Origin of the sequence: Actinoplanes subtropicus (assembly GCF_000721705.1) — a bacterium.
GTDB lineage: Bacteria > Actinomycetota > Actinomycetes > Mycobacteriales > Micromonosporaceae > Actinoplanes > Actinoplanes subtropicus.
In genome coordinates this window covers 57672-114206 of the sequence record NZ_JOJL01000007.1, presented here as the reverse complement: position 1 = coordinate 114206, position 56535 = coordinate 57672, and the positions used below count along the sequence as shown (strand labels likewise).

The window sequence follows — 56535 nt, the reverse complement described above, 5'->3', positions numbered from 1 at the left end:
CAGTCCCAGGCTGGTCGAGCGTGCAGGTGTTCGACGCTCTGGACGGTTGTGGTCATCGGTGTCCCCAATCGCCCGTCTGCCGTGGCCAAGGCTGACGAGCCGTTGTCGTGCGTACGCCGGCGAGGGGTGGGCCGCCCCGATTGGCGGAGGCCGGTCACCGGCGGCTCAGGTTGACGTGGTGATAGGCCATCGCCGGCCGTCCTCCGAACTCCGGAAGGCGACCGCGCCGACCCCCGTTCGACCCGGCGCGCAGTTCCCCCGCGCCAGGCCGACCGGCGCGCTCACCGGCTCGTTCACCACGGTCGACGGACGCGCCGCTTCCTGTGCGGCTCGGCTCCGGGCGGAAGGGCCGCGGCTCCCAGCTCCGCCCGCTGCCCTGATGAAGTCCCGCCCCGCCCTCGCCTGCGGCCTTGGGTCTCCTGCCGCCGGTATTGCCCTGACCTCCGTTCGTCTGGTTGGCGTTACCGCGCTCGTCGCCCTTCACGGTTTCGGGCTGCTGATGTGCTGCCGTGCCGTCGAGGCGCTGCCGGCCGCGGCCGATCGCCTGGGCATGCGGATGGGCGCGGAGACGGCCGGGCGGCAGGGCTGGGACGGGACCGCGCGAGAGGCCGTGCGAGAGGCCGTGCGAGAGGCCGTGCGAGAGGCCGTGGGAACGTGCGTGCGGAAGGGCCGGTGGGAAGGCGCGCGGAAGGTTGGGGGCGGCCCCGGCTCGGGAACCGGGGCACGGGCGCGAACCGGGGCCGCCCAAGGCGCCGGAACCGCCGGGATGGTCGGCGGGGGCGCGCGGGAGTGATGGCTCAGGGGAAACAGGTGGCTCGGGGAAATGGGATGGCGCGGTCTCGAAGGCGCGCAGGACGGCGACGCCGCAGTGCACCGGGAACGGGACCGTGGCCAGATACTCGATCAGACTCGGAAAGCGGGGGCTCCTCTCCTCGACGAAGCCGGCGGATGGGTGTGTGGCTGTGGCAGTGCGCGGCGGGAATGGCCGGGGCGTGGCCGGCACCAGCCGGTCGACGCAAGGGCTGGTCAGGCCGCAGGTGCAGCGCCGCCAGAAGGTGCGCCAATCTCGCCTGTGAGTGGGGGTCAGGGGGACCGGCTTGGATGTCTGGCGACGCCTAGTCATGGGCAGAGTATAGATGTCATACGACTAGCTGTCTCCTATCAACTTAGCGATTGACTAATAGTCTCACGCCTACGGTCGATCACGTGGCAGTGAAACCAATCAGGCTCATGGGCGCGCACGAGATCCGAATCCGACTAGGTGGGGTCAGTCGGCAGCGTGCGTACCAGATCACCAGTCGGGCCGACTTCCCCAAGCCGCTCGCCGACCTGGCGCAGGGCAAGGTGTGGTTGACCGACGACGTCGAGGCGTGGATGAAAGTCCACCGACGCGACCTGGACGACTCCGAGGACTGACGGGGCGTCATCTCACCCGGCGGGGCGGTGCACGTGGGTCGTGGGGGCTCACGGCGCCGCCTTCGCCCGCCGTGCCAGGGCGACCTCGCCGTCCCGGCGTTCCACCAGACCGGCGACCTCCAGCAGGGACAGCCGGCGTAACACCGTGCGCAAAGTCAGCCCGGCCCGGGCGGCCAGTTCCTCGGGCGCGATCGAGCCGCGCGGCGGCACCGCCTCGAGCACGAGCGCCGACTCCTCGTCGAGCGCGTCTCGCCGATGCTCGGGACCGCGCGGCGACGGCTGGTCGTACTCGCCCATCCGGCCGACCGCCTCGAGCACGTCCAGCGCGCTGGTGACCAGCGTGGCGTCGGGCCGCGAGCGCAACAGCTCGTGGCAGCCGACCGACATGGCCGAGGTCACCGGCCCGGGCACCACCATCGCGGTCCGGCGGAGCGCGAGCACCCGGCTCATCGTCTGGGCCGCCCCGCTGCGGGCGGCCGCCTCGACCACCACCGTGCCCACGGTGGCCGCGGCGATCACCCGGTTCCGGATCAGGAAGCGGTGCCGCAGCGGCTCCGATCCGGGCGGCCACTCGCTGATCAGCAGCCCCTTCTCCGAGATCCGCTCGAACAGCCCCGCGTTCCCCGACGGGTACGGCCGGTCGACCCCGCAGGCCAGCACCGCCACCGTGCACCCGCCCGCGGCCAACGTCGCCCGGTGCGCTGCGGCGTCGATCCCGAACGCGCCGCCGGAGACCACCGTCCAGCCGTGCTCGACCAGCCCGTACGCAAGCTCGTAAGTCACCTGATTGCCGTAGCCGGTCGACGCCCGCGCCCCGACCACCGCGACCGACCGGTCGAGCGCCTCTCCCAGTTGCCAGCCCCCGCGCACCCACACGCACAGCGGCGGCCGCACGTCCCGGTTGATCCGCCCCGGCGCCTCCAACTCCAGCAGCGCCAGCGAGTCGACCCGGCCCGGCCACTCGTCGTCCGACGGCACCACGATCCGCGCCCCCAGCCGAGCCGCCCGGTGCATCGTCGTCTCGGCGAACCGCCGAGGGTCGAGCCCCTTCCGCTTGGCCAGCACCGAGTTACGCGTGGCGTCATCCGGAAATTCTTCGGCCAGCAGCCGCTCGAGCGTCGCCGGCGCCCCATGCTCCTGCACCAGCGCCCACACCGCCCGATGTCCCGGCTCGACGAGATACGTGAGCGCGACCCGCGCCGCCCGGTCCTCCTCCGAGCCCGCGCCAGGCAGCGTCGTGCCGGCTGGAGGTACCGCGCCGCCTGGAGGTGTCGCGCCGCCTGGAGGTGTCGCGCCGCCTGGAGGTGTCGCGCCGCCTGGAGGCGTCGTGCCGGCTGGAGGTGCCGCGTCGGCTGGAGGTGCCGCGCCGCCAGGCAGCGTCGTGCCGGCTTGAGGTGCCGCGCCGGCTTGAGGTGCCGCGCCGGCTTGAGGTGCCGCGCCGGCTGGAGGTGCCGCGTCGGCTGGAGGTGCCGCGCCAGCTGGACGTGTCGCGCCGGCTGGAGGTCTCGCGCGGACGAGAGGAGTCGCGCCGACAAGAGAAGGGAAGGCACCGGTCTCGTCGGGCCCGGGACTATTCGGTCCACTCATGGCTTTCTCCCATCCGCAACTGGATCGCCTCGCCGATGTCGGCCCGCTCCGGACGCGACCGCCCATCCAGATCCGCGAGGGTCCACGCCAGCCGCAAAACGCGATCAAAGCCGCGTGCCGACAGCAGACCGAGGTCGAGCGCCCGGCGCAGATCGGTGGTCTCCTTGAGCGGCAACTGCCACGGCGGCTTGCGCAGGACCGGCCCGGGAACCTCGGCGTTCACCCGCCATCCGTTCGCCGCCCAGCGCTCCTCGGCGACCTTCCGGGCCTGGCTCACCTTCGTCGCCACCACGGCCGAGGGCGTTGCCGGGTCGTCGGCGGGCACCAGGTCGGCCGCGCGCATCGGGCGCAGCGTGATCCGCATGTCGATGCGATCCAGCAGCGGCCCGGACAACTTGGCTCGGTACCGGCGCCGTACGTGGGGCGAACAGGTGCAGTACTGATCGCCGGCCGGGCTGGCGCACGGGCACGGATTGGCCGCGACGACGAGCTGAACGCGAGCCGGATACTCGGTCGTGCCATGCAGCCGGGCCAGAACCACCTGCCCGGTTTCGAGCGGCTCGCGCAGAGCCTGAAGGGTTCGCCCGGACATCTCGGACACTTCGTCGAGGAACAGCACACCGCGATGGGCCAGCGACATCGCGCCCGGCCGGGCCAGGCCGCTGCCCCCACCGATCAGGGACGCAAGGCTCGCGCTGTGGTGCGGCGCCTGGAACGGCGGCCGGCGGATGAGGTGGCTGCCCGGTGGCAGCACGCCGGCGATGGAGTGCAGCGCGGTTACCTCCAGCGCCGCCTCGTCGTCCAGCTCGGGCAGGATCGACGGAAGGCGCTCGGCGAGCATGGTCTTGCCGGCGCCCGGCGCGCCGAACAGCGCCAGGTGGTGCCCGCCCGCCGCGGCGACCTCCAGGCCCAGGCGGCCCATCAGCTGGCCGGCGACGTCGGCGAGATCGAGTGGCGGTGGGGGCGGCGGGGTGGCGGCCGGCAACGGGTCGAGCAGGAGCTCCTGACCGCGCACGAACTCCACCAGGCGTCGCAGCGTGTCGACGGCCCGAACGGTCACGCCCGGTACGACCGTCGCCTCGCAGGCGTTCTCGACCGGAACGATCACTCGGGTCACGCCCGCCCGGACCGCCGCGGCCACCATCGGAAGCACCCCGCGGACCGGGCGCACGGTGCCGTCGAGACCCAACTCGCCGAGCAGGACCACCTCGCGCAGCGGGCCGGGCGGCAGGTCCCCGGCGCCCGTGAGGAGCGCGGTCGCGATCGCCAGGTCGAAGCTGCTCCCATGTTTGTGCAGGTCGGCGGGGAGGAGGTTGACGGTGATCCGGCGATTCGGCCAGTCCTGGCCCGAGTTCACGATGGCGGCTCGCACTCGGTCGCGGGCCTCGTTCAAGGACGCATCGGGCAGGCCGGTCAGCATCACGGCGGGCAACCCGGCGGCGAGGTCGGCCTCGACCTCCACCAGGTGGCCGGTGACGCCGACCAGCCCGACGCAGAGCACTCGTGCGTAGCTCATCAGAACGCCGCGCGGATGTGGACGACCTTGGGGGCACCGCGCCGCTGCGGCAGCACCTCGACCACGTCGAAGCGCAGTCCGCGCGGATGGATGCCGGTCTCGTCGAGCCAGCGGTTGGCCAGAGCCCTCAGCTTGTGGACCTTGCGCTGGGTCACCGCCTCGGCGGGGGCGCCGAACCCCCCGCCGCGCCGGGTCTTCACCTCGCAGAAGACGACCTCGTCGCCGTCGCGGAGGACCAGGTCTATCTCGCCGTCGGGGCAGCGCCAGTTCTGGTGCAGGACCACCAGGCCCTGTTCCCGCAGGTGCTGGGCCGCGACCCGCTCCCCGTACGCGCCGACCGCCTGTCGTTCCGTCGTCATGGCCGGAAACCGTGAACCGTTCCGGCGGATTTCGCGAAGCGGAAGGGCCCCAGCCTGTGGACGGAGCGCGACTGTGGAAAACCGCACGGTAGTCGTTGGAGTGTGTTATGGCCCGGGCGGTGGCATCGGCGTCGCCGAGCACCTACGGTGCGAAATCGTGGAAGGACACCGCTACGCCGACGACGAGCCGAGCTGGTACGCCGGCCAGGGCCAGTACGCCCACACCACGGACCCGGAGACCTCGGGGATCCACGAGCGCCCGAGCGGCGCGTTCCGGCTGCCGGAGCAGCGCCCGGTCGCCAACCCGTACGCGTTGACGGACCCCCTGGCCACCTCGGGCAGCCACGCCTTCCCGGTCCGCGGCCCGGAGTATCCGACGATCCGGCCGACCACGGCGGAACCGGTGGCGCCGCCCGTTGCGGCTCCCGTGCCGCCGCCCGTCGCGGAGCCGGCCGCCCTGCCGCTCTCCGGCCCGACCAGCCTCGTGCCGCCGGTCGCCGCCCGGCAGGAAAGGCCGGAGAGGCAGGAAAGGCTGGAGAGACCGGAGAGGCTGGAGAGACCGGAGAGGCTGGAGAGGCCGGAGAGCGTCTACCAATCCCGCCGGCCCGTTTCGTCCTTTCTGGTGGCGATCGTGATGGTCGTCCTGATGATCCCGGTGGTCCGGCTGCTCATCTCGTCGACCTTCACCGGCGACCCGAGCGCCCGGGGCATCGTCCCGGCGGTGCTGCTCACGCTCGGCTTCACGCTGTCCGGGATCGGGCTTTTCGCCATCGCCCGGGGCGGCACGGTCGGCCGCGAGATCTGGCTCCGCCCGCCCGTGGCGTACCTCCCCGCGGGTTTGATCTTGCTCCTGGCCGCAGGCCTCGCAGTGGCCTGAACAACCTGGCGTATGCTTGGTGCTCGGCGACCGCGACATGCGGTCGACCTCGCGTGCCCTCTGCCGGCTGCGTATACGTAACCGAACGTGCTCGTTACCGGCAGCGACGGCCCTCCCTGGTCTCGATCTTCTTCGGGTCCGACTGTGGCCGACGACCGGGCGCCAGGACGCCCACCGCCGGTGGGCGTGACAACCAGGGAAAAACAGGGAGTAACCCACCATGGCCGTCGTGACCATGCGTCAGCTGCTGGAGAGCGGTGTCCACTTCGGGCACCAGACCCGGCGCTGGAACCCGAAGATGAAGCGGTTCATCTTCACCGAGCGTAACGGCATCTACATCATCGACCTGCGCCAGACGCTCGACTACATCGAGAAGGCGTACAGCTTCGTGCGGGACACCGTCGCCGAGGGTGGCCACATCCTCTTCGTCGGCACCAAGAAGCAGGCGCAGGAGGCCATCGCCGAGCAGGCGACCCGGGTCGGCCAGCCGTACGTGAATCACCGCTGGCTGGGCGGCATGCTCACCAACTTCCAGACGGTGTACAAGCGTCTGCAGCGGATGAAGGAGCTCGAGGCCCTGGGCGACCTGAGCGGCACCGCCGCCGGGTACACCAAGAAGGAGACCCTGCAGCTCTCCCGCGAGAAGGACAAGCTCACCAAGACCCTCGGCGGCCTGCGTGACATGACCAAGGTGCCGTCGGCGATCTGGGTCGTCGACACCAAGAAGGAGCACATCGCCGTCGACGAGGCCCGCAAGCTGGGCATCCCGGTGATCGCCGTGCTCGACACCAACTGCGACCCGGACGAGGTCGACTTCCCGATCCCGGGCAACGACGACGCGATCCGCTCGGCCGAGCTGCTGACCAAGGTCGTGGCCAGCGCCGTGGCCGACGGCCTGATCGCCCGTTCCGGCCGCGGCCGGGGCACCGACGACGCGAAGCCCGAGGCGGGCACCGTCGCGGCCGGCGAGCCGCTGCCCGAGTGGGAGCGCGACCTCTACGAGGGCGCGGAGAAGAAGGCCGACGAGGCTGTTGCCGAGCCGGTCGCCGCCGAGACCGTCCCCGCCGAGTAAGAAGACCATCGAGAGAGAGTCATGGCTAACTACACCGCCGCGGATGTCAAGAAGCTCCGCGACCTGACCGGTGCCGGCATGATGGACTGCAAGAAGGCGCTGGAGGAGGCCGACGGCGACTTCGACCAGGCCGTCGAGTTCCTGCGCATCAAGGGCGCCAAGGACGTCGGCAAGCGGGCCGGCCGCACCGCCGCCAACGGCATCGTCAGCCACTCCGGCCTGGCGCTGCTCGAGCTCAACTGCGAGACCGACTTCGTCGCCAAGACCCCGGACTTCGTCGCCCTGGGTCAGCAGCTGGTCGAGTTCGGCGCGAAGAACAACATCGCCGACGCCGCCGCGCTCTCGGTGGCGGTCCTGCCCGACGGCAAGTCGGTCGCGGACACGATCCAGGAGTACAGCGCCAAGATCGGCGAGAAGATCGTCCTCAACCGGTTCGTCGAGCTCGACAGCGCGAACGGCGCCGTCGCGGTCTACCTGCACCGCAAGGCGCAGGACCTGCCGCCGCAGGTGGGCGTCCTGGTGCAGTACACCGGCAAGACCGACGAGGCCGGCGATGCCGACGCCCGCGGCATCGGCATGCAGATCGCCGCCATGCGCCCGCGCTACCTCACCCGCGACGAGGTGCCGGCCGAGGTCGTCGACTCCGAGCGCCGCATCGCCGAGGAGACCGCCAAGGAGGAGGGCAAGCCCGAGAAGGCGCTGCCCAAGATCGTCGAGGGCCGGGTGAACTCCTTCTTCAAGGACTTCGTCCTGCTCGAGCAGTCCTCCGTGGTCGACAACAAGAAGACCGTGAAGCAGATCGCGGACGAGGCGGGCCTCACCATCACCCGGTTCGTCCGGTTCGAGGTCGGCCAAGAGTAAGACGTGCAGTGGCATGGGAGGTCGGGAACGCGATGGAGCGCCCGGCCTCCCCGTCGCATAAGGTCTCTGCGAAGCTATGAGGGGAAGGCGGGTCCATGACGATGGTGACCGAGCAGACAAGTCCGGTTGACGATCCGACTCCGCCGTCCTTGCGGCCTCGCCGAGTCGTGCTCAAGCTCTCCGGCGAGGTGTTCGGCGGCGGCGCGGTCGGCGTCGACCCCGACGTCGTGCAGGGCATCGCCCGGCAGATCGCCACGGTGATCCGCCGGGGCATCCAGGTCGCCATCGTGGTCGGCGGCGGAAACTTCTTCCGCGGCGCCGAGCTGCAGGCCCGCGGGATGGACCGCAACCGTGCCGACTACATGGGCATGCTGGGCACCGTGATGAACGGTCTCGCCCTGCAGGACTTCCTGGAGAAGGAGGGCATCGAGACGCGGGTGCAGACCGCGATCACGATGGCCCAGGTCGCCGAGCCCTACATCCCGCTGCGCGCGATCCGCCACCTCGAGAAGGGGCGTGCGGTCATCTTCGGCGCGGGCGCCGGGATGCCGTACTTCTCCACCGACACCGTGACCGCCCAGCGCGCGCTCGAGATCCACGCGGACATCGTGCTGATGAGCAAGAACGGCGTCGACGGCGTCTACTCCGCCGACCCGCGCGTCGACCCGAACGCGCAGAAGCTCGAGACCGCCACGTTCCAGGAAATCCTCCAGCGCGGGCTGCGCGTGGCCGACCAGGCCGCCTTCAGCCTCTGCGAGGAGAACAAGCTTCCGATGCTGGTCTTCGGCGCCGAGGGCGACGACACGATCGTGCGTGCCGTCAGCGGCGACAAGATCGGCACCCTGATCACCGCCTGACCGTCCAACCGCCCCGCCCGCCGCCCGAAAGCGGACTGAAGGCTTCCCCGCTTACCCACCGAATAAAGCAAGGAGGCGAGAAGAGCCGGTGATCGACGAAACCCTCTTCGAGGCCGAAGAGAAGATGGAGAGCGCGGTCGAGCACGCCAAGGAGGAGTTCGCCGCGATCCGTACCGGACGGGCCACTCCGGCGATGTTCTCCAAGATTCTGGTGGATTACTACGGCGCGCCCACGCCGGTGACGCAGATGGCCTCGGTCGGCGTCCCGGAGCCGCGCATGGTGATCGTCAAGCCGTACGACGCGAGCCAGCTCGGCCCGATCGAGCGGGCGATCCGCGACTCGGACCTCGGGGTCAACCCCAACAACGAGGGCACTCAGCTGCGCATTCACCTGCCGCAGATGACCGAGGAGCGCCGCCGCGAGATGATCAAGGTGGCTCGCTCCAAGGCGGAGGACGGCCGGGTGGCCATCCGGAACGTCCGCCGCAAGGCCAAGGAGCAGATCGACAAGCTCGTGAAGGACGGCGAGACCGGCGAGGACGATGGCCGCCGCGCCGAGAAGGAGCTGGACGACGTGACCCACCGTTACGTCTCGCACGTCGACGAGCTCCTCAAGCACAAGGAAGCCGAGTTGCTCGAGGTCTGATGCGCCCGCAGCACCTGGGGGACATCATCCCTGAGCCGGAACGAGAGCCCGAGCCCGCGAAACGCGGGCCCGGGCGTCGTCGTGCGACCAACGCGACCAAGAAGAGCACCGGCCGCGCCGGGCGCAACCTTCCCGCGGCCATCGCCGTGGGCGTCGCCCTCGTGCTGCTGGTGCTGGCCTCGCTGCTGATCTGGCCGCCGGCCTTCCCCGGCCTGATCGCGGTGGCCGCCGGCGCCGGCGTCTGGGAGATGACCCGGGCGCTCAAGGTCACCGGTGCCGAGCCGCCGCTGGTCCCGCTGCTCGGCGGCGCCCTGCTGATGGTCGGCCTGGCCTGGCACGACGGCGCCGACTCGCTGCTGATCGGCCTGGTGGTGACGATCGTCGCCGCGCTGCTCTGGCGGCTGGCCGACGGCGTCGCGGCGGTGCGCAAGGCGTTCACCCCGACCGTCATGGTCGCCGTCTACGTGCCGTTCCTGCTCAGCTTCGCGGTGCTGCTCCAGCTGCCGGACGCGGACCGGGACGGCCGCTGGCGGATCCTCTGCACGCTGTTCGCGGTGGTGCTCTCGGACACCGGCGGCTACATCGCCGGCGTCTTCCTCGGCAAGCACAAGATGGCCCCGGCGATCAGCCCGGGCAAGACCTGGGAGGGCTTCGCCGGGTCGATCTGCGCCGCGGCCATCGGCAGCGCACTGCTCCTCTACTTCCTGCTCGGCATCCCCTCGTACTGGGGCCTGCTGTTCGGCGCGGTGCTGTCGGTGGTCGCGGTCGTGGGTGACCTGGCCGAGTCGATGCTCAAGCGGGACCTGGGCCTGAAGGACATGAGCAACCTGCTGCCCGGCCACGGCGGCATCATGGACCGGCTGGACTCGATCCTGTTCGCCGTGCCCACCGCGTACCTCCTCTTCGCCGTGATCGCCCACCAGCTATGAGGGACCTACTCGCGCGGCGTGGGAGACTGGATACGCCATGACGATTCTTCCGGTCATCCCGACCAGCACCGATCAGCCCGACGCGGTCGCCACCCGGCGTCGTCCGTCGATGCCCCCGCGGCACCTCGCCGACCTCGATCTCGCGGCCCGCAAGACGGCCGTGACCACGCTCGGCGAGCCGGCGTTCCGCGCGAAGCAGCTCTCCACGCATTACTTCGGCCGCCTGGTCCGCGACGTCGACGCGATGACCGACCTGCCGGCCGCGGCGCGCGAGCGGCTGACCGGTGACCTGCTGCCCACGCTGCTGACCCCGGTCCGCGAGCTGGCCTGCGACGACGGCGCGACCCGCAAGACGCTCTGGCGGCTGCACGACGGCGCCCTGGTGGAGAGCGTGCTGATGGGCTACCCCGACCGGGTCACCGCCTGCGTCTCCAGCCAGGCCGGCTGCGGCATGGCCTGCCCGTTCTGCGCCACCGGCCAGCAGGGCCTGACCCGCAACCTGTCGATCGCGGAGATCGTCGATCAGGTCGTCTACCTGGCCGGCGTCGCGGCGAGCGGAGCGGTCACCGGGTCACCGCCGCGGCTGTCCCGGGTGGTGTTCATGGGCATGGGGGAGCCGCTGGCCAATTACCCCCGGGTGATCGAGGCCGTGCGCCGGCTCACCGCCCCCGCTCCGGAGGGCCTCGGACTTTCGCAACGGCACATAACCGTCTCCACCGTGGGTCTCGTGCCCGCAATGCGACGGTTGATCGCGGAAGAGCTGTCCGTGACCCTTGCGCTGTCCCTGCATGCCCCCGATGATGATCTGCGCGATGAGCTAGTGCCCGTCAACCAGCGTTGGAAGGTGGCCGAGGTGCTCGATGCCGCGTTCGACTACGCGGCGCAGACCGGTCGTCGGCTCTCGATCGAGTACGCCCTGATCAGGGACGTCAACGATCAACCCTGGCGCGCCGACCTGCTGGGCAGACTCTTGCACGGAAAGCTGGCACATGTGAATCTCATCCCGCTCAACCCGACACCGGGCAGCAAGTGGGATGCGAGTCCGAAACCGGTCGAGCGCGAGTTCGTGCGCCGCCTGCGGGATGCGGGTGTGGCGACGACGGTCCGCGACACCCGGGGCCGGGAGATCGATGGCGCTTGTGGCCAACTGGCCGCGGGCGAGCTCACGGAGGCGAGCGCAGGGGGCGTCGCCGACGCGGAGGTGGCACAGTGACGGGGCGCAGGTCCCAGCGAGCGGAGTGGGAGACGTTGTGACGAGTCAGGGGCAGCGTTTCCGGCGGCGTGCGCTGCGGCGCGGCTACAAGGTCGACGAGGTCGACACCTTCCTCGACCGCGTCGAGGCCACCCTGGCCGGTGAGGCCGTGGGCCCGCCGGTGGGCGCTCAGGAGGTGCACGACGTCGTCTTCCGGGTGCGCTTCGGCGGCTACGACGAGTGGCAGGTCGACCTGCACCTCGACCGGGTGGAGCGGCAGCTGGCCGAGCTCGAGGACCGTAGCGGCCGCCCCCCGGGGATCGACCCGATGCGCGACTCGATGCGCGGCGGCCTGACCACCGGCGGCATCGCCGCGCGCGGCGGCATGACCGGCGCGGGCGGGATGAGCAACGGTGGCATGAACAGCGGCGGCGGGATGACCGGCGGCCCGGGCATGGGCGGCCGGATGGCGCCGCCGACCGAGCGCCTCCCCGCCCCGATCCGCGAGGACCGGATGCAGCCGCAGCAGATGCCGCAGCGCCAGCAGATGCCGCCGAACGACCCGTACGGGCGCTACGACGAGCCCTCGCAGCCGCCGTACGGCCAGCAGCAGCAGCTCCCGCAGCGGTCCGCCCCGCCGTCGGGCTACGACCCCAGCGGGTACGACACGGGCGGCTTCGACGGCTTCGAGGCCGGCCGGCACGGCAAGACGGACATGACCGCCGAGATCCGCATGCCGCAGCGCGACTCCGACCCTCGCGGCGGCTACGGCGAGCCCGACCCGCGCGGTGGCTACGGCGACGCGGACCCCCGCGGCGGCTACGGCGGCGCCCCGATGAGTGGCCCGCCGATGAGCGGTCCGCCGATGGGCGGCGGCTACGGCGGCCCGCAACTGCCCCCGCCGATCGGCGAGCCGGGCGGCGAGCTGTACCGCGTCGACCAGCTGCGCCGCACGTTCCAGGTGCGCCGGTTCGGCAGCGGCTACGACCCGATGCAGGTCGACCGGCTGTTCGAGGGCATCCTGCAGGCGATGACCGGCCGCGGCCCGATGCCGGTGCCGGAGAACGAGCTGGACATGCTGCAGTTCGGCCTGGTCTCGGGCGGCTACTTCGAGGCCGAGGTGGATGCCGCGCTGCGCGAGGTCAAGGACATTCTGCTGAGACGGCGATAAACGGAGAAAGGCCCGCGAAAGCGGGCCTTTTTCGTAAGAGCGGAAGTTACTGGTCGTTCGGCTTGAGACCGTTCCGCCGGAGCACCGCGTCGGCGATCACGGCCACGACCAGGCCCACGGCGAAGACGACCAGGAAGATGTTTTCGGTGTTGCCCTCGTGGTTGCCCCAGAAGAACATCAGCATGATCGCGGCGGTGCCGAGCGCACCGATCCGGGCCAGCTTCCGGTTGCCCGGTTTGAGCTGGTCGGGAGCGTAGACCGGGTCTTGTTCCGCAGACACGGCGAAAGTCCTTCCTCGCAGGCGATCCCAGTGCCGTCAAGTCTCGCACGGCGCCTCCGGGCGCGAGCCACCAACCCGGACCGGGTACCTTCGAGGCCGTCGGTCGACGACAGGAGGAACGAACAGTGCGGATCACGGGCACCGGCCATGCCAGCATGCGGATCGACACGTCCGCCGGCAGTATTCTGTGCGACCCGTGGGTCAACCCCGCCTATTTCGCCTCATGGTTCCCTTTTCCCGACAATTCGCTCCTCGACTGGGAAACCCTCGGCGACTGCGACTACCTGTACGTCTCCCACCTGCATCGGGACCACTTCGACGCGGCCCACCTCAAGCACTTCGTCAGCAAGAAGGCGACCGTCCTGCTGCCGGAGTACCCGACCAGCCAGCTCGAGGACGAGCTGCGCGACCTGGGCTTCACCAGCTTCCTGAAGACCCGGTCGAACGAGGTGCACGAGCTCGACGGCGGGCTCCGGGTGATGATCCAGGCGCTGACCAGCCCCACCGACGGGCCGATCGGCGACTCCTCGCTCTGGGTGGAGCACGACGGCGTACGGCTGCTCAATCAGAACGACGCCCGCCCGACCGATCTCACCGTGTTCGCCGAGCTCGGCCACGTGCACGGGCACATGCTGCAGTTCTCCGGCGCGATCTGGTACCCGATGGTCTACGAGCTGCCCGACGCCGCCAAGACCGCGTTCGGCAAGCAGAAACGCGACCGCCAGTTCGACCGCACCTGGCGCTACATCGACGACCTCAAGGCCGACCACGTCTTCCCGATCGCCGGCCCGCCGTGCTTCCTCGACGACGAGTTGTGGCAGTTCAACGACATCTTCGGCGACGAGGGCAACATCTTCCCGGACCAGTCGGTCTTCATGGCGGAATATGCCAAGGTCGGCGGAAACAACGGAATCGTCCTGCTCCCTGGGTCGGTGACCGAATTGTCCACCGAAACGGCGACGACCACCCACCCCGTCCCGGTCGACGAGTTCTTCGCCAGCAAGGCGCAGCACCTCGAGGAGATGCGCGCCCGCAAGGCCCCGATCATCGCCGCCGAGAAGGCCTCCTGGCGGCACCCCGAGATCGACGTCCTCGGCGAGCTCAAGAAGCGCATCGAGCCGCTGCTCGAGGAGTCGATCTACCTGGCCCAGGGCGTCGGCGGCCCGGTCCGCTTCGACCTCACCGACACCGACGGCCCGACCGGCAATATCGTCGAGTCGATCGTGGTCGACTTCCCCGGCAAGCAGGTCCGCCCCTACGCCGACGAGAAGGTGCGCTACCGTTTCAAGACCGGCCGCGCCCTGATCGAGCACCTCATCCACATCGACGAGGGTGACTGGGTCAACTCGCTGTTCCTGTCCTGCCGCTTCTCCGCGGCCCGCATCGGGCAGTACAACGAGTTCGTCTACGCGTTCTTCAAGTGCCTCAGCGAGGAACGCCTGCAATACGCCGAGGGCTGGTACGACGAGCACGAGAAGGCGGTCGAGGCCGAGGACACCCACCTCGGCGACTGGACGGTGCAGCGCCGCTGCCCGCACCTCAAGGCCGACCTCAGCCGCTTCGGCATCGTCGACGGCAACACCCTGACCTGCCAGCTGCACGGCTGGAAATTCGACCTCCCCAGCGGAAGGTGTCTGACGAGCGTCGGCCACAAGATCCGCGCAGAAAAGACAAATCCCTAAAAGGCAGATGTCGTGCCTGGGTGGGGTGTACGGACCGTCGCTCCCGCCGGGACCCGGGCGGGCCGAGCAGGGCGCTGGCGCGCCCAGAGCGCTCGACCCACCCGGGCGACGTGCGTGAGTGGTCGCGCTCAAAGCCGGAATCGAAAATCAACGCCAGAACGGCCATCGCCATGACCTCGGCGACGGCCGTTTTGTCGTTTTACCTACGCCGGGCGGCCCTACTTGCCCAGGTCGGCGAGGATGCGCTTCGCCACGTTGTGGCCGGCGGCGCCGATTACGCTGCCGGCTGGGTGGGTGCCGGCCGAGCCCGCGTACAGGCCGTCGACGCCGGTGAAATAGGGCATGCGGTCGTCGAAGGACACCGTGTTGTCGACGTGGTGGATGTGGCCGCCGGTGATGCCGAAGTGCTGCTCGATGCCCGGCGGGGTCAGCGGCATCACGTCCGCCACCAGGTCGGACGTGCCCGGCGCGTACCGGTCGCAGATCGCCAGCAGCTTCCGCACGTAGCCGGGGAGCGCCTCGTCCCACGTCGTGCCGTCCAGCTCGTACGGCACCGACTGCACGAACAGCGCCGACGAGTGGTGGCCCTCGGCGTCCTGCAGCGACGGGTCGACCGTGGTGTGCACGTACCACTCGATGGTCGGCTCCTCCGGGAGGTGGCCCGCCTGCACCTCGGCCCACATGGCCCGCAGCGCCGCCATCGGCGACTCCCCGTCGCCCGCCCCGGCCAGGCCGGCCGACCCGGGCAGCAGGTGGACCGTCGAGCCGAACGGCGACGGCGCGCCGGCCGGCAGGCAGGAGAACTGTGGCAGGCCGCGCAGCGCCAGGTTGAGCTTCATCGTGGTGCCCGGGCGCCGCACCGACGCCATCCGGGTGGTCAGCGCCGCCGGCAGCGTGCCCGCCGGCACCAGGCTCATCAGCCGGTACGGGTCGCAGGAGCCGAGCACCACCCGGGCCCGCACTTCACGGCCGTCGGCGAGCACGACGCCGCCGGCCGCCCCGCCCTCCATCGTCACGGCGGTGACCTCGGCGTCGGTGTGCAGCTCGGCGCCGGCCGCGCGGGCCGCCTCGGCGAACGTCCGGGAGACGGTGCCCATGCCGCCCTCGGCGATCATCCAGGTGCCGTCCGCCCCGGGCAGCCGGCACATGTTGTGCACCAGGAAGTTGTGGCCGGTGCCAGGGTCGTCGGGGCCGGCGTTGAGGCCGGAGAGCCCGTCGGTCACCGCGTACATGCTCATCAGCAGTTCGCTCTTGAAGCCGAACCGCGCGAGGTAGTCGGCGACCGAGCCGCGCACCAGGTCGATGAAGGTGCTCTGCAGCTGCGGCCGGATGTGCCGATCGGCGATCGCCTCGACGCCGGCCGGCTCCTCCAGCCAGGCGGGCGCGAGGTCGGCCCGCAACGCCGCGATCTCGACCGCGAGCTGCTCGTCGGCGGCGATGTCGCGCGGCGAGAAGAAGCGCCTGAGCTGCGCCTGGGTCTCCGCGTGGTCGCGGCCGAACAGCAGATGGGGCGAGCCGGCCGGGCCCGGGGTGGGCAGGAAGTAATGCGGGTCGCGGCGCAGCACCGGGATCCGCACGTCGAGGGTGCGCAGCAGCTCGGGCGGCATCAGCCCGAGCAGGTACGACCCGGTCGACTGGCCGAGGCCGGGCACCTTCGCGAAGGGCCGCTCGGTGCGGGTCGCGCCGCCCAGCACGCTCGCGGACTCGAGCACGACGACGTCGAGCCCGGCCCGGGCCAGCAGGATCGCGGAGACGAGGCCGTTGTGACCGGCGCCGATGATGACGACGTCGGCTTGGGCGCGGATGGGGGTCATGACGTGCGAGCGTAGCGCGGCCGAACGCGAGTTGGCTTCAGCGTTTCGTATCCGATCTTCAGCTCAGAGTCACTGAACCGCCACACCCGGCGGGTTGTCCACAGGCCTGATTTTCGGCACGCGCCGGTAGGCTCGGGTTCGGCACGATGCCCGCGGAGGTGGAAACCATGGCTGCGCCCGCACCCGAATCGCCCCTCGAGCCACGGCTCGAGCCGTCGTTCGACCTGCTCGGCAAGATCGACCGGCCGTGGACCGCCCCAATGGCCCTCGACCTGCTGCCGGAGAACAACGGCCCCAAGGTCGAAGTTCTCTACGGGAGCGTCGTCGTGTCATCACATGCCGGGTACGACCATCAGGCGGTCGCCCGCAAGCTTCCCTGTCTCCTGCACGAGGCGGCGAGGTCGATCGGCCTCTGGGCCTACCCGGAGTGCAACATCGTGCGGGCGAGGATCTGTTCATCCCCGACTTCGCGGTTCTGCATCGCTCGGGCCGAGGGCAGATCACCATGCCGATCTCCGACGCACTGCTGCTCGGCGAGATCGTCTCGCCAGGCAGCGGGAAGAAGGATTTGATCGACCGGCCGCGGGAGTATGCGGCCGCGGGCGTGCCGTTCTTCATGCGGGCGGATTTCCGCAATGGGATTGCCGCCCTCTCCCTGCGCGAGCTCGTCGAGGGGGAGTACCGGCCGTTCGTGGTCGCCGCGGCCGGCGCGATGTTCAGCACGACGAAACCGTTCCCGTTCGAGGTCGACCCGGCCGACCTGGTGGATGAGGACTGAGCCGCCGCACCGGCTCCCGGTGCCGGGGTCGTGTCCGGGAAGATGGGCGCATGCGTGACCTCGTTCTGCTCGGCTCGACCGGTTCCATCGGTACCCAGGCCATCGATATCGTGCGGCGCAACCCCGATCGCTTCCGGGTGGTCGCGCTCGGCGCCGGCGGGGGCAATGTCGGGCTGCTCGCCGAGCAGGCGCTCGAGCTCGGCGTCGAGGTGGTCGGCGTGGCCCGCGCCAGCGTCGTGCAGGATCTGCAGCTCGCCTTCTACGCCGAGGCGCAGCGTCGCGGCTATGCCACCGGTGGCTTCCGGATCCCGCGGATCGTGGCCGGGCCCGAGGCGATGGCCGAGCTCGCCCGGGTGCCGTGCGACGTGGTGCTCAACGGCGTGGTCGGCAGCCTCGGCCTGGCGCCCACGCTGGCCGCGCTCGAGTCCGGCCGGGTGCTCGCCCTGGCGAACAAGGAGTCGCTGGTGGCCGGCGGCCCGCTGGTGCACAAGGTGGCCAAGCCCGGGCAGATCGTGCCGGTCGACTCGGAGCACTCGGCGCTCGCCCAGTGCCTGCGCGGCGGCTCGGCCGCCGAGGTGACGAAGCTCATCCTGACCGCCAGCGGCGGCGCCTTCCGCGGGCGGCGGCGCGAGGAGCTGGCCGGCGTCACGGTCGAGGAGGCGCTGAAGCACCCGACGTGGGACATGGGCCCGGTCGTCACGATCAATACGGCCACGATGGTCAACAAGGGGCTCGAGGTGATCGAGGCGCACGAGCTGTTCGGGGTCGCGTACGACGACATCGAGGTGATGGTGCACCCGCAGTCGGTGCTCCACTCGATGGTCGAGTTCGCCGACGGCTCGACGTTGGCGCAGGCCAGCCCGCCCGATATGCGCCTGCCGATCGCGCTGGCGCTGGCCTGGCCCGACCGGGTGCCCGGCGCGGCCGCCGCGGTGAACTGGCGCGAGGCGCACAACTGGGAGCTGCGCCCGCTCGACGACGAGGCGTTTCCGGCCGTACGCCTGGCGAAGGAGGCGGGCCGGCAGGGGCGCTGCCGTCCGGCGATCTACAACGCGGCGAACGAGGAGTGTGTGGCCGCGTTCGTCGCCGGTCGGCTACCTTTTCTGGGCATCGTCGACACCTTGGAACGCGTCCTCGGCGCGGCCCCGGAGTTTGCCGAGCCGGGTACCGTCGAGGAAGTGCTTGCCGCCGAGGCATGGGCGCGTGCCCAAGCGCAGCGGATGATCTCAACTGTGGCTGAAGGAGCCTGATGCTGCTGTTCTGGCTGGGAGTGGCCGCGTTCGCGGCGACCATCCTGATCTCGGTGAGCCTGCACGAGGCCGGCCACATGATCACCGCCAAGCGCTCCGGTATGAAGGTGACGAGGTATTTCGTCGGCTTCGGCCCGACGATCTTCTCGTTCCGGCGGGGCGAGACCGAGTACGGGCTCAAGGCCATCCCGCTCGGCGGCTTCTGCAAGATCGTCGGCATGACGCCGCAGGATGACGACGTCGCCCCCGAGGACCAGCCGCGCGCGATGTGGCGGTTCCCGGTCTGGAAACGGACGATCGTGATGTCCGCGGGCTCGATCACCCACTTCCTGCTGGCCCTCGCGGCGGCCTGGGTGGTCGCGTTCACGCTCGGCCTGCCCAACACCAACTACCCGACCACCAACGCCGACCAGGCCAAGCAGAAGGCGTACGTCACGGTCTCCGACTGCACCTGGATCACGATCCCGGCCACCGCCCCGGCGAAGTGCGTCCCGGGTCAGGGCGGCGCGATCGCCGGTCCCGCGTACGCGGCCGGCATCCGCGACGGCGACCTGATCACCAAGGTCGGCGCCACGCCGATCGGCACGTACGGCGACCTGACCACGGCGATCCGCTCGGCCCCGGCCGGCAAGGTCGCCTTCGAGTTCGTCCGGGACGGTGTCACCAAGACCGTCCAGGTCGACCTGGCCACCGCCGAGCGAAAGCCGCTCTCCGACGACAACGGCCCGACCACCAAGGTCTCGGTGGCCGCGATCGGCTGGAACGACACCGGGGTGCCCGGCAACATCAAGTACAACGCCGCCTCGGCCGTGCCCGCCACGCTGAACTACAGCTGGTTCATCGTGGAGAACACGTTCAAGTCGCTCGGCAAGATTCCGCAGAAGGTGCCGGCGCTGTTCCATTCGCTCTCCGGCGGCGCGCGTGACCCGGACACCCCGATCAGCGTTGTCGGCGCGAGCCGGATCGGCGGCGAGGCGATCCAGCACGGCGTACCGCAGCTGTTCTTCAACCTCTTCATCACGCTCAACATCTTCATCGGCATCTTCAACCTGCTGCCGCTGCTCCCGCTCGACGGCGGGCACATCGCGATCGCCTGGTTCGAGCGGGCGCGCTCCTGGCTCTACGCCCGGCTGCGCAAGCCCGATCCCGGGCGCGTCGACTACTACAAGCTGATGCCGATCACGTACGCGGTCATCCTCATCGGCGGCGCGTTCACCCTGTTGACCGTGACCGCGGACATCGTCAACCCGATCCAGATCTTCAGCAGGTGATGCGAAAGTGACCGCAGTCAGTCTCGGTATGCCGGCCGTGCCCCCGCCGCCGCTGGCGCCACGCCGGCAGAGCCGCCAGATCATGGTGGGCAGTGTGCCGGTCGGCGGCGGCGCGCCGGTCAGCGTGCAGTCGATGACCACGACGCTGACCTCCGACGTGAACGCCACCCTGCAGCAGATCGCCGAGCTCACCGCGTCGGGCTGCCAGATCGTCCGGGTGGCCGTCCCGTCGCAGGACGACGTCGAGGCGCTGCCCGCGATCGCCAAGAAGTCCCAGATCCCGGTGATCGCCGACATCCACTTCCAGCCGAAGTACGTGTTCGCGGCGATCGACGCCGGCTGCGCGGCGGTCCGGGTCAACCCGGGCAACATCCGCCAGTTCGACGACAAGGTGAAGGAGATCGCCCGGGCGGCCTCCGACGCCGGCATACCGATCCGGATCGGGGTGAACGCCGGCAGCCTCGACAAGCGCCTGCTGGAGAAGTACGGCAAGGCCACCGCCGAGGCGCTGGTCGAGTCGGCGCTCTGGGAGTGCTCGCTGTTCGAGGAGCACGGCTTCCGGGACATCAAGATCTCGGTGAAGCACAACGACCCGGTCGTGATGATCCGGGCGTACCGCCAGTTGGCCGAGCAGTGCGACTACCCGCTCCACCTGGGCGTCACCGAGGCCGGCCCGGCGTTCCAGGGCACGATCAAGAGCTCGGTGGCGTTCGGCGCGCTGCTCGCCGAGGGCATCGGCGACACGATCCGGGTGTCGCTGTCCGCCCCGCCTGTCGAGGAGATCAAGGTCGGCAACGCGATCCTGGAGTCGCTCGGCCTGCGCGAGCGCGGCCTCGAGATCGTCTCCTGCCCGTCCTGCGGCCGCGCCCAGGTCGACGTCTACACGCTCGCCGAGCAGGTCACCGCGGCGCTGGAGGGCTTCCCGGTGCCGCTGCGGGTGGCGGTCATGGGTTGCGTGGTGAACGGCCCCGGCGAGGCCCGGGAGGCCGACCTGGGCGTCGCCTCCGGCAACGGCAAAGGCCAGATCTTCGTGAAGGGCCAGGTGATCAAGACGGTGCCCGAGTCGGTGATCGTCGAGACCCTGGTCGAGGAGGCGTTGCGCCTCGCCGACGAGATGGGCGCCGATCTGCCGGAGGAGCTGCGCGAGTTGCTGCCCGGCCCGCAGGTGACGGTGCACTGAACAGGTGATGAAGGGGGGCCGGATAGGCCCCCTTCTCTCGTTTTCAGCGAAATGCCCGAATGTTGGGCGGCGCGGCTTCGTGCTACTTTTGCGCGCCTGTAGGGACTGTGAAGTCTCTGTGGACGACTGTCGCCGCCGCCGAAAGCGAACGTTATGTCGAATGACGACCTGGAAGTCACCGTCCTGCTCCCCTGTCTCAACGAGGCGGAGACGCTTGAGGTGTGCGTGCGGAAGGCATTGACCTCGCTCGCCGCGTTGGGTGTTGACGGTGAGGTGCTGGTGAGCGACAACGGCTCCACCGACGGCTCGCAGGAGATCGCCCGCGAGGCCGGGGCCCGGGTCGTCCACGCGCCGATCCGCGGCTACGGCGGCGCACTGCTGAACGGCATCGAGCACGCGCGCGGCAGGTACATCGTCATGGCCGATGCCGACGACTCGTACGATTTGTCCAATCTGGGACCGTTCATCGAGGGCCTCCGCGCCGGCCACGACGTCGTCATGGGCAACCGCTTCCGCGGTGGCATCGCCCCCGGCGCCATGCCTTTCCTGCACCGCTACCTGGGCAACCCGGTGCTGTCCTGGCTGGGCCGGGCGCTGATCGGCCTGAAGGGCATCAAGGACTTCCACTGTGGCATCCGCGGCTTCGACCGCGACCGCATCCGCGAGCTCGACCTCTGCATGCCCGGCATGGAGTTCGCCTCCGAGCTGGTCGTCCGGGCGAAACTGAGCGGCTACGACATGGTCGAGGTGCCCACCACCCTGCAGCCCGACGGCCGCAGCCGCCCGCCGCACCTGCGCACCTGGCGCGACGGCTGGCGGCACCTGCGCTTCCTGCTGGTCTTCGCGCCCCGCCGCACGCTGATCTGGCCCGGCCTCGTCCTGTTCCTGCTCGGCGTGCTCGGCAGCGGCCTGCTGTCCTTCGGCCCCCGCCAGATCGGCGGCGTCCAGTTCGACATCAACGCCCTGGCCTACACGTGCGTGGCCGTGCTGGTCGGCGCCCAGTTGGTCCTCTTCGGAGGCTTCGCCGAGCTCTACGGCCGCTTCGAGGGCCTGGTGCGCGACCATGCGCTGAGCCGCTGGGTCCGCTGGCTGAGTTTCGAACGCTGCGTGGCGATCGGTCTGGTCCTGATCGCCCTCGGCCTGGCCGGCACCATCCTGGCCCTGACCCACTGGGGCGAGACCGGCTTCGGCAACCTCGATCCCCGCGGCACGATCCGCCTGGTGCTACCGTCCGCCACCGCGATCGCCCTCGGCGTGATCGGCGTCTTCGCCGGCCTCTTCTCCAGCCTGCTGACTCTCCGCGGCGTCCGGACGGCCACCACGCTGACCGAGCGCATCCCGCGCCAGCGCACCGGCGACCGCACCCTCACCCCGACACCCTGACGGGTTCACCGGTCGCTGTCCGGGTCGGCGAGCCAGTCGGGCTTGTCGGCGAGGGACGGGTCGGGGCGGTGGGGTTTGCGGAGCAGGCGCGGGGAGGGCCAGCGTGCCGGCGGCGGGCCGCCCACCCACACGTACTCCAAACGGTCCAGCATGCCGTCGTGGCCGAAGAGCAGGATCGCGTCGCCGTCGGTGCCCGCCACCTTGGCGTCGGCGATCAGTTCGAGGCCGTCGGGGCCGCCGCGGAAGTCGACGGTCGGGCAGCCGCACCCGCACGTGCCGACCACGCGCAGGTCGCCGATCCGCTGCCGGAGCCGGACATCGTCCGGGTCGGGCAGGTCAAGCAGAGCGGCCACCATCGCTAGCTCGTCGTGGCTCAGAAGCCGGCTCGTCTCCGCATTCATGAACCTAAGGTTGACAGATCGAATCGAGCCCCGCTGAGCTGGACGTTTGCATGATCCTGGAGCAGGCTGGGTCGATGCGATCACGAAAGCCGGGAATGTGGTGGGGCGCGGCGATCGAGGCGCCCGACCCCGGGGCGCTGGCCCGGTTCTACGCGACGCTGCTCGGCTGGCCGGTGGTGCACCAGGAGCCGGGCACCGCGGTGATCGGCACCCCGGGCGGGGCGTTCCTGGTCTTCCAGCAGGCCACCGGTTACGAGCCGCCGACCTGGCCGCCCGCGCCCGGCGCCCAGCGCCCGATGATGCACCTCGACTTCCAGGTGGACGATCTGGAGGACGCCGTCGCCGAGGCGCTCGCGCTCGGCGCCCAGCTCTCCCCGACCCAGCCCCAGGAGAACGTCCGCGTGCTCGCCGACCCGGCCGGCCACCCGTTCTGCCTGTGCCGCGACGACGGCTGACGCTCAGAACAGCACGGTCGCGAAGGCTCCGGCCGACACGAAGCCGCACCGAGCGTAAACCCGCCGCGCTGACAGGTTGTAATCGTTGACATACAGGCTCACGGTCGGTGACACCCGCCGCAGAGCATCCCGGACGACCGCGGCCATCGCCGGCGCGGCCAGCCCGCGGCCGCGGAACTCCGGGTCGACCCACACGCCCTGGACCTGGGTGGTGCGCCGGGTGACGATCGCGAGCTCGGCCTTGAAGATGACCCGGTCGCCGAGGAAACGGGCGTAGGCGCGCTTGCCCTTGACCAGCTCGGCGATCCGGCGCCGATACCCCCGGCCGCCGTCGTCGAGCAGTGGCGAGACGCCGACCTCCTCGGTGTACATCGCCACCGCCGCCGGGAAGAGCTGGTCGACCTCGCTCGGGCGGACCAGTCGCACCTCGGGGTCGGGCGCGATCGCGGGCTCCCGCTCGGCGACCAGCAGCGGCTGGTTGGGGCGCACGTCGCGGGCCCGTCCCCAATACCCGCCGAGGCGCTCCCAGAGGCCGAGGACCTGGTCGGAGCGGCCGATGATCGACGAGCAGATGCGGGCCTCCGAGCCGAGCATGTCGGCGAAGGCGGCGGTCGCGTTCGGCGTGCAGCAGACCGGCACCAGGTGCGCGCCGGACCAGATGATCGACTCGACCCGCCGGCCCGGACCATACCCGAAGATGCGCCCGTCGGACCGCCACCAGTTCAGGCCGTGCGCGGCCACCCGCTCGGCGATCTGAGCGCCCGCGTAGGGATCGCGGTCGAGGATCCGCTCGACCGCCGCGCGCTCGGACTCCCCGAGTTGGCGAATGGGCACCGTCAGCACAGGTATCACATTGCCAGATCCGAGGCCCTGGACACGCGTCGCAACCCCCAGTCCGGAAGAAACCCTTGCGGGCGTTGCATCGCCGATATATCGTCTAACTATCGACGACAGAACGGAGATAGTCATGAGGCACACAGAGGGTTTCCACGGCCGTCGCATGCGTGGCGGGTTCTTCGGCCCCGGGTTCCCGTTCGGCGGCGCCGAGTTCGGTGGCCCCGGCGGTTTCGGTCCCGGCGGTCCGGGCGGGCCGTTCCGAGGCCAGCGCCGCGGAGGCCGCGGCAGCCGGCTCAACGTCCGGCCCGCGGTGCTGGCGCTCCTGCTCGAGCGCCCGATGCACGGCTACGAGATCATCCAGGAGCTCGACTCCCGCACCAACGGCATCTGGCGCCCGAGCCCCGGCTCGGTCTACCCGACCCTCCAGCTCCTGGAGGACGAGGGCCTGATCGAGGCGGAGGCCGAGGGTGGCCGCAAGAGCTACCACCTCACCGACGCGGGCCGGGCCGAGGCCGAGACGGCGGCGCAGAACCCGCCGTGGGCCAGCATCGGCGACGACACCATGAACCAGGTGCAGGACTTCCGCGACGCGGCGGTCGGCATCATGGGCGCGCTGCGGCAGGTCGGCTTCAACGGCACGCCGGAGCAGCGTCAGAAGGCGCTCGAGGTGCTCAACGAGACAAAGCGCAAGCTCTACGCGATCCTCGCCGACGCGGAGTAAAGCCACGGCTCACGAAAGAAGGCGCATTCCTCGGGGGTGCGCCTTCTTCCGTGTTGTCAGCGGCCGAGGGCGGTCAGCGTCTCCAGCAGGGCGGCCGGGCCGCCCGACTCCAGTTCCGGGGTGGGGAGCAGGGCCATCACCGGGACGGTCACGCCGGCCGTCGCGTAGGCCTCGACCTTGGTGCGGCACTCGGCGGGGGTGCCGTGCACGATCAGGTCGTCGACCACCTCGTCGGTGATCGCGGCCAGGGCCGCCTTGCGGGCGCCGGCCGCCCACGCCGACCACATCGGGGTCAGCGTCTCCTCGCGGCCCAGCCAGCGGTGGAAGGCGGCGTACGCGGGCACCGTCAGGTAGGCGGCGATCAGGCGGCGGGCCGCCGTGCGGGCGTAGCCGGCGTCGTCGGTCGGGCAGACGAAGATCCGGGCGGCCACCTCGAAGCCGGCCGGCGCCGCCTTGGTCTCGGCCAGCGCGGTGCCGACGTCGGCGGGGGAGAGCCAGTTCAGGATCACGCCGTCGGCCTCGGCGGCGGCCAGCCGGAGCATGCCGGGGCGCAGGGCGGCCAGCAGCACCGGCGGCGGGGTGGCCGGCGGGCGCTCGAGGCGGAACCGGCTCACCGCGAACGTGCCGTAGTCGTGGTCGACCAGTTCGCCGGCGAGCGCGGCCTTCAGGAAGCGGAGCATGTCGCGGCTGCGCTCGTACGGCTCGGTGAACTCCACCGAGTTCCAGGCGCCGACCACCACCGGGGACGACGAGCCGATGCCGAGCTGGAACCGGCCCGGCGCCGCCTCGGCCAGCGCCGCCGCGCTCATCGCGAGCAGGCCCGGCCCGCGGGTGAAGACCGGGGCGATCGCGGTGCCCAGCCGCATCGACGGCGCCCAGGCGGCGGCCATCGCCAGCGGCGTGAAGGCGTCGGCCCCGGCCACCTCGGAGGACCACAGGTCGGTGAACCCGGCCCCGGCCAGCGCCTCGTAGACGGCTCGGTGCCCGGCGAGCGGAACCCCGCCCAGCGGCACGGTCATGCCCCATCGCTTCGACATGCGCATGATCCTGCCGGGCGCGGCGAGTGAGGTCCACCACCGGGGGTGTGGCATTGGCCCTTTCCGGAGTATCTTTTTGAACTGACCAGTCAGTGTAAAAAGAAGGACCGATGATGCCGGTGCTCACCGCCCGCGGGGCCGGGGTTCGCCACCGCCGCCGCTGGCTCTTCCAGGATCTCGACGTCACCGCCGAGCCGGGCGACCTGGTCGCCGTGGTCGGCCCGCCCGGCAGCGGGCGTACCACGCTGCTGCTCGCGCTGGCCCGCCGGTTCCGGTTGTCGGCCGGCCACGTCATGATCGACGGTTCGCCCGCGCTCGGCTACGTGCCCGAGGTCACCGCGCCGGAACCGGTGTTCACGGTCGCCGAGCACGTCCGGGAGCGGCAGGCGTTGCTGGGCCGCAGGAAGGGCGAGCCGGCCGACCTGATGGGCCTCGACCCGGAACTCACCGGGCGCGATCTGACCCCGTACGAGAAGCAGGTCCTGGGTTTGGTCCTGGCCCGGCTGTCGAAACCGGCGCTGATCGCGCTGGACGGCCTGGACAACGGTCTGGACGCCGCCGAGCAGACGGCGCTGCTCAAGCAACTGACGGAGATCGCCGCGACGGGGACGACGGTCGTCCTCACCGCCCGCGACATCGATCCGGAGCTGGTGACCACGGTGATCCGCCTGAGTGGGCGGGAACCGGGCGGGCGTGAGACTGAGGAGGAACGATGAGGGTGCTGACTCTGGCCGGCATGGAGATCAAGCGGTTCATGCGCAGCCGGCTGACCGCGGCGGCGCTGGCTGTCCTGTGCGTGGTGCCGTTGCTGTACGGCGCGCTCTACCTGTACGCGTTCTGGGATCCGTACGGGCGGCTCAACCACATCCCGGCGGCGCTCGTCGTCGAGGACCGGGCCGCCACCGCCAGCGACGGCAGCACGGTGCACGCCGGGCAGGATCTGGCGGACGAGCTGGAGCGGCGGCGGGTCTTCGACTGGCACGTCACCGACGAGAAGGCGGCCGAGAAGGGACTGGCCGACGGGAAGTACCAGATCGTGCTGCGGATCCCGGCCGACTTCTCGGCGAACCTGGCCAAGGCCCCGGACGCCGGCCGCACCGCGGAGACCGCTCAGCTGAACGCGGTCAGCAACGACGCCACCAACTACCTGTCCGGAGTGTTCGCCCGGACCGCCTTCAACGAGGTGCGCTCCGCCGCGTCGGCCGGCGCCTCCGCGAAGTACTACGACCAGATGCTGATCGGCTTCACCGACCTCAAATCGCAGACCCAGCGGGCCGCGGACGGCGCCGGGAAGATCGACGACAACCTGAAGACCGCCGGGAGCGGCGCCACGAAGATCGCGAACGGGATCGACCAGGCGCACGGCGGGGCCGGCCGGCTCGCGACCGGGCTCGGCCAGGCCGATCAGGGCGCGAGCGACCTGGTCACCGGTCTTGCCCAGCTCAACCAGGGCGCCCAGCAGCTCGCCACCGGCACCCAGCAGGCCGCGGCCGGCGGGCGGCAGCTCGCGACCGCGGTCGACACGGCGGCCGACAAGATCGAGCCGGCGCTGCGGGACAACGCCAAGGCCATCGCGGACGCCGCGAACCTGGTGGCGACCGGCGCCGACACCCTCGCGGCGAACATCGGGCAGCTCGATCAGGCGGCCGACCAGGCGGTGCACGATGCGAAGCAGTTGCAGGCCTACCTGAACACGCTGCCGGCCGACACCTCGGGGCTGGCCGAGGCCAAGGCGACGGCGGCCAAGCTGGTCGCGGCGGCCGAGAAGGTGCGGCACACGATCCAGAGCGCCGACCTCGACCAGCTGCGCACGGAGCTCAAGCAGGTGGCGGCCACCGCCCGGCAGGTCGCCGCGGCGGCCCCGCACCTCGCCGACGACGTCGAGCGGGCCCGTACGCAGGTGGACAAGCTGGCCGACGGGCTCGGGCAGCTGGCCACCGGCGCTCAGCGGCTGCAGACCGGCACCGCCCAGGCCGAGGACGGCGCCGAGAAGCTGCAGGGCGGGATCTACCGGCTGGACACCGGCGCGCGCCAGCTCAGCGGCGGGCTCGCCGAGCTCTCCACCGGCCAGCACCGCCTGGTCGACGGGCTCGGCCAGCTGCAGGGCGGCGCCGATCAGCTCGCCTCCGGGCTGAGCGACGGCGCCGCGAAGATCCCCGGCTACGGCGACGACCCGGCGCAGCGGGCCGACGTGCTGGCCGACCCGGTGTCCCTGGACCGCGCCGTGCAGCACCCGGCCGGCACCTACGGCGTCGGCTTCGCCCCGTACTTCCTGGCCCTGGCCCTCTGGGTCGGCGCGATGATCAGCTACATGGTGTTGCGGCCGCTCAACCGGCGGCACCTGATGTCCGGCGCGCCGGCGCCGCGGGTCGCGCTGGCCGGGCTGCTGCCCGCGGTCGCGATCGGGTTCACCCAGGCGACGCTGCTGTTCGCGGTGGTGCGCTTCGGGCTCGGGCTCGACCCGGTGCACCCGCTGCTGACCTGGGGACTGCTGCTGCTCACGGCGGCGGCCTTCGCGGCGCTCATGCAGCTGATCGGGGCCGCCCTCGGCGCGCCCGGCCGGATCGTCGCGCTGGCCCTGCTCATGCTCCAGCTGACCTCGTCCGGCGGCACCTACCCGGTGCAGACCACGCCGGGGTTCTTCCAGGCGATCCACCCGCTGCTGCCGATGACGTACGTCGTGCAGGCCGCGCGGCAGGCGATCGACGGGGGCACGGCCGGTCCGGTGGCGATCGGGGTGCTGGTGCTCACGGCGTACGCAATCTGCTCTTTGATCTTGACTGTGGTGGTCGCCCGTCGCGGACGGCAGCTGACGCCGTCGGCGCTCCACCCGGAGCTCGCGATCTGAGGAGTGTGATGGACTGTGGCCGTGACGCGGACGGACGGGCGCACCAGGCGGCGCGCCGACACCAGGCAGCGGCTGTACGAAGCGGCCGTCGAGCTGATCGCCGAGCAGGGCTTCTCGGCGACCACGGTGGACGACATCGCGCTGCGTGCCAAGGTCGCCAAGGGCACCGTCTACTACAACTTCAAGTCCAAGAATGACCTGTTCGAGGAGCTGCTGCGGCACGGGATCGGGCTGCTCACCGACGCCTTCCGCGAGGCGGTACGGGATCTGCCGCCGCGCGAGGCGGTCGGCGCGCTGGTGCGCACCCAGCTGGAGTACATCCGGCAGTACCGGGCGTTCGCCCAGCTGCTGCTCTCCGAGATGTGGCGCACCAACCGGGAGTGGCACCAGACCCTGATCCTGCTGCGCGAGCAGGCGATCGGCGTGATCGCCGAGACGGTGCAGGCCGGCGTGGACTCCGGTGACCTGCCGGGCGAGCTGGACGTGCCGGTCGCGTCGGCGGCGCTCTTCGGCATCGGGCTGGTGGTGGCGGTCGACTGGCTGGTCTTCCAGCCGGAGCGGCCGATCGAGGACGTCGAAGAGTCGTTGCTCGCGATCGTCCGCCGGGTGGGCTGAGCTGGCTGGCTCCGCTTCGCTCCGCTCATCAGCGGGGCGATCGCGGGGGGTCAGGCGGCTGAGACGGTGGGGGTGGGGCGGTCCAGATCGTCTTCCGGGGTGAGGACGCCGCCCAGCTCGATGATCCGGCGATGGGCGATGGCGAGGCGGTCCTCCAGGGTGACGATGCGGCAGGCGGCGGTGAGCAGGATGCCCTCGTCGAGGAGCTGGCGGACGCGCAGGGCCAGTTGCAGCTGGTGGCGCGAGTAGCGGCGGTGGCCGCCGTCGGAGCGCTCGGGCTCGATCAGGCCCGCGGCGCCCAGACTACGCAGGAAGGCCGGAGTTACGCCGATCATGTCGGCCGCCCGGCCCATCGTGTACGCCGGGTAGTCGGCGTCTTCGAAGGCGGAGCTCATCTTTCCTTTCCCGGGGGTTGGGGAAAAAGTCAGGTGGGGGGACAGTCCAAGGCCCCGGCGGGTAACCGGGGCCCTGGCTTTTCAATTCTGGTGCCGACCGTCGTCGGCGCATGCGGTCGTCCGTCTGCGTGCCGCTAGCGGGCGACCTGAGTGATGGGCATCGGCTGCGATCACCTCTTGTCGGGTCGGGGACGTTGTGATTACGCGTTGCTGCGGTATCTCGTCCTCCTTAGCCAACTCGGGGCCTGTGCCAGTTGCGTGTCGGCTGTGCGTGGCCGACTCCAGAAATGCTATGCCCGAGACGCAGTTATTTCTAGTATCGCTGCTGTAGATTTTTCGGACAAAAGGTCCGACCGAGGCTAGTCGCCGGTGTTGTGGCGGTGGTGCGGGGCGGGCGCCGGGTACGGCAAAGCCGCACTTGAGAGAGGTGACCGCGCCCCGCACCACCGCGGGGCAGGGGCGAGTCGACAGCCCCTGAGCGCAAAGCCTGCCGAGGGCTTGCGTTGTCTGTTCTGTCTACGAGTGTGCCGGTCCGCGCGCACGCCGGGCAACGCAATTAACGCTGCTCATTGACGCGCGTAACAACCGGAGAGATCATCACGGCAGGCGGTGACCCCGGTCACAGCCCCATCCAACCGCCCCGCCCGCCACCCAAGACCGGACTGAAGGCCACCCCTCCTGGCAAGGGAGTCGCAGATGAGCGTCAACCCCGCACCCAGCACCGACGAAGAACGCCTCGCCCAACTCGGCTACCAGCAGGAACTACATCGCCGACTGTCCGGCTTCTCCAACTTCGCGGTCTCTTTCTCGATCATTTCCATCCTGGCCGGCGCGATCACCTCGTACTACATCGCCATGACCGCCGGCGGACCGCTCGCCATCGTGCCCGGCTGGTTGTTCGTGGGCATCCTGGTCACCGTCGTAGCACTGGCCATGGCGGAGGTCTGCTCGGCGTACCCGACGGCCGGCGGCCTCTACTGGTGGGCCGCGGCGCTGGCCAAGCGCAACAAGGCCGCGTGGGCCTGGTTCGTGGGGTGGTTCAACTTCATGGGCGAGGTCGCGGTCACGGCGGCCATCGACTTCGGCGCGGCGATCACCACGGCGGCGTTCCTGAGCCTGACCTTCGACATGGAGGTCACGAAGTACAACACGTTCCTGATCTTCCTGGTGATCATTGTCGTGCATGGGCTGCTCAACACGTTCGGCGTCAACCTCGTACGGGTGCTCTCCGACGTCAGCGCCTGGTGGCACCTGGTCGGCGTGGCCGTGATCGTGGTGCTGCTCGCGGTACTGCCCGACCACCACAAGCCGATCTCCCAGGTATTCACGGAAGTGCACAACGCCACCGGCTTCACCTTCGCGGGGGCGAGCGTCTACGCCGTCCTCCTCGGGCTGTTGATGGCGCAGTACACGTACACCGGGTACGACGCCTCCGCGCACGTGGCCGAGGAGACGCACGACGCGTCCCGGGCCGCGCCCCGTGGCATCGTCATGTCGGTGGTGGTCTCGGTGATCGCCGGCTTCGTGCTGCTATTCGCGATCACCTGGTCGATCCAGAACTACGAGCTCGAGCGGACCACGCCGCTCGGCTTGCCGCCCGCCCAGATCTTCATCGACGCGGCCGGCCACAACACCGGCACGTTCCTGGTCTTCATCTGCATGGTGGCGCAGTGGTTCTGCGGGATGGCATCGGTGACCGCGAACTCGCGGATGTCCTACGCGTTCGCCCGGGACGGCGCGCTGCCGGGCTCGCGGCTCTGGAAACAGGTCAATCCGCGGACCGGCACGCCGACCAACTCGATCTGGCTGTGCGTGACCATCTCGGTCATCCTGGTGCTCCCGTCGCTGTGGAACACGACGGCGTACCTGGCGGTGACCTCGATCGCGGTGATCGGGCTCTACATCGCGTACGTGGCGCCAGTCTTCCTGCGGCGGATGAACCCGGATTTCGAGCCGGGGCCGTGGAACCTCGGCAAGTGGAGTGCGCCGATCGGCTGGATCGCGATCGTCTGGGTCGTGATCATCTGTGTGCTGTTCGTCCTGCCGACCGCCAGCCCGATCACTGCCTCTACCTTCAACTACACGATCGTCGCCGTGGCGGTCGTGGTCGGCGGCGCGACCATCTGGTGGTTCGCGAGCGCCAAGAACTGGTTCACCGGCCCGCGGCAGAACCTGATCGACAAGGCGGCGCGCGGCGAGCAGGCCTTGCCCACCGAGTGATCAACTGATGAAGTCCGGGGGACGGGCGTTCGCTCGTCCCCCGAACCCTCGTGAGGACGGTGCCATGGACCTGGAGGAGCTCGACGTCTCCGTCGACAACGGCAGTATCGACACGGTGCTGCTGGCCCTGACCGACATGCAGGGCCGCCTGCAGGGCAAGCGCCTGCACGGGCGGTACTTCATGGACGAGGTGGTCACCGGCGGCAGCGAGGGGTGCAACTACCTGCTCGCCGTCGACGTCGACATGAACACGGTGGACGGCTACGCGATGTCGTCCTGGTCCAGCGGCTACGGCGACTTCGTGATGCGGCCCGACTTCGCCACCCTGCGCAAGGTGCCGTGGCAGCCGTTGACCGCGCTGGTGCTGGCCGACCTGTTCACGGTCGGCGGCGAGCCGGTCTACGCCTCACCCCGGCAGATCCTGCAGCGCCAGCTCGAGCGGCTCGCCGCGCACGGGCTGACCGCCTTCGCCGGCACCGAGCTCGAGTTTATTCTCTACAAGGACAGCTACGAGCAGGCGTTCGACAAGAACTACCGCGACCTGATCCCGGCGAACCAGTACAACGTCGACTACTCGATGCTCGGCACGGCTCGGGTCGAGCCGCTGCTGCGCCGCATCCGCAACGAGATGTACGGCGCGGGCCTGCTCCCGGAGAGCGCCAAGGGCGAGTGCAACTTCGGCCAGCACGAGATCGCGTTCCGCTACGACAATGCTTTGACTTGCGCGGACCATCACGTGATCTACAAGAACGGGGCCAAGGAGATCGCCGCACAGGAGGGCATGGCGCTCACCTTCATGGCCAAGCCCAACTCCCGGGAGGGCAACTCCTGCCACATCCACTTCTCGCTGCGCGGGCGGGACGGGCGGTCGGCGATGCTCGGCGACGGGCCCGGCCACCTGAGCGTGACCGGGCAGCGGGTCATGGCCGGGCTGCTGGCCACGATGCGCGAGTTCAGCCTGCTGTTCGCGCCGAACATCAACTCGTACAAGCGGTACCAGCCCGGATCGTTCGCGCCGACGGCGGTGCGCTGGGGCGTGGACAACCGCACGTGCGCGCTGCGAATGGCCGGGCACGGCCAGGGCATGCGGGTGGAGAACCGGGTGCCGGGCGGGGACGTGAACCCGTATCTGGCGATCGCCGCGCTGGTGGCCGGCGCGATCTATGGCATCGAACACGAACTCGAGCTGGAATCCGAGTTCACCGGTAATGCTTACGACGACGCCACCGCTCCGCGGGTGCCCGCGACGCTGCGGGAGGCGCAGCAGCTGTGGCTCGGCAGCCGGGTCGCGGGCGAGGCCTTCGGGGCCGACGTGGTCGGCCACTACGCGAACATGGCCCAGGTCGAGCTGGCCGCGTTCGACGCCGTGGTCACCGACTGGGAGTTGCGCCGGGGTTTCGAGCGATTGTGAAAGGCTCTGCACGTGCCGACTGATGTGATCAACCCGGCCACCGGGACCGTATTCACCAGCGTGCCCTCGCTGGGGCTCGAGGAGACCGACGCCGCGATCGAGCGCGCCCGGCGGGCCTTTCCGGCCTGGCGGGCGGTCGCTCCCGGCGAGCGGGCGCGGCTGCTGCGCCGCTTCGCCGCGGTGGTCGACGACCACCTCGACGAACTCGCCGACCTCGAGGTACGCAACGCCGGGCACACCATCGGCAACGCCCGCTGGGAGGCGGGCAACGTGCGGGACGTGCTCAACTACTACGCCGGCGCGCCCGAGCGGCTGATCGGCAAGCAGATCCCGGTCCCCGGCGGCCTCGACGTGACCTTCCACGAGCCGCTCGGCGTGGTCGGCATCATCGTGCCGTGGAACTTCCCGATGCCGATCGCCGGCTGGGGGTTCGCCCCGGCGCTGGCGGCCGGCAACACGGTCGTGCTCAAGCCGGCCGAGCTCACCCCGCTCACCGCGATCCGGCTCGGCGAGCTCGCGCTCGAGGCCGGCCTGCCCGCGGACGTCTTCCAGGTCCTCCCCGGCAAGGGCTCGGTCGTCGGCCAGCGCTTCGTCACCCACCCGGCGGTCCGCAAGGTCTGCTTCACCGGCTCCACCGAGGTGGGTAAGTCGATCATGGCGGGCTGCGCCGACCAGGTGAAGCGGGTGACGCTGGAGCTGGGCGGCAAGAGCGCCAACATCGTCTTCGCGGACGCCGACCTGGAGAAGGCGGCCGCCGCCGCGCCCTCGTCCGTCTTCGACAACGCCGGTCAGGACTGTTGCGCGCGGTCCCGCTTGCTCGTCCAGGAGTCGGTGTACGACAAGTTCCTCGCCCTGCTGGAGCCGGCGGTCAAGTCCTTCCGGGTCCTCGACCCTGCCGACAAATCCGCAGAAATGGGACCGCTGATCTCTGCGGCACACCGCGACACGGTGGCCTCCTACGTATCCGATGCCGATGTCGGGTTTATCGGGAATGCGCCGGCAGGAGACGGCTGGTGGTTCCCGCCGACCGTGCTGCTCGCCCGCAGTCCGGACGACCGGCACTGGCGCGAGGAGGTCTTCGGTCCGGTGCTTTCGGTGCTGCCGTTCCGCGACGAGGAGGAGGCGGTCCGGCTGGCCAACGACACCGAGTACGGCCTCTCCGGCTCGCTGTGGACCCGTGACCTGGGCCGGGCACTGCGCGTCTCCCGGGCCGTGGAGACCGGCGCGCTCAGCGTGAACAGCCACTCCTCGGTGCGCTACTGGACCCCGTTCGGCGGCATGAAGCAGTCCGGCCTCGGCCGCGAGCTCGGCCCGGACGCGCTGCACGGCTTCACCGATGTCAAGAACGTGTTCCTAGCCTCGGGAGAATAAGTGGATCGTTTGCAGGACCGGGTCGCCGTGATCACCGGCGCCGGCAGTGGGATCGGCCTGGCCACCGCTCGCCGCTTCGCGGCCGAGGGCGCGTTCGTGGTTTCTGTTGACATTTCCGAAAAGTCGGGCAAGGCGGTCGTGGACGAGGTGGGCGGGGAGTTCGTGGCCTGCGACGTCTCCGACGAGGAGCAGGTCAAGGCGCTCTTCGACGGGGTCGTCGAGCGGCACGGTCGGGTCGACATCGCCTTCAACAACGCCGGCATCTCGCCGCCGGACGACGACTCGATCCTGGTCACCGGGATCGAGGCGTGGGAGCGGGTGCTGAAGATCAACACGACCTCGGTGTTCTTCTGCTGCAAGTACGCGATCCCGCACATGCAGCGGCAGGGCAAGGGCTCGATCATCAACACCGCGTCGTTCGTGGCGCTGCTCGGGGCGGCCACCTCGCAGATCGCGTACACCGCGAGCAAGGGCGGGGTGCTGGCGATGACCCGCGAGCTGGGCGTGCAGTTCGCCCGCGAGGGCATCCGGATCAACGCGCTCTGCCCCGGGCCGGTGGCCACGCCGCTGCTGCTGGAGCTCTTCGCCAAGGACCCGGAGCGCGCCGCCCGCCGGCTCGTGCACGTGCCGATGGGCCGGTTCGCCGAGCCGGCCGAGATCGCCGCGGCGGTGGCCTTCCTCGCCAGCGACGACGCGTCGTTCATGACCGCGTCCCAGTTCGTGGTCGATGGCGGCATCACCGGTGCTTATGTAACTCCATTGTGATGTTTGAGCACCCGGGCGGGTGGGGAGGAGATCTTGCAAGGGGTCGAATCCCCGCCGGCTCAGGCCCTGCTCCCCGCGCCGGTGGGACAGACGGGCCCGGGTGCGGCGCCGTCCGAGGACCGGACGACGCCGCGCACCCATCAAGACCGCCGTTAGCGCGTACGGGATCGGCCGCTTGGGCGACACAGACCGAAACATGATCTGACTACGGTGGAGCGATGCGTCCGATCATCGGCATCACCACGTACGTGGTGCCCGCGACCTTCGGCGTCTGGCACGACCTGCCCGCGGCGCTGCTCCCGTGCGACTATGTCACCGCGGTGCGCGAGGCCGGCGGCCGGGCCGTGCTGCTGCCGCCGGACGACCAGGATGCGGACGTGCTCGCCCGGCTCGACGGCCTGGTGCTGGCCGGCGGGCCCGACCTGGAGCCCGGCCGGTACGGCGCCGCGTCCGAGCCGCTGACCGAGAGCCACCCGGAGCGGGACGCCGGCGAGTTCGCGCTGGCCCGGCGGGCGCTGGCGATGGACCTCCCGGTGCTCGGCGTGTGCCGCGGCATGCAGCTGCTGACCGTCGCGGCCGGCGGCCGGCTCGACCAGCACCTGCCCGACCTGGTCGGCCACGAGAAGCACCGGCCGGCCCCCGGCGTCTACGGCGAGCTCGTGGCCCGGTTCGCGCCGGGCAGCCGGATCGAGGCGCTGATGGGCGACGACCGGACCGTCCACTGCTACCACCACCAGGGCGTCGCCGACCCGGGCACGCTCACCGTCACCGGCTGGGCCGACGACGGGACGCCCGAGGCGGTCGAGGATCCGGACCACCGGTTTGTCCTCGGCGTGCAGTGGCACCCCGAGGTGGTACGCGACCGCCGCGTGTTCGGCGCGCTCGTCGCGGCCGCCTCCCGAGCCGCGCCCTAAGCCACCACCCCCGCCGTGCCGACAGTGTGATGAGGACGACGAACCACGAGGAGGAACGCACCGCATGCGCAGGCCCCTGATCGGCTTGACCGCGTACGCCCAGCAGGTGCAGTACGGCAGCAACGACCTCATGGCGGGCATGCTCCCCATGACGTACGTGCGGGCCGTGCACGCCACCGGCGGCCGGGCCGTGCTGATCACCCCGGACGACCCCAACACCGACGTGCTCGAGTCGCTGGACGGGATCGTGTTCTCCGGCGGCGGGGACGTCGACCCGGCGTACTGGGGGGCGCCGCGGCACCCCGAGACGGAGGTCGACCCGGCGCGGGACGAGGCCGAGCTGCTGCTGATGCGCGGCGCGCTCGATCTCGGCCTGCCGATACTCGGGGTCTGCCGGGGCATGCAGGTGATGGCGGTGGTCGGCGGCGGGACGCTGCACCAGCACCTGCCCGACGTGATCGGGCACGAGCGGCACCGGGCCGCGGCGGGGACCGACCCGCTGGCCGCGGACGCCTCGGCGTACGGCCGGCACGACGTGGTGGTGCAGCCGGGCTCGCGCGCCCACGACCTGCTCGGCTCCCGGCTGACCGTCAACTCGTTCCACCACCAGGCGGTCGACGACCCCGGTGCGTTCCGGCCCGTCGGCTGGTGCCCGGACGACCGGGTCATCGAGATCATCGAGCATCCGGAGCGGTCGTTCGCGCTCGGCGTGCAGTGGCACCCGGAGCGCACGCCGGACCTGCGCGTCTTCGCGGCCCTCGCCGAGGCGGCCGCCGACCGGGCCGGCCTGCGGCCCGCCGCCGTCGCCGCGTAGCGGGTGTTACGGTGCTGAACCGTGGCTCCCAGTCAGGCGCGCATCCCGTTTGAGCGTGGTGGGGAGATGGGCCGGCGGATGGCCGAGATGGACTGGTCGAGCAGTCCGCTCGGGCCGCCGGACGAGTGGCCGGCGGAACTGGTCACGGCGGTCACCACGATGCTCGCCTCGGGCGCGCAGATCATCATCTTCTTCGGCCCGGAGTACTGCGCGCTGTACAACGACGCCTATATCCCGGTGACCGGCAGCAAGCACCCGGAGTTCCTCGGCCGGCCGGCCCGGGCCATGTGGGCGGAGACGTATTCGCTGCTCGAGGAGCTGTTCGGCCGGGTGCGCGAGACCGGCGACGCGTACTTCGCCGCCGATCACCCGTTCACGCTGGAGCGGCACGGCTTCCTCGAGGAGACGTACTTCGACATCTCCTACGACCCGATCCGCCGGTCGGACGACGTGATCACCGGGATCTTCTGCATCGTCAGCGAGACCACCTTCCGGGTGATCGGCGACCGGCGGGTCCGCACGCTGAGCGCGCTCGGCTCGCGGCTGGCGAACGCCGACGACGAGCCGGCGATGGTCGCCGAGGTGGCCGCGGTGCTCGGCGAGAACCGGGCCGACCTCCCGTACGCCCGGCTGATCTTCGACCCGGCCGCGATGCCGCCGGCCGCGCGGGAGGCGGCGATGACCGGCCGCGGCGGGACGATCGCGCTGCGCGAGATCGTCGCCGACCCGCCGCCCACCGCGGCCGAGGAGGCGCTGGTGCTGCCGGTGGTGGCCGGTGCGAGCGTGGCCGGCGTGCTGATCGCCGGGGTGAGCCGGCTGCTCGCGCTGGACCGCTCGTACCGGGACTTCCTGCAGCTGGTCGTGGCGCAGCTCTCCCGGGCGGTGGCCAACGTGCGCGCCTTCGAGCTGGAACGGGCCCGGGTGGTCGAGCTGGCCACGCTCGACCACACCAAGACCGCCTTCTTCTCGAACGTCAGCCACGAATTCCGTACGCCACTGACGCTCATCCTCGGCCCGCTCGAGGACCTGCTGGCCGATCCGGCGCTCCCGGCCGCCGAACGGGAGCGCCTGCGCCCGATGCACCGCAACGGCATGCGCCTGCTCAAGCTGGTCAACACGGTGCTCGACTTCTCCCGGCTGGAGTCCGGGCGGATGCGCGCCGACTACCGCCCCACCGATCTCGCCGAGTACACCGCTCGGCTGGCCAGCACGTTCCGGTCGGCCGCCGAGCGGGCCGGCCTGGAGCTGGTGGTGGACACCCCGCCGCTGCCCGAGCCGGTGCACGTCGACCGGGAGATGTGGGAGAAGATCGTCCTCAACCTGCTCTCCAACGCGGTCAAGTTCACCGCGGCCGGCTCGATTGAGCTGCGGATCCGGGCCGAGGACGGCCACGCCGTGCTGGCCGTGCGCGACACCGGGGCGGGCGTGCCGGCCGCCGAGCGGCCGCTGCTGTTCGACCGCTTCCACCGGGTGACCGGTGCCTGGTCGCGGACCCACGAGGGCACCGGGATCGGCCTCGCGCTCGTCCGCGAGCTGGCCGAGCTGCACGGCGGCGAGGTGACCGCGGAGAGCGAACTGGGCGCCGGCAGCGTGTTCACCGTGCGGGTCCCGTTCGGCACGGCCCACCTGCCGGCCGACCGGATCGCCGGCGACGCGGCGCTGGTCGTCTCCGACGTGAACCCCCGGCTGTTCCTCGAGGAGGCGTACTCCTGGCTGCGGGACGAGCCGGCCGACGAAACCGTGGCCGCGCCCGGGCAGGGCCGGATCCTGCTCGTCGACGACAACGCCGACCTGCGCGACCACGTGGCCCGGCTGCTGCGCCCGCACTGGGCGGTGACCACCGCGGTCGACGGCCGGCACGCGCTGGAACTGGTCGAGCGGCAGTCGTTCGACCTGGTGCTGACCGACGTGATGATGCCCCGGCTGGACGGCTTCGGGCTGATCGCGGCCCTGCGGGCCGACGAGCGTACCCGGGACGTGCCGATCGTGATGCTCTCCGCCCGGGCCGGCGAGGAGTCCTCCGGCGAGGGGCTGGCCGCCGGCGCCGACGACTACCTGGTCAAGCCGTTCTCGACGCGCGACCTGATCGCGCGGGTGCGGGCGAACCTCGACCTCGGCCAGGCCCGCCGCCTGGTGATCAGCCGGCTGCGCGGGCTGGTCGACGCGGCCGCGGCGGTGAGCACCGTACGCACCACGGCCGAGGTGCTGGACGTCGCGGCCCGGCACGTGCAGGCGATGACCGGCGCCGGCCGGGTCGTGGTCACCGCCCCCGGCGGCCGGGCCGAGGTGGACGGCGGCGGGCCCCCGGGCACGCCCCCGGACGTCCGGATGGCGCTGCCGGACACCTCCGGCGCCGGCGTCGGTGAGCTGCGGGTCTGGTCGGGCGCCGGCGGCCCGCCCGATCCGGCCGTGCTCACCCAGCTGGCCCGGCTGATCGGGCTGCGGCTCGCCAACGCCCGGCTCTACGAGGCCGAGCACCGGATCGCCAGCACGCTGCAGCACAGCCTGCTGCCGCAGTCGCTGCCCCGGGTGCCGGGCGCGATCGTGGCCAGCCGCTACCTGCCGGGCAGCAGCGAGGCCGAGGTCGGCGGCGACTGGTACGACGTGATCGCCGCCCCCGACGACCGGCTGTTCCTGGTGATCGGCGACGTGGTCGGCAAGGGGGTGCCGGCGGCGGCCGTGATGGGCCAGCTCCGCAACGCGCTCCGGGCGTACATCCTCGAGGGTTTCGACTGCGGCGAGGCGCTGACCCGGCTGAACCGGCTGGTCGACAACCTGGGCCGGCGGCAGTTCGCGACCGTGGTCTGCGTGCGCTTCGACCCGGTGGCCCGGCAGCTGTACTACTCCTCGGCCGGGCACCCGCCGCCGGTGCTGATCCGCCCGGGCGGTGCCGCCGAATTCCTCCACGACGGCGCGCTCGGCCCGCCGATCGGCGCGTTCGCCACGGTGACCTACCCGACCCGGGCGGGCGAGCTCGACCCGGGCGGCCGGCTGCTGCTCTACACCGACGGGCTGATCGAGGACCGCGCGGCCGGCATCGACGCCGGCCTCACCGAGCTCCTCGAGGACGCGGTGAAGCCGGCCGACCACGTCGAAGACCTGCTGGACACGCTGCTGGCCAAGGCGGCCCGGCGCACCCGGCGGGACGACATCGCGCTGCTCGCAGTGCAGGCCACCGAGCCGCGCGAGTTCGTGCTGCGGCTGCCGGCCGACGCGACCCGGCTCAGCGTGCTGCGCCGCCGGCTCGCCGACTTCCTGACCGGGCACGGCGTGCCGGAGGCGGACGTGTTCGACCTGACCGTGGCGGTCTCCGAGGCGGCGGCCAACGCGATCGAGCACCCGGTCGACCCGCTCGAGGACCTGATCACCGTAGAGGCGTCGATCGAGGACGACGCGGTGCTGGTGACCGTGCGGGACACCGGGACGTGGCGACCGGTCGCCGAGGGCGGCTTCCGCGGGCGGGGGCTGGCGCTGATCGGGGCGCTGACCGAGCTGTCGGTGTCGCGGGGGCCGGAGGGGACCGCGGTGACCCTGCGGCGGCCGCTCAGGCCTCGGTGATGAGCCACGGCTGGGCCGACAGGCCTGAGATCTCCAGGACCCGGCGCACCTGGGTCGAGGGCAGCACCCGCAGTTGTTCGCCGTAGAGCTCGGCCAGCTGCAGCAGCGCATGGATCGCCGCCGAGTCGAAGAAGGTCACCTCGCGCAGGTCGAGCGTCGCCGCGGTGGCGCCGTCCTTGGTCGCGGCGCGGAACATCGCGTCGGCGGTGGACATGTCCACCTCGCCGGTGACGGTCACGAGCGTGCGATCGCCGGCCACCGCGGCGGTGGCCGAGAAGTTGGGGTCCGGCCCCTCTTGATCCACGAACATACGATTTCACAGGGCCCGGGGGGCAGCAAGAACCGGTCGAACAGGGCAGCCGAGCCGTTATGGTGCCCCGGATGCCGGCGGTGCCCGGCGATAGGCTGGGACGATGACCGTTCGCGCCCCATTGGCGCCGGGAAAGCAGACGCCCTGGCGGGCGGTCCCGGCGCAGATCGTCCGCCCCGAGTACGTGGGCAAGAAGCGCCCGAAAGAGTGGCGCGGCTCGCACGTGCAGACCCCCGAGACCATCGAGAAGATGCGGATCGCCGGGCGGATAGCGGCGCAGGCCACCCAGCTCGCCGGCGAGCACTGCAAGCCCGGGGTCACCACCGACGAGATCGACCGGGTGGTGCACGAGTTCCTGCTCGACCACGGGGCGTACCCGTCGACGCTCGGCTACAAGGGCTTCCCCAAGTCGTGCTGCACGTCGCTGAACGAGGTGATCTGCCACGGCATCCCCGACTCGACGGTGCTCGAGGACGGCGACATCATCAACGTCGACGTGACGGCCTACCTCGACGGCGTGCACGGCGACACCGACGCGACCTTTTGCGTCGGCGCGGTCCGTGAGGAGGCCCGGCTGCTGGTCGAGCGCACGCACGAGGCGATGATGCGGGGCATCCGCGCGGTGGCGCCGGGCCGGCCGATCAACGCGATCGGGCGGGTGATCGAGGCGTACGCCCGGCGTTTCGGCTACGGCGTGGTCCGCGACTTCACCGGGCACGGCATCGGCGAGGCGTTCCACTCGGGGCTGTACATCCCGCACTACGACAACCCGCGGCTCGACACGGTCATGGAACCGGGGATGACCTTCACGATCGAGCCGATGATCACCCTCGGCACCCATGAGTACGAGGTCTGGCCGGACGGCTGGACCGTGGTCACCAAGGACCGCAAGTGGACCGCCCAGTTCGAGCACACGCTGGTGGTGACCGAGGACGGATCCGAGATCCTCACCCTCCCGTGACCGCGCCGATGATCGAGCACCAGCACGCGGACGTCTCCGGTGGCTGGCTGCGCGCCGCCACGTTCGGGGCGATGGACGGGCTGGTCACCAACATCGCGCTGATCGCCGGGGTCGGCGGCGGCGGGGCCGGGCGCGACACGCTGGTGCTCACCGGGGTGGCCGGGCTGGTCGCCGGCGCGATCTCGATGGGCCTCGGCGAGTACACCAGCGTCTCCACCCAGAACGAGCAGGTCGCCGCCGAGCTGGCCAAGGAGCGGCACGAGCTGCTGGTCAACCCGGAGGGTGAGCTGGAGGAGCTGGTCGCCACCTGGACCGGGCGCGGGCTGCCCGAGTCGCTGGCCCGGGAGGTGGCCGAGGCGCTGCGCCACCACCCGGAGCAGGAGCTGCGGGTGCACGCGCAGGAGGAGTTGGGCGTGGTTCCGGACGAGCTGCCCAGCCCGTGGGTGGCGGCCGGCTCCTCGCTGGTGTGCTTCGCGATCGGGGCGCTGATCCCGCTGCTCACCTACCTGCTCGGCGTCGACAGCCTGGGGCTGGCGCTCGGGGTGGGCGGGCTCGGGCTGTTCGCGGCCGGTGCGCTGGTCGCGGGGTTCACCGGGCGGAAGTGGTGGATCAGCGGGCTGCGGCAGCTCGCGCTCGGTGCGTTGGCGGCCTTCGTGACGTACGGGATCGGCACGCTAGTCAAATAGCGCGGCCAGATTCCCGTCGACCGGTTTGCCGCGGGCGGCCAGTTCCCGGGCCTGGTCCTGGAGGATCGCGCTGAGCTCCTGCATGTCCGCCCCGGCCACGCCGGTCTTGCGCGCCGCGTCGGCCGCGTTGCGGAAGTACGTGCGGGTCAGCAGCCCAGTGACCAGCGCCGCGTGCAGCCGCGCCTCGGCGATCAGGATGAGCGCCGCGTCGGTCTCGTACCACTCGGCCAGCCGCACCGCCCGGGTGTGCGCGGCCGAGGCGAGCGCCCAGTTGTGCCGGGCCAGCGTGCTGAACTCCGGCGGCCGGGCCTCGGCGAGCCGGGCCAGATGGGTGTCCCGCAGCCGGGCGAACCAGCCCTTCGGGTCGTGCAGCGGCCGGGTGGTCACGTACCGGTCGGCCTCGAGCGGCCAGCGGGAGGTCAGCTCCCGGGCGCGGCGCAGCCCCTCCTCGGCGGTGAGCACCTCGAGATCGACCAGCGTGCCGTCCACCCGGCGCAGCGCGGGACGCGGCCCGGCGCCCGCCCGATACGTCACCACCAGCACGTTCACGTCGCTGCCGTCGTGGTCGTCGCCGTGCGCGAGCGAGCCGTGCACCCCGATCGCCTGCACGTCGGCCGGCCAGCGCCGCTCGATCACCTCGCCGAGGCGTACCGCCAGCTTGCCCCTGGGCGACGCGATGTCGATCTCTTCGTGCACCCCGTCATTCTCGGTGATCCCGCGGTCGACGGTAGGTGCCCGCCGCCGAGCACGAAAACGGACAAAAACCTTAAGAAGCCTTTCCTGGGTACGGCATGGTCCAGGGCGTGATCGAGGCGATGCGGCGCCACCGGCTCGCCCGGACGGCGGCGTCGGTGAGCGCGGCCAGCGCCGCCTCCCGATCGGGGCCCTGGCTCACCCCGAGCACCGGGCGCCAGGCCTGGGCCACGCCGTCCTCGACGTGCACCGCGAGCTTGAGCGCGGTCGCCGGGTCGGTCACCGGGAACGGCAGCTCGTACGCGGCCGGCGCGGCCTCCGGCTGGTCCAGCTTGCCGAGCAGGTAGTCCCGGCGGCCGCGGTGTGCCGTCTCGGCCGCCCGCGCCTCGTTGACCTGGGCCGCGGCGGCCAGATGCACCCCGAGGATGCCGTACGCGTAAATCGCCGCCGCCTCGGCGGCCATCGCCGCCGCCAGCTGCTCGTTCATCGCAGCGCCTCGGCGTGCGTCGCCCGGCAGGCGGCGATCGAGCCGACCATCCCGGCCCGGTCGGGCGGCGCCGCCAGGCAGGCCGCCACCGCCGTCTTCTGCGCCGCCAGCTCGGCCGTGCGCAGGGCGGCGACCGGGTCGGCCGACGCGTTCTCGACCACCGGGCCGGACGGCGCGGCCGACGCGCTCGGGGTGCCGATCAGTTTGGCCAGGTCGGCGGCGTGCACCCGGTGGTCGGCGGCGAGCGGGGCGAGCCGGGCGCTCAGCATGGGCTTGGCGGCGACGGCCCGGTCGTAGGCGGCGGCCAGCGCCAGCGCCTCGTCGAGCAGCGGCTGCAGCGGGTCGGGGGCGGTGGTGGCCGCGGGCGCCGGCTTGTTCTCGAAGACCCCGCAGCCGGCCAGCGTGCTCACGGCGAGGCCGGCCCCCAGCAGTTGCCGCCGTGTAGGTCCCGTCCCCGTGGTGCGCACCGGCCCAGTCAACACCATCGACGCACCGGCACGCAGTCGGCCTTCTTCAGTCCTTTCTTGGGCGGTGGGTGGGGCGGTTGGATGGGGATGGCGCGGAATCGGAGCGCCGGGGAACGCTCCCGGCGTCCCGCGCGTTACGCTCTGCGTCAGCCGCGGGGCTTCTGGCCCGGCGGCATATAGTGCTCTCCTTTGACGATGAATGAAAGGTCGAGCCCGATGACGCAGCGTGGTCGCGCCCGGCCTGGCAGCCGCCCCGGCGCGCGCCGCAGGGACGACGAAGAGCAGCGGGTCCCCGCCGCTCCGCGGATCGACCTGGCGGCGGCGCGGGCCCGGGTGCGCGCGGTGATCGAGCCGGTGATCGAGCAGGCCGGCTACGACCTCGAGGAGGTCAACGTGTCGCGCGCCGGGCGCCGGCACGTGGTGCGGGTCCTGGTGGACACCGACGGGGGCATCAACCTGGATGACGTGGCCGTGGTCTCCCGTGAGATCTCGACGGCCCTGGACGAGGCCGAGGAGCGCGGCGGCGAGGTCCTGGCGGGGGAATATCAGCTCGAGGTCGGCTCGCCCGGGGTCGACCGCCCGCTGACCCTGCCGCGGCACTGGCGGCGCAACCGTGGCCGGCTGGTCGCGGTCAACGGCCTGACCGGCCGGGTGGTCGACGTGGACGACGCGGGCGTGGTGCTCGACGTCGACGGGGTGTCCCGCGCGCTGGCCTTCGCCGAGTTGGGGCCGGGCAAGGTGCAGATCGAGTTCAAGCGCTTGGACGAGGCCGACTTCGGCGACGAAGACGACGTAGACGACGTAGACGATGAAGAGGATGGGGAGGGCGAGGAGTGAACATCGACCTCGCGGCGCTGCGCGCCCTGGAGCGCGAGCGGGAGATCCCGTTCGAGACGATCATCGCGGCGATCGAGACCGCGCTGCTGACCGCCTACCGGCACACCGAGGGCGCGCAGGGGCACGCCCGCGTGGAGATCGACCGCAAGAGCGGCGTGGCGTCGGTCCTCGCCCAGGAACTGGACGCCGACGGCACGGTCGTCCGCGAGTGGGACGACACCCCGCACGACTTCGGCCGGATCGCGGCGATGACCGCCAAGCAGGTGATCCTGCAGCGGCTCCGGGAGGCGACCGACGAGCAGCACTTCGGTGAGTACGCGGGGCGCGACGGCGACCTGATCACCGGCATCGTGCAGGCCGACGCGGCCCGCGCCGAAAAGGGCATCGTGACCGTCGACCTCGGCAAGATCGAAGCGGTGTTGCCGCAGTCCGAGCAGGTGCCGGGGGAGACGTACGAGCACGGCGCCCGGATCCGGGCGATCGTGGTGCACGTGGCCAAGGGCTTCCGCGGCCCGCAGGTGACCCTGTCCCGCTCGCACCCGGCGCTGGTGAAGAAGCTGTTCGCGCTGGAGGTGCCGGAGATCGCCGACGGCACCGTGGAGATCGCCGCGATCGCGCGTGAGGCAGGTCACCGCACGAAGATCGCGGTGCATTCCACCGTGCCCGGCGTGAACGCGAAGGGCGCGTGCATCGGCCCGATGGGCCAGCGCGTGCGGGCCGTGATGAGCGAGCTGCACGGCGAGAAGATCGACATCATCGACTGGTCGGAGGACCCGGCGCAGTTCGTCGGGAACGCGCTGTCGCCGGCAAAGGCCCTGCGTGTCGAGGTGGTGGACGCCGCCACCCGGACGGCCCGGGTCACCGTGCCCGACTTCCAGCTGTCGCTGGCGATCGGGCGGGAGGGGCAGAACGCTCGGCTTGCCGCCCGGCTGACCGGCTGGCGGATCGACATCCGGCCGGACAACGAGCCGGCGGCGTCCGACCGGGTGGCACAGACGGATCGTGATGCGGCCGAGGCGGGAAGCTGACCGGATAAGCGGCGCGCGCGGCCACGGGGTAGACTTTGCCATGGTCGGTCCGACACGCACCTGTGTCGGTTGCCGCAAACGCGCGCCGGCCTCCGATTTGATCAGGTTCGTAGCGGTCGCGTGCGGAGATTCTTTCCTGCTCAAGGCCGATCCGAGCCGCCGACTGCCGGGCCGGGGAGCGCATCTGCATCCTGATCCGGCCTGCTTCGCGCTGGCGGAGCGGCGCAAAGCCTTCGGGCGAGCGCTGCGACTCACCGGTGTCCCCGACACCGGCTCGCTGGCCGAGCACATCCGAGTGGTCTCCGTGGCCGCCCGGAACGACTGATGATCCGGCCCTGGTGGCCGGGTCACGACCCAAGGTAGGACGACCCAGATGAGCACACGATGAAGTCCCTGAAATGAACAGGCTTCTAGTGCACGAGTGAGGTCGTTGCGGGTGCGCTCGCACGACCTCGAAGTGAGGAGTGCAGTGCCAGGCAAGGCCCGCGTACACGAGCTCGCGAAGGAGCTCGGGGTCGACAGCAAGACCGTTCTCGCCAAGCTCAAGGAGATGGGCGAGTTCGTCAAATCCGCGTCCAGCACGGTCGAGGCCCCGGTGGCCCGGCGGCTGCGTGGCGCCCTCGAGGCCGGTTCCGCCCCCGCGGCGGCCCCTGCCCCGTCCGCGTCCAGCGCGCCCGCCGCCGTTCGGCCGGCCCCACCCACCAACGCGCGGCCGCAGCCGCCGCGCCGGCCCGCCGCTCCGGCCGCGGGTGCGCCCAGCGCACCCACGTCCCCGGCGCCGTCGCCCGGCTCGTTCGCGCGTCCCAAGCCGCCCGCCGGCCGTCCGGGCCCCACGCCCGGTCCGGTCGCCAAACCGGCCAGCGCTCACGACATCGAGGTCGCGGCGGCCGAGGCGCGTGCCTCGGCGCTGAAGGCCGAGCAGGAGGCCGCGGTCAAGGCCGCGCAGGCCGCCCGTACCCGGGACGCCGAGCGCCGTGCCCAGCAGCCGCCGGCCGAGAGCCGGCCGAGCGGCCCCCGTCCGGGTCCCGGCGCGGTTCCGCCGCGTCCCGGTTCCCCGGCCGCCACGCCCGGCCGTCCGGGCGCACCGGGCGCTCCCGGCGGTGGCCCGCGTCCCGGCCCGGCCGGTGGCGCTCCGCGGCCGCCGGCGCGCGGTCCCGGCAACAATCCCTTCGGCGTCTCCGGTGGCGGGGCCCCGCGGCCCACGCCCTCGGCGATGCCTCGTCCCAACCAGGCCGGCATGCCGCCGCGGCCGAGCCCGGCGTCGATGCCGCCGCGGCCCAGCCCCGCGTCCATGCCGTCGCAGCGTCCGGGCCGTCCCGGCCCCGGTGGCGGCGGCGGTGGCGCCGGTCGTCCCGGCGGTCCCGGCGGCGGTCGTGGTGGCCCCGGCGGCGGTGGCGGTGGCTTCCGTCCCGGCGGTGGCGGCGGCGGAGCCGGTGGCGGCTTCCGTAGCGGCGGCCCCGGTGGCGGCGGTGGCGGCGGTGGCGGTGGCTACCGCGGCGGCCCCGGCGGTGGTGGCGGCGGTGGCGGTGGCTACCGCGGCGGCCCCGGTGGCGGCGGTGGCGGTGGCGGCCCGGTCGGTGCCGGCGCTCCGGGTCGTCCCGGTGGCGGCGGCCGTGGCCGTGGCAGCGGCGCCGCGGGTGCCTTCGGGCGTCCGGGTGGCCGGCCGACCCGTGGCCGCAAGTCGAAGAAGCAGCGGCGTCAAGAGTTCGACAACCTGTCGGCTCCGGCCATGAGCTCGGGCGCGCCCCGGGGCAACGGCCAGGAGATCAGGCTGTCCCGCGGCGCGTCGCTCTCGGACTTCGCTGACAAGATCAACGCGAACCCGGGCTCGCTGGTCCAGGAGATGTTCAACCTGGGCGAGATGGTGACGGCGACGCAGTCGTGCTCCGACGACACGCTGCTGCTGCTCGGCGAGCACCTGGGCTTCGACGTCCAGATCGTCAGCCCCGAGGACGAGGACCGTGAGCTGCTCGCGCAGTTCAACATCGACCTCGACGCCGAGGTGGACGAGGACCGGCTGGTCGTCCGGCCGCCGGTGGTGACCGTCATGGGTCACGTCGACCACGGTAAGACGAAGCTGCTCGACGCGATCCGCAAGACCAACGTGGTGGCCGGCGAGGCGGGTGGCATCACCCAGCACATCGGCGCCTACCAGGTGCACTACGACCACAACGGCGAGGAGCGTGCGATCACGTTCCTGGACACCCCGGGTCACGAGGCGTTCACCGCCATGCGTGCCCGTGGCGCCCAGGTGACCGACATCGTCATCCTGGTCGTGGCTGCCGACGACGGCGTGATGCCGCAGACGGTCGAGGCGTTGAACCACGCCAAGGCCGCCGAGGTGCCGATCGTGGTCGCGGTCAACAAGGTCGACAAGCCGGACGCCAACCCGGAGAAGGTGCGCCAGCAGCTGGCCGACTACGGCCTGCTCGCCGAGGAGTACGGCGGCGAGACGATGTTCGTGAACGTGGCCGCCAAGCCCGGGATCGGCATCGACGAGCTGCTCGAGGCCGTGCTGCTGACCGCCGACGCGTCGCTGGAGCTGACCGCTCCGGTGGACGGGGCGGCCCAGGGCGCGGTCGTCGAGTCGCACCTCGACAAGGGCCGTGGTGCGGTCGCGACGGTGCTGGTGCAGAAGGGCACGCTGCGAGCCGGCGACTCGATCGTGGCGGGCGGCGCGCACGGCCGCGTCCGCGCCATGCTCGACGAGAACGGCAACCAGGTGGCCGAGGCGCTGCCGGCCCGGCCGGTCCTGGTGCTGGGTCTCACCTCGGTGCCGGGCGCGGGCGACACGTTCCTCGCCGGCGAGGACGACCGTACGGTTCGGCAGATCGCCGAGCAGCGGCAGGCTCGCCGTCGTGCGGCCAGCTTCGCCAACTCGCGTACCAAGGCGACCCTCGAGACGCTCATGGAGCAGCTCAAGGAGGGCGAGAAGACCTCGCTCACGCTGGTCATCAAGGGTGACTCGTCCGGTTCGGTCGAGGCCCTCGAGGACGCGCTGTTCAAGATCGAGATTCCGGACGAGATCCAGCTCAAGGTCATCCACCGCGGCGTCGGTGCGATCACCGAGAGCGACGTGAACCTGGCCTCGGCGTCCTCGGACGCCACCGCCACGATCATCGGCTTCAACGTCCGGGCCTCGAACAAGGTCAAGGAGATGGCCGACCGGTCGAACGTGGAGATCCGCTACTACAGCGTGATCTACCAGGCCATCGAGGAGATCGAGGCGGCGCTCAAGGGCCTGCTCAAGCCGGAGTACGAGGAGGTCGAGCTGGGCACCGCGGAGATCCGCGAGGTCTTCCGCTCGTCCAAGATCGGTCTCATCGCCGGCTGTATGGTCCGCACCGGTCTCATCCGCCGCAACGCCAAGGCGCGCATTCTGCGCGAGGGTGTCGTGGTGGCGGAGAACGTCACGATCAGCTCGCTGCGCCGGTTCAAGGACGACGCGACCGAGGTCCGCGAGGGCTTCGAGTGCGGTTTGACCCTGAACGGGTTCGGCACCCCGCAGATCGGCGACGTGATCGAGACCTTCGAGATGCGTGAGAAGCCGCGTTCCTAGTTGTTCGACGATGCGACCCCCGGTGCTTCGGTGCCGGGGGTCGTCTCTGTAGAAAGGCGCCATGTCCCGGTACGCCCTGCTCCTCGCTCCCTCCGCCAATCGGGTCTACGCCGATCAGGCCGGTCGCCTCGCGTCCGCCGAGTTGGCCGCCTTCGGCCCCGCCCTGTCCACCGATATTTCCGACATATCGCTGGAGTGGATCGGCGGAGTGGAGTACCTGAGCTTTGCCGGCGAGCTGACGCCGGGCGACATTTCGTACTTGTCCAACTTGTCGGCGGCGTATGCGCTCTTCTCCATGGAGGGCGAGTTGCTGCGGCCGATCATGTTGACGCCGCTGGCGCGCTACGACAGCGACCTGATCACGATCCCGAAGTACGCGGGCAAGACCAACGAGCAGTTCACCAAGCTCGTCCTCAACCTCACGGTGCTCGCCTCGGCGTCGGCCGGCCGGATGCTGGCGGGTCACCTCACCGTGCTCGACCCGCTCTGCGGCCGGGGCACCACCCTCAACCAGGCGCTGATGTACGGCTACGACGCGGTCGGGGTCGAGATCGACGGGAAGGACGTCGAGGCGTACAAACTCTTCCTGCAGACCTGGCTCAAGCGCAAGCGCCTCAAGCACACCGCCGACCTCGTCCCGGTGCGGCGGCAGGGCCGCCGGGCGGCCCGCCGCCTGGAGGTCACCATGGCCGCCAGCAAGGACGATCACAAGGCCGGCGCCGTGCAGAAGGTCACCGTGCTGCAGGCGGACACCACCCAGCTCGACGGCCTGCTGCGCGGGGGCGTCGCCGACGTGCTGGTGACCGACCTGCCGTACGGGATCGCGCATGGCAGTCACGACGACCGCGGCGGCCTCTCCCGCAGCCCGCTCGACCTGCTGGAGCGCGCGGTGCCGCACTGGCTGCCGCTGGTCCGCCCGGGCGGCGCCTTCGGCCTCTCCTGGAACGTCAAGGTCGCCCGGCGCGAACTGGCCGAGGACATCCTGCGCGCGAGCGGCCTCGAGATCGTCCCGCAGGCGCCGCTGGAGCACCGGGTCGACCAGGGCATCGAGCGCGACGTCCTGATCGCCAGGAAACCCGGCTGATTCTGTCGGACCCGGGCGGTACCGTGCTGCCTGATGTTTACCGAGACCGCAGTGTTCGACCTGCTGCTCCCCGGCGACTCGCGCTCGCTGAAGCAGAAGCGTTCCTACGTCCGCCCGATCCTCGCGATGCTCAAGAAGTATGAGGTCAGCGCCGCCGAGGTCGGCCTGCACGACCTGCACGGCCGAGCCCAGATCGGCGTGGCCGTGGTCGCGCCCGACGCCGCCCAGGCAAGGGCCGTGATCGATACCTGCGAAAACCAGGTGGCTGGTCGCCCCGAGATCGACCTCCTGTCCGTCAAACGACGCTTGTACGGGGACGAAGACTGAGCTGGCTGGCTCCGCTTCGCTTCGCGGGACGTTCGTCGGTATCGGCGCCTGGGTAGGCTTCAGCAGGTTAGGGCGGGGAGCGGTTCGGACCCGCGAAATTCAGTCGGAGGTGGGCGATATGTCGGACCCGGCCAAGACGCGTCGGCATGCGGAGCGCGTCAGGGAACTGGTGGCGTCGCTGGTGCGTGAGATCAAGGACCCCCGACTGGGCATGGTGACGATCACCGACGCCCGGATCACCGGCGACCTGCGTGAGGCGACCGTCTACTACACGGTCCTCGGCGACCCGACCGAGCAGGCGGCCACCCAGGCGGCGCTGGAGAGCGCCAAGGGCATGCTGCGCAGCCGGGTGGGGCACGCCCTCGGCCTGCGCCACTCGCCGAGCCTCGCGTTCGTGCTCGACAACGTGCTGGACCACGCCAAGGAGATCGACGACCTGCTCGCCGAGGCCCGCCAGCGCGACGAGGAGGTCCAGCGCCTCGCGGCCGGCAAGCAGTATGCGGGCGACCCCGACCCGTACAAGGCCGACGACGACGACGAAGCCGACACCGAGCGGGTGGGCGCGCGCGAGGATCTCGGGTGACCACTTCCTCGGGCGAGCCCGGGGGAGTGACCGACGCGGAGTGGTCCGCGGCCGTCGAGGCGGTTCGCGGGCTCACTCCCGGCCCGGAGGGTGACGAGGTCCAGCTCATCTGCCACGTGAACCCGGACGGCGACGCGCTGGGCAGCATGCTCGGGTTCGCGCTCGGCCTGCGGCGGCTGGGCTTCACCCGGCTGCGCGCGACCTTCCCGGGCAGGTTCGAGCTTCCCCTCCCATACCAGGATCTCCCCGGTCTTGATCTTCTGGTGCCGCAGGACGAGGCGTTCACCGAGCCCGCGCTGGTGCTGACCTTCGACGTGGCCGGCGAGTCGCGGCTGGGCGACCTGCAGAGCCTGCTCGCCGCGCCGTGCGTGATCGTGCTCGACCACCACGGGTCGAACACCCGATTCGGCCGGCTCAACCTGGTCGATCCGGCGGCCGCGGCCACTTCGGTGGTGGTCGACGGCCTGCTCGGCCGGCTGGGCGTGCCGCTGGACCAGGAGATCGCCGAGTGCCTGTACGTGGCGCTGGCCACCGACACCGGCTCGTTCAAGTTCGACCTGACCACGCCGGCCGTGCACGAGCTGGCCGCGCGGCTGATCGCCACCGGTATCCGCCCGGGTGACATCTCCCGGCGGATCTTCGACACCCGCCCGTTCGGCGCGGTGAAGCTCGCCGGCGAGGTGCTGGGCCGGGCCTCCCTCGACCCCACCGCCGCGGGTGGCTTGGGCATGGTCTGGACGTACGCGACGCTGGCCGACCTCGCCCGCTTCGAACAGCGCCCGTACGTGCTGGACACGCTGATCGACCCGGTCCGCAGCGTGGCCGAGGCGGACGTGGCGGTCCTGGTGAAGCAGGCGGCCGAGAACGAGTGGGGCGTGTCGCTGCGCAGCAAGGGCGCGGTCGACGTGAGCAAGGTCGCGGTGGCGCTGGGCGGCGGCGGCCACCGGCTGGCCGCGGGCTTCACCGGCCACGGCACGCCCGGCGAGGTGGTCGCCCAGGTCCGCGCGCTGCTGGAGCAGCACCTGATCTAGGCGGTGACGACCATCCAGCCGTACGGCGGGAGGTCGGCGCTCGGGCTGCCGCCCTCCGGCCGCCAGTCCCGGCCGGGCAGCTCGGCCCGAGCCGGGGTGTCGCCGAAGTTGAGGGCCACCCCGACCGCCGCGCCGTCCGGCCCGGTCAGCGTGTAGGAGAGCACGTTCTGGTCGAGCGTGTGGATCTCGGTGGCGGCGCCGACCAGCCACGGATGCCGCCGCCGGATGCCGATCAGCCGCTGGTGCAGCCGCTGGGCGTCGAGCCCGTAGTCGCCCAGGTCGGCCGAGAACGCCGGCCGGATCGCGTCGTCGCCGCCCTCGCGCTCCTCCTTCACGCCCCGCCAGGCCCGCTCGTCGCCGTAGTAGACCGACGGGATGCCGCCGACCGTGAAGAGCACGGCCAGCGCGTGCGGCAGGTGCCGGTCGTCGGTGAGGCGGCTGGCGATCCGGGTCACGTCGTGGTTGCCGACGAAGGTCAGCGGCGCGAACGCGCCGAGCAGCTCGTTGTGCCGGCCCAGCGCGTGGGCCAGCTCGTGCGGGTTTACGTCGTTGAGTGAGCTCCAGATCGCCTTCCACAGCTCGTACTGGGTGACCGAGTCGAGCCCGCCCTCGGTGACGTAGGACGGGTAGTCGCCGTGGATGACCTCGCCGACGAACCACGCCTCCGGGTGCTTCGCCCGGGCCCGGTCGGTGACCGTGCGCCAGAACGGGAGCGGCACCGCGTACGCCGCATCGAGCCGCCAGCCGGCCACGCCCCGCTCGAGCCAGTAGCCGAGAACCTCGGTCACATAGTCGGCGACCTCGGGATTCGCGTGGTCGAGCGTGACCAGCCGATCGTGCCCCTCGAAGGTGCGCACGCCGGCACCCTCCCGCAGGAACCAGTCGCTGCGCCCGAACGACCGGGCCACGTGATTGAAAACCCCGTCGAGCAGCACGCGTACGCCCTTGGCCGCGGCCTTGTCGACCAGCGTCACCAGATCGTCCTCGCTGCCGAGCCGCGGATCGACCCGGAAGTGGTCCACGGTGTCGTAGCCGTGTGTCTCCGAGGCGAAGACCGGCCCGAGCGCCAGCCCGTTGCAGCCCAGCTCGAGCAGGTGATCGAGCCAGTCGGCCAGCTGCGGCAGCCGGTGCCGCGGCGGCGCGCCCTCGCTCTCCCGCTCGGCCCCGAGGAAGCCGAGCGGATAGACCTGCCACCAGATCGCGTAGTCGGACCAGCGCACCCCGCAAAGGTACTGGCTGGTACCGGTTTCTTCGTCTCCGGTGTCCCGGAGCGTGGGAACGACGTCCCGATCTCGGGACCTGAACGATAGTTTGGTCCTTAACGGTGATTTGGTTTTGCGCGGCCGTCACCACCGCCCGCCGCGAAACCTCGAGCCACCCGGGTCCACCGATCCCGGGCCGCGCCACCTTCGCCAGGCGTCCGGCGACCCCGGACTCGGCCCCGTGACGCACCGCTCGACCGATTCCGTTTCTGGGCGCGCGCCCTCTTCGCCGCGCCCTCCCGTACCCGGAGGACCACCATCATGGCTGCCAAGCCGAAGCCCCAGCCCACCGACGAAGCCCGCGAGCAGGCGCGTCGCGCCCTGCAGACCTCGCTGGACACGCGGCAGTAGGGGCCTGTAAGCACTGAAGTTATTTGCGCTCGTTACAGCCGGGCGGGCATCATGACTGTTCATGAGCCCGTTTGCCCGGTTCACGTCCGCCCGGTCCGCCGCTGACGCTCCGGCGCCACCGACCGCCCGCACGATCGCCCGGCTCGCCTTGCCGGCCCTCGTCGTGCTGGCCGCCGAGCCGCTCTACGTCCTCGTCGACACCGCCGTCGTCGGCCACCTCGGCCGCGTGCCCCTGGCAGCGCTCGCGGTCAGCGGCACCGTCATGTCGGTCGCCGCCTGGCTCGGCACGCTCATGGCCTACGGCACCACCGGGCGCGCGGCCCGCCGCTTCGGCGCCGGTGACCGTGCCGCCGCCGTCGCCGAGGGTGTTCAGACGAGTTGGCTGGCCCTGGCCGCCGGCGTACTCCTGGCCCTGCTCGCGCAGGCCGGCGCCGGACCGCTCGCGCAAGCCCTCGCCGGCGATCCCACCACCGCTGCGTCCGCGGCGAGCTGGCTGCGCATCGCCGCCTTGGGTGCCCCCGGCCTGCTGCTCGCCGCGGCCGGCAACGGCTGGATGCGCGGCGTCCAGGACACCCGCCGCCCGCTGTACTTCGTGCTCGGCGCCAACGTGCTCTCCGCCGTGCTCTGCCCCCTCCTGGTCTTCCCCGCCGGCTGGGGCCTGACCGGCTCGGCCGTCGCCAACGTGACCGCCCAGACCGTCTCCGGCGCCTGCTTCCTGATCGCCCTGATCCGCGAGACGCACGCCCTGCGCCCCGGCCCCGCGATCATGCTCGACCAGCTGCGCCTCGGCCGCGACCTGCTGATCCGAGGCGCCGCCTTCCAGGCCTGCTTCCTGTCGGCCACCGCGGTGGCGTCCCGCTTCGGCGTGGCGGCGGTAGGGGCGCATCAGATCGCGCTGCAGCTGTGGTTCTTCAGCGCGCTGGCCCTGGACGCGGTCGCCATCGCGGCCCAGTCCCTGGTGGGAGCGGCCCTCGGCGGCGGCCACGGCGACGCGGCCCGCGCGGTGGCCCGCCGGGTGACCATCGCCGGCGGCATAGCCGGCATCGCCTTCGCGGTACTGGCGGCGGCCGGCTCCCATGCGGTGCCCGGCTGGTTCACCCCCGACCCCGCAGTGCACGCCCAGGCCGCGGTGGTGTGGCCCTGGTTCGTCGGCCTGATGCCGTTCGCCGGCGTGGTCTACGCCCTGGACGGCGTACTGATCGGCGCGGGCGACGTGGGTTACCTGCGAAACTTGACCCTGGCCGCGGCCCTGCTCGGCTTCCTGCCCGCCATCTGGCTGGCCTACGCCTTCCGCCTGGGCCTGTCCGGCGTCTGGGCCGGCCTGGGCCTGTTCATCCTGATCCGCTTCGCGACCACGGTTTGGCGCTGGCGTTCAGGCCGCTGGGCAGTCCTGGGCGCCACTCGTTGACCCCGCCCCCGCCCCGCCGCCCCGCCGCGCACAACCTCTCCACGATCCACCCCCACCCGGCCGATCTTGCAGACAAAATGCGAGGAGCGGGCACGTAGTCACCACGCTTGCCCCCAGCCGTGCCTCGCCGCCGCGCACAATTACCCCATTCCGGAAATGTCCGGCGCCGCTACCCCGCATAGTGGACGCCTCCTCCCAAAACGCGGGATGCTGGCCAACGTGCGGGACACTTCCCAGTACCCGGGAGCGCCCGCCAGAACATGAGACCCATTTAGGGTGATCTCCTCGCGACGGCAGCCGAACGCCATCTGATGGTGGGTGGGAGGTCAACCGGGGTTTGGTTGACCTCCCACCCACCATCAGATTCCCTACGGTTGTCGTCGCGAGGAGATCACCCGCCCACCGCAACAAACACGCCAGGCCGATCTCTGAGCGTGGCCGGGGTGCGGGGCGGAGCCCTGCGGTCTTCCACTCCGTCCGTCGAGGTGCTCGGGTCGACCCCGTTATCCACAGACCCGATTTGACGCACCCCCCACCGGACACCCGACACTTATTACTGGCTGGTGGCCCCCCTAGGGTGGGCGGGTGAGCGCAGACGGTCTGATCGTGGTCGACAAACCAGCAGGAATAACCTCGCACGACGTAGTGGCGCGAATCCGCCGCCTGGCCAAAACCCGCCGCGTCGGCCACGGCGGCACCCTCGACCCGATGGCCACCGGCGTCCTCATCATCGGCGTCAACCGCGCCACCCGCCTCCTCACCTACGTGATCGGCGAAGGCAAGAGCTACACCGCCACGATCCGCCTGGGCCAGTCCACGATCACCGACGACGCCGAAGGCGAAACCACCGCGACCGCCGACGTAACCGGCATCACGGACGACGCGATCCGGGCCGGACTCGAATCCCAGACCGGCGAGATCGACCAGGTCCCCACCGCCGTCAGCGCGATCAAAATCAACGGCGAGCGAGCCTACAAG

The 56535-nt window shown here is 71.2% G+C and carries 54 protein-coding genes (2 of these 54 running past the window's edge); 39 read left to right on the top strand and 15 right to left on the bottom strand.

The window, feature by feature from the left end; translation table 11 throughout:
- On the bottom strand, window positions 1-56 hold the 5' portion of the coding sequence (locus IH26_RS0111155) for a hypothetical protein (RefSeq protein ID WP_034214715.1). It extends 196 nt beyond the left edge of the window; only the first 56 of its 252 coding nucleotides appear in the window; it begins with the start codon at window positions 54-56; the stop codon falls past the left edge of the window.
- Window positions 57-1230: 1174 nt separating this feature from the next.
- Here IH26_RS0111155 and IH26_RS0111145 point away from each other — a divergent pair.
- Entirely contained in the window at window positions 1231-1416 is a 186-nt protein-coding gene (locus tag IH26_RS0111145) for a hypothetical protein (protein ID WP_051115563.1), read from the top strand.
- Window positions 1417-1464: 48 nt separating this feature from the next.
- On the opposite strand, the gene IH26_RS0111140 is transcribed toward IH26_RS0111145, so the two are convergent.
- From IH26_RS0111140 to IH26_RS0111130, 3 genes are all read right to left on the bottom strand, one after another.
- Window positions 1465-2559 carry a DNA-processing protein DprA gene (locus IH26_RS0111140; protein ID WP_425394374.1) on the bottom strand — a complete coding sequence of 365 codons (1095 nt, stop codon included), beginning with the start codon at window positions 2557-2559 and terminating at the stop codon, window positions 1465-1467.
- Between the two features lie 427 nt (window positions 2560-2986).
- Window positions 2987-4519 (bottom strand): YifB family Mg chelatase-like AAA ATPase, encoded by a 1533-nt coding sequence (locus IH26_RS0111135; protein WP_030436074.1) that lies wholly within the window; start codon window positions 4517-4519, stop codon window positions 2987-2989.
- Complete coding sequence (locus IH26_RS0111130) at window positions 4519-4878, bottom strand: YraN family protein (protein WP_030436073.1); 360 nt, start codon at window positions 4876-4878, stop codon at window positions 4519-4521. Before IH26_RS0111130 ends, IH26_RS0111135 begins: the two co-directional genes overlap by 1 nt.
- 157 nt (window positions 4879-5035) lie before the next feature.
- On the opposite strand from IH26_RS0111130, the gene IH26_RS62080 reads away from it, so the two are divergent.
- From IH26_RS62080 to IH26_RS0111090, 8 genes are all read left to right on the top strand, one after another.
- Window positions 5036-5755, top strand: coding sequence for a hypothetical protein (locus IH26_RS62080; RefSeq protein WP_030436072.1), 720 nt, complete (start codon window positions 5036-5038; stop codon window positions 5753-5755).
- A 220-nt stretch (window positions 5756-5975) separates the two neighbouring features.
- Complete coding sequence (rpsB, locus tag IH26_RS0111120) at window positions 5976-6827, top strand: 30S ribosomal protein S2 (protein WP_030436071.1); 852 nt, start codon at window positions 5976-5978, stop codon at window positions 6825-6827.
- Between the two features lie 21 nt (window positions 6828-6848).
- The gene (gene tsf, locus IH26_RS0111115; protein WP_030436070.1) at window positions 6849-7688 is read left to right on the top strand and encodes a translation elongation factor Ts; all 840 of its coding nucleotides are present in this window, start codon (window positions 6849-6851) and stop codon (window positions 7686-7688) included.
- Window positions 7689-7783: 95 nt separating this feature from the next.
- Entirely contained in the window at window positions 7784-8545 is a 762-nt protein-coding gene (gene pyrH / locus IH26_RS0111110) for a UMP kinase (RefSeq protein ID WP_030436069.1), read from the top strand.
- An 88-nt stretch (window positions 8546-8633) separates the two neighbouring features.
- Window positions 8634-9191, top strand: coding sequence for a ribosome recycling factor (gene frr / locus IH26_RS0111105; protein WP_030436068.1), 558 nt, complete (start codon window positions 8634-8636; stop codon window positions 9189-9191).
- Window positions 9191-10120 carry a phosphatidate cytidylyltransferase gene (locus IH26_RS0111100; protein ID WP_084598788.1) on the top strand — a complete coding sequence of 310 codons (930 nt, stop codon included), beginning with the start codon at window positions 9191-9193 and terminating at the stop codon, window positions 10118-10120. Before frr ends, IH26_RS0111100 begins: the two co-directional genes overlap by 1 nt.
- Before the next feature lie 37 nt (window positions 10121-10157).
- Window positions 10158-11333, top strand: a complete 1176-nt coding sequence (gene rlmN / locus IH26_RS0111095; protein WP_030436066.1) for a dual-specificity RNA methyltransferase RlmN — start codon at window positions 10158-10160, stop codon at window positions 11331-11333.
- A 37-nt stretch (window positions 11334-11370) separates the two neighbouring features.
- The gene (locus tag IH26_RS0111090; RefSeq protein WP_030436065.1) at window positions 11371-12483 is read left to right on the top strand and encodes a DivIVA domain-containing protein; all 1113 of its coding nucleotides are present in this window, start codon (window positions 11371-11373) and stop codon (window positions 12481-12483) included.
- A gap of 46 nt (window positions 12484-12529) precedes the next feature.
- Here IH26_RS0111090 and IH26_RS0111085 read toward each other — a convergent pair whose 3' ends face one another.
- Window positions 12530-12763 (bottom strand): DUF2631 domain-containing protein, encoded by a 234-nt coding sequence (locus IH26_RS0111085; RefSeq protein WP_051807961.1) that lies wholly within the window; start codon window positions 12761-12763, stop codon window positions 12530-12532.
- Between the two features lie 125 nt (window positions 12764-12888).
- On the opposite strand from IH26_RS0111085, the gene IH26_RS0111080 reads away from it, so the two are divergent.
- The gene (locus IH26_RS0111080; protein WP_030436063.1) at window positions 12889-14445 is read left to right on the top strand and encodes a Rieske 2Fe-2S domain-containing protein; all 1557 of its coding nucleotides are present in this window, start codon (window positions 12889-12891) and stop codon (window positions 14443-14445) included.
- Between the two features lie 218 nt (window positions 14446-14663).
- On the opposite strand, the gene IH26_RS0111075 is transcribed toward IH26_RS0111080, so the two are convergent.
- Window positions 14664-16259 carry a phytoene desaturase family protein gene (locus tag IH26_RS0111075; RefSeq protein WP_030436062.1) on the bottom strand — a complete coding sequence of 532 codons (1596 nt, stop codon included), beginning with the start codon at window positions 16257-16259 and terminating at the stop codon, window positions 14664-14666.
- Window positions 16260-16506: 247 nt separating this feature from the next.
- On the opposite strand from IH26_RS0111075, the gene IH26_RS61270 reads away from it, so the two are divergent.
- The 5 genes from IH26_RS61270 to IH26_RS0111050 all read left to right on the top strand — a co-directional run bounded on the left by IH26_RS61270 (window position 16507) and on the right by IH26_RS0111050 (window position 22121).
- Window positions 16507-17037: a Uma2 family endonuclease gene (locus IH26_RS61270; protein ID WP_342668262.1), complete on the top strand. Its 531-nt coding sequence runs from the start codon at window positions 16507-16509 to the stop codon at window positions 17035-17037.
- Window positions 17038-17087: 50 nt separating this feature from the next.
- Window positions 17088-18287, top strand: coding sequence for a 1-deoxy-D-xylulose-5-phosphate reductoisomerase (gene dxr / locus IH26_RS0111065; protein ID WP_030436061.1), 1200 nt, complete (start codon window positions 17088-17090; stop codon window positions 18285-18287).
- A gap of 2 nt (window positions 18288-18289) precedes the next feature.
- Window positions 18290-19558 carry a M50 family metallopeptidase gene (locus IH26_RS0111060; RefSeq protein WP_030436060.1) on the top strand — a complete coding sequence of 423 codons (1269 nt, stop codon included), beginning with the start codon at window positions 18290-18292 and terminating at the stop codon, window positions 19556-19558.
- A 7-nt stretch (window positions 19559-19565) separates the two neighbouring features.
- A complete protein-coding gene (ispG, locus tag IH26_RS0111055) occupies window positions 19566-20738 on the top strand; it encodes a flavodoxin-dependent (E)-4-hydroxy-3-methylbut-2-enyl-diphosphate synthase (RefSeq protein ID WP_030436059.1) in 1173 nt (390 codons plus the stop codon).
- A gap of 153 nt (window positions 20739-20891) precedes the next feature.
- Window positions 20892-22121 (top strand): glycosyltransferase family 2 protein, encoded by a 1230-nt coding sequence (locus IH26_RS0111050; RefSeq protein WP_030436058.1) that lies wholly within the window; start codon window positions 20892-20894, stop codon window positions 22119-22121.
- 5 nt (window positions 22122-22126) lie between these two features.
- On the opposite strand, the gene IH26_RS53435 is transcribed toward IH26_RS0111050, so the two are convergent.
- The gene (locus tag IH26_RS53435; protein WP_034214712.1) at window positions 22127-22522 is read right to left on the bottom strand and encodes a hypothetical protein; all 396 of its coding nucleotides are present in this window, start codon (window positions 22520-22522) and stop codon (window positions 22127-22129) included.
- Window positions 22523-22596: 74 nt separating this feature from the next.
- Here IH26_RS53435 and IH26_RS0111040 point away from each other — a divergent pair, with 74 nt between their 5' ends.
- Complete coding sequence (locus IH26_RS0111040) at window positions 22597-22977, top strand: VOC family protein (RefSeq protein ID WP_030436057.1); 381 nt, start codon at window positions 22597-22599, stop codon at window positions 22975-22977.
- A 3-nt stretch (window positions 22978-22980) separates the two neighbouring features.
- On the opposite strand, the gene IH26_RS0111035 is transcribed toward IH26_RS0111040, so the two are convergent.
- Window positions 22981-23820, bottom strand: coding sequence for a GNAT family N-acetyltransferase (locus tag IH26_RS0111035; protein ID WP_030436056.1), 840 nt, complete (start codon window positions 23818-23820; stop codon window positions 22981-22983).
- Between the two features lie 124 nt (window positions 23821-23944).
- Between IH26_RS0111035 and IH26_RS0111030 the strand changes: the two genes are divergently transcribed.
- On the top strand, window positions 23945-24535 hold the full coding sequence (locus IH26_RS0111030; protein WP_030436055.1) for a PadR family transcriptional regulator: 591 nt from the start codon (window positions 23945-23947) through the stop codon (window positions 24533-24535).
- Window positions 24536-24591: 56 nt separating this feature from the next.
- On the opposite strand, the gene IH26_RS0111025 is transcribed toward IH26_RS0111030, so the two are convergent.
- Window positions 24592-25554: an LLM class F420-dependent oxidoreductase gene (locus tag IH26_RS0111025; protein WP_030436054.1), complete on the bottom strand. Its 963-nt coding sequence runs from the start codon at window positions 25552-25554 to the stop codon at window positions 24592-24594.
- 128 nt (window positions 25555-25682) lie between these two features.
- Between IH26_RS0111025 and IH26_RS0111020 the strand changes: the two genes are divergently transcribed.
- Genes IH26_RS0111020 through IH26_RS0111010 form a run of 3 tightly spaced genes read left to right on the top strand, consistent with a single transcriptional unit; the run spans window position 25683 to window position 29035 of the window.
- Entirely contained in the window at window positions 25683-26288 is a 606-nt protein-coding gene (locus IH26_RS0111020) for an ABC transporter ATP-binding protein (protein ID WP_051807950.1), read from the top strand.
- Window positions 26285-28420 carry a YhgE/Pip domain-containing protein gene (locus IH26_RS0111015; protein ID WP_030436052.1) on the top strand — a complete coding sequence of 712 codons (2136 nt, stop codon included), beginning with the start codon at window positions 26285-26287 and terminating at the stop codon, window positions 28418-28420. Before IH26_RS0111020 ends, IH26_RS0111015 begins: the two co-directional genes overlap by 4 nt.
- Window positions 28421-28441: 21 nt before the next feature.
- Entirely contained in the window at window positions 28442-29035 is a 594-nt protein-coding gene (locus tag IH26_RS0111010; protein WP_030436051.1) for a TetR/AcrR family transcriptional regulator, read from the top strand.
- Window positions 29036-29085: 50 nt separating this feature from the next.
- On the opposite strand, the gene IH26_RS0111005 is transcribed toward IH26_RS0111010, so the two are convergent.
- Window positions 29086-29430 carry a helix-turn-helix domain-containing protein gene (locus IH26_RS0111005; RefSeq protein WP_051807948.1) on the bottom strand — a complete coding sequence of 115 codons (345 nt, stop codon included), beginning with the start codon at window positions 29428-29430 and terminating at the stop codon, window positions 29086-29088.
- Window positions 29431-30126: 696 nt separating this feature from the next.
- Between IH26_RS0111005 and IH26_RS0111000 the strand changes: the two genes are divergently transcribed.
- The 7 genes from IH26_RS0111000 to IH26_RS0110970 all read left to right on the top strand — a co-directional run bounded on the left by IH26_RS0111000 (window position 30127) and on the right by IH26_RS0110970 (window position 40483).
- Window positions 30127-31650 (top strand): amino acid permease, encoded by a 1524-nt coding sequence (locus tag IH26_RS0111000; protein ID WP_030436049.1) that lies wholly within the window; start codon window positions 30127-30129, stop codon window positions 31648-31650.
- A gap of 64 nt (window positions 31651-31714) precedes the next feature.
- On the top strand, window positions 31715-33061 hold the full coding sequence (locus IH26_RS0110995) for a glutamine synthetase family protein (RefSeq protein ID WP_030436048.1): 1347 nt from the start codon (window positions 31715-31717) through the stop codon (window positions 33059-33061).
- Between the two features lie 12 nt (window positions 33062-33073).
- Window positions 33074-34432, top strand: coding sequence for an aldehyde dehydrogenase family protein (locus IH26_RS0110990; RefSeq protein WP_030436047.1), 1359 nt, complete (start codon window positions 33074-33076; stop codon window positions 34430-34432).
- Window positions 34433-35197, top strand: a complete 765-nt coding sequence (locus tag IH26_RS0110985) for a 3-oxoacyl-ACP reductase (RefSeq protein WP_030436046.1) — start codon at window positions 34433-34435, stop codon at window positions 35195-35197.
- A 218-nt stretch (window positions 35198-35415) separates the two neighbouring features.
- On the top strand, window positions 35416-36111 hold the full coding sequence (locus tag IH26_RS0110980; protein WP_030436045.1) for a gamma-glutamyl-gamma-aminobutyrate hydrolase family protein: 696 nt from the start codon (window positions 35416-35418) through the stop codon (window positions 36109-36111).
- A 64-nt stretch (window positions 36112-36175) separates the two neighbouring features.
- On the top strand, window positions 36176-36925 hold the full coding sequence (locus tag IH26_RS0110975) for a gamma-glutamyl-gamma-aminobutyrate hydrolase family protein (protein ID WP_030436044.1): 750 nt from the start codon (window positions 36176-36178) through the stop codon (window positions 36923-36925).
- A 66-nt stretch (window positions 36926-36991) separates the two neighbouring features.
- Entirely contained in the window at window positions 36992-40483 is a 3492-nt protein-coding gene (locus IH26_RS0110970; RefSeq protein WP_034214704.1) for a SpoIIE family protein phosphatase, read from the top strand.
- Here the strand turns inward: IH26_RS0110970 and IH26_RS0110965 are convergent.
- On the bottom strand, window positions 40470-40793 hold the full coding sequence (locus tag IH26_RS0110965) for an STAS domain-containing protein (RefSeq protein ID WP_030436042.1): 324 nt from the start codon (window positions 40791-40793) through the stop codon (window positions 40470-40472). The two genes, IH26_RS0110970 and IH26_RS0110965, sit on opposite strands and share 14 nt — an antisense overlap.
- A gap of 103 nt (window positions 40794-40896) precedes the next feature.
- On the opposite strand from IH26_RS0110965, the gene map reads away from it, so the two are divergent.
- Entirely contained in the window at window positions 40897-41754 is an 858-nt protein-coding gene (gene map / locus IH26_RS0110960; protein WP_030436041.1) for a type I methionyl aminopeptidase, read from the top strand.
- Window positions 41755-41762: 8 nt separating this feature from the next.
- Window positions 41763-42440, top strand: a complete 678-nt coding sequence (locus IH26_RS0110955; RefSeq protein WP_030436040.1) for a VIT1/CCC1 transporter family protein — start codon at window positions 41763-41765, stop codon at window positions 42438-42440.
- Here the strand turns inward: IH26_RS0110955 and IH26_RS0110950 are convergent.
- The 3 genes from IH26_RS0110950 to IH26_RS0110940 form a co-directional block, all read right to left on the bottom strand.
- Window positions 42429-43136, bottom strand: a complete 708-nt coding sequence (locus IH26_RS0110950; RefSeq protein WP_030436039.1) for a nucleotidyltransferase domain-containing protein — start codon at window positions 43134-43136, stop codon at window positions 42429-42431. The two genes, IH26_RS0110955 and IH26_RS0110950, sit on opposite strands and share 12 nt — an antisense overlap.
- A gap of 70 nt (window positions 43137-43206) precedes the next feature.
- The gene (locus IH26_RS0110945; protein WP_030436038.1) at window positions 43207-43620 is read right to left on the bottom strand and encodes a ferritin-like domain-containing protein; all 414 of its coding nucleotides are present in this window, start codon (window positions 43618-43620) and stop codon (window positions 43207-43209) included.
- Complete coding sequence (locus IH26_RS0110940; RefSeq protein ID WP_425394373.1) at window positions 43617-44105, bottom strand: hypothetical protein; 489 nt, start codon at window positions 44103-44105, stop codon at window positions 43617-43619. Before IH26_RS0110940 ends, IH26_RS0110945 begins: the two co-directional genes overlap by 4 nt.
- Before the next feature lie 198 nt (window positions 44106-44303).
- Here IH26_RS0110940 and rimP point away from each other — a divergent pair, with 198 nt between their 5' ends.
- The 8 genes from rimP to IH26_RS0110900 all read left to right on the top strand — a co-directional run bounded on the left by rimP (window position 44304) and on the right by IH26_RS0110900 (window position 52536).
- Complete coding sequence (rimP, locus tag IH26_RS0110935; RefSeq protein WP_030436036.1) at window positions 44304-44924, top strand: ribosome maturation factor RimP; 621 nt, start codon at window positions 44304-44306, stop codon at window positions 44922-44924.
- On the top strand, window positions 44921-45952 hold the full coding sequence (gene nusA, locus IH26_RS0110930; RefSeq protein WP_030436035.1) for a transcription termination factor NusA: 1032 nt from the start codon (window positions 44921-44923) through the stop codon (window positions 45950-45952). Before rimP ends, nusA begins: the two co-directional genes overlap by 4 nt.
- 40 nt (window positions 45953-45992) lie before the next feature.
- Window positions 45993-46277: a YlxR family protein gene (locus IH26_RS0110925; RefSeq protein WP_030436034.1), complete on the top strand. Its 285-nt coding sequence runs from the start codon at window positions 45993-45995 to the stop codon at window positions 46275-46277.
- Window positions 46278-46421: 144 nt separating this feature from the next.
- Complete coding sequence (infB, locus tag IH26_RS57835) at window positions 46422-49511, top strand: translation initiation factor IF-2 (RefSeq protein WP_030436033.1); 3090 nt, start codon at window positions 46422-46424, stop codon at window positions 49509-49511.
- Window positions 49512-49572: 61 nt separating this feature from the next.
- Window positions 49573-50595, top strand: a complete 1023-nt coding sequence (locus tag IH26_RS0110915; RefSeq protein ID WP_030436032.1) for a TRM11 family SAM-dependent methyltransferase — start codon at window positions 49573-49575, stop codon at window positions 50593-50595.
- A 33-nt stretch (window positions 50596-50628) separates the two neighbouring features.
- On the top strand, window positions 50629-50922 hold the full coding sequence (locus IH26_RS0110910; RefSeq protein ID WP_030436031.1) for a DUF503 domain-containing protein: 294 nt from the start codon (window positions 50629-50631) through the stop codon (window positions 50920-50922).
- A 118-nt stretch (window positions 50923-51040) separates the two neighbouring features.
- Window positions 51041-51505, top strand: coding sequence for a 30S ribosome-binding factor RbfA (rbfA, locus tag IH26_RS0110905; RefSeq protein WP_030436030.1), 465 nt, complete (start codon window positions 51041-51043; stop codon window positions 51503-51505).
- On the top strand, window positions 51502-52536 hold the full coding sequence (locus IH26_RS0110900; RefSeq protein ID WP_030436029.1) for a DHH family phosphoesterase: 1035 nt from the start codon (window positions 51502-51504) through the stop codon (window positions 52534-52536). Before rbfA ends, IH26_RS0110900 begins: the two co-directional genes overlap by 4 nt.
- On the opposite strand, the gene IH26_RS0110895 is transcribed toward IH26_RS0110900, so the two are convergent.
- The gene (locus IH26_RS0110895; protein ID WP_030436028.1) at window positions 52533-53756 is read right to left on the bottom strand and encodes an alpha-amylase family glycosyl hydrolase; all 1224 of its coding nucleotides are present in this window, start codon (window positions 53754-53756) and stop codon (window positions 52533-52535) included. The two genes, IH26_RS0110900 and IH26_RS0110895, sit on opposite strands and share 4 nt — an antisense overlap.
- A gap of 454 nt (window positions 53757-54210) precedes the next feature.
- Between IH26_RS0110895 and IH26_RS0110885 the strand changes: the two genes are divergently transcribed.
- On the top strand, window positions 54211-55557 hold the full coding sequence (locus tag IH26_RS0110885) for an MATE family efflux transporter (RefSeq protein WP_051807946.1): 1347 nt from the start codon (window positions 54211-54213) through the stop codon (window positions 55555-55557).
- Between the two features lie 585 nt (window positions 55558-56142).
- On the top strand, window positions 56143-56535 hold the beginning of the coding sequence (gene truB, locus IH26_RS0110880; protein WP_030436026.1) for a tRNA pseudouridine(55) synthase TruB. 495 nt of this gene lie beyond the right edge of the window; the window shows 393 of its 888 coding nt (coding positions 1-393); the start codon lies at window positions 56143-56145; its stop codon lies beyond the right edge, outside the window.

Bases quoted from the DNA above. Each gene is read 5' to 3' on its own strand.
- IH26_RS0111145 (WP_051115563.1), top strand. From the start codon at position 1,231: ATGGGCGCGCACGAGATCCGAATCCGACTAGGTGGGGTCAGTCGGCAG.
- IH26_RS0111135 (WP_030436074.1), bottom strand. From the start codon at position 4,519: ATGAGCTACGCACGAGTGCTCTGCGTCGGGCTGGTCGGCGTCACCGGC.
- IH26_RS0111130 (WP_030436073.1), bottom strand. From the start codon at position 4,878: ATGACGACGGAACGACAGGCGGTCGGCGCGTACGGGGAGCGGGTCGCG.
- rpsB (WP_030436071.1), top strand. From the start codon at position 5,976: ATGGCCGTCGTGACCATGCGTCAGCTGCTGGAGAGCGGTGTCCACTTC.
- tsf (WP_030436070.1), top strand. From the start codon at position 6,849: ATGGCTAACTACACCGCCGCGGATGTCAAGAAGCTCCGCGACCTGACC.
- pyrH (WP_030436069.1), top strand. From the start codon at position 7,784: ATGACGATGGTGACCGAGCAGACAAGTCCGGTTGACGATCCGACTCCG.
- IH26_RS0111100 (WP_084598788.1), top strand. From the start codon at position 9,191: ATGCGCCCGCAGCACCTGGGGGACATCATCCCTGAGCCGGAACGAGAG.
- rlmN (WP_030436066.1), top strand. From the start codon at position 10,158: ATGACGATTCTTCCGGTCATCCCGACCAGCACCGATCAGCCCGACGCG.
- IH26_RS0111075 (WP_030436062.1), bottom strand. From the start codon at position 16,259: ATGACCCCCATCCGCGCCCAAGCCGACGTCGTCATCATCGGCGCCGGT.
- dxr (WP_030436061.1), top strand. From the start codon at position 17,088: ATGCGTGACCTCGTTCTGCTCGGCTCGACCGGTTCCATCGGTACCCAG.
- IH26_RS0111050 (WP_030436058.1), top strand. From the start codon at position 20,892: ATGTCGAATGACGACCTGGAAGTCACCGTCCTGCTCCCCTGTCTCAAC.
- IH26_RS53435 (WP_034214712.1), bottom strand. From the start codon at position 22,522: ATGAATGCGGAGACGAGCCGGCTTCTGAGCCACGACGAGCTAGCGATG.
- IH26_RS0111040 (WP_030436057.1), top strand. From the start codon at position 22,597: ATGCGATCACGAAAGCCGGGAATGTGGTGGGGCGCGGCGATCGAGGCG.
- IH26_RS0111030 (WP_030436055.1), top strand. From the start codon at position 23,945: ATGAGGCACACAGAGGGTTTCCACGGCCGTCGCATGCGTGGCGGGTTC.
- IH26_RS0111025 (WP_030436054.1), bottom strand. From the start codon at position 25,554: ATGACCGTGCCGCTGGGCGGGGTTCCGCTCGCCGGGCACCGAGCCGTC.
- IH26_RS0111020 (WP_051807950.1), top strand. From the start codon at position 25,683: ATGATGCCGGTGCTCACCGCCCGCGGGGCCGGGGTTCGCCACCGCCGC.
- IH26_RS0111015 (WP_030436052.1), top strand. From the start codon at position 26,285: ATGAGGGTGCTGACTCTGGCCGGCATGGAGATCAAGCGGTTCATGCGC.
- IH26_RS0111005 (WP_051807948.1), bottom strand. From the start codon at position 29,430: ATGAGCTCCGCCTTCGAAGACGCCGACTACCCGGCGTACACGATGGGC.
- IH26_RS0111000 (WP_030436049.1), top strand. From the start codon at position 30,127: ATGAGCGTCAACCCCGCACCCAGCACCGACGAAGAACGCCTCGCCCAA.
- IH26_RS0110995 (WP_030436048.1), top strand. From the start codon at position 31,715: ATGGACCTGGAGGAGCTCGACGTCTCCGTCGACAACGGCAGTATCGAC.
- IH26_RS0110980 (WP_030436045.1), top strand. From the start codon at position 35,416: ATGCGTCCGATCATCGGCATCACCACGTACGTGGTGCCCGCGACCTTC.
- IH26_RS0110975 (WP_030436044.1), top strand. From the start codon at position 36,176: ATGCGCAGGCCCCTGATCGGCTTGACCGCGTACGCCCAGCAGGTGCAG.
- IH26_RS0110970 (WP_034214704.1), top strand. From the start codon at position 36,992: ATGGGCCGGCGGATGGCCGAGATGGACTGGTCGAGCAGTCCGCTCGGG.
- IH26_RS0110965 (WP_030436042.1), bottom strand. From the start codon at position 40,793: ATGTTCGTGGATCAAGAGGGGCCGGACCCCAACTTCTCGGCCACCGCC.
- map (WP_030436041.1), top strand. From the start codon at position 40,897: ATGACCGTTCGCGCCCCATTGGCGCCGGGAAAGCAGACGCCCTGGCGG.
- IH26_RS0110955 (WP_030436040.1), top strand. From the start codon at position 41,763: ATGATCGAGCACCAGCACGCGGACGTCTCCGGTGGCTGGCTGCGCGCC.
- IH26_RS0110945 (WP_030436038.1), bottom strand. From the start codon at position 43,620: ATGAACGAGCAGCTGGCGGCGGCGATGGCCGCCGAGGCGGCGGCGATT.
- IH26_RS0110940 (WP_425394373.1), bottom strand. From the start codon at position 44,105: ATGGTGTTGACTGGGCCGGTGCGCACCACGGGGACGGGACCTACACGG.
- rimP (WP_030436036.1), top strand. From the start codon at position 44,304: ATGACGCAGCGTGGTCGCGCCCGGCCTGGCAGCCGCCCCGGCGCGCGC.
- IH26_RS0110925 (WP_030436034.1), top strand. From the start codon at position 45,993: ATGGTCGGTCCGACACGCACCTGTGTCGGTTGCCGCAAACGCGCGCCG.
- IH26_RS0110915 (WP_030436032.1), top strand. From the start codon at position 49,573: ATGTCCCGGTACGCCCTGCTCCTCGCTCCCTCCGCCAATCGGGTCTAC.
- IH26_RS0110910 (WP_030436031.1), top strand. From the start codon at position 50,629: ATGTTTACCGAGACCGCAGTGTTCGACCTGCTGCTCCCCGGCGACTCG.
- rbfA (WP_030436030.1), top strand. From the start codon at position 51,041: ATGTCGGACCCGGCCAAGACGCGTCGGCATGCGGAGCGCGTCAGGGAA.
- IH26_RS0110885 (WP_051807946.1), top strand. From the start codon at position 54,211: ATGAGCCCGTTTGCCCGGTTCACGTCCGCCCGGTCCGCCGCTGACGCT.